The sequence below is a fragment of the Arthrobacter vasquezii genome, from assembly GCF_029455255.1.
GTDB classification, from domain to species: Bacteria; Actinomycetota; Actinomycetes; order Actinomycetales; family Micrococcaceae; genus Arthrobacter_D; species Arthrobacter_D parietis.
This window is the reverse complement of record NZ_JAROKN010000002.1, coordinates 1-57,671: the sequence shown is the minus strand read 5'-3', so window position 1 is coordinate 57,671 and position 57,671 is coordinate 1. Positions and strand designations below refer to the sequence as shown.

General features: G+C 62.2%; 54 protein-coding genes (1 of these 54 running past the window's edge). 22 read left to right on the top strand and 32 right to left on the bottom strand.

Annotated features, from left to right (window positions below):
• From P4U43_RS01365 to P4U43_RS01335, 7 genes are all read left to right on the top strand, one after another.
• Positions 1–1,408 carry the 3' portion of a helix-turn-helix transcriptional regulator gene (locus P4U43_RS01365; protein ID WP_277357126.1) on the top strand. The gene continues 572 nt to the left of window position 1, outside the view, so the window shows 1,408 of its 1,980 coding nt (coding positions 573–1,980); the start codon falls outside the window, past its left edge; its stop codon occupies positions 1,406–1,408.
• A gap of 10 nt (positions 1,409–1,418) precedes the next feature.
• Positions 1,419–1,754 carry a hypothetical protein gene (locus tag P4U43_RS01360; protein ID WP_277357125.1) on the top strand — a complete coding sequence of 112 codons (336 nt, stop codon included), beginning with the start codon at positions 1,419–1,421 and terminating at the stop codon, positions 1,752–1,754.
• Positions 1,755–1,793: 39 nt separating this feature from the next.
• Positions 1,794–2,084, top strand: coding sequence for a Sec-independent protein translocase subunit TatA (tatA, locus tag P4U43_RS01355; protein ID WP_277357124.1), 291 nt, complete (start codon positions 1,794–1,796; stop codon positions 2,082–2,084).
• 47 nt (positions 2,085–2,131) lie between these two features.
• A complete protein-coding gene (tatC, locus tag P4U43_RS01350; protein WP_235563322.1) occupies positions 2,132–2,917 on the top strand; it encodes a twin-arginine translocase subunit TatC in 786 nt (261 codons plus the stop codon).
• A gap of 50 nt (positions 2,918–2,967) precedes the next feature.
• On the top strand, positions 2,968–5,787 hold the full coding sequence (locus tag P4U43_RS01345) for a DEAD/DEAH box helicase (protein ID WP_277357123.1): 2,820 nt from the start codon (positions 2,968–2,970) through the stop codon (positions 5,785–5,787).
• A gap of 34 nt (positions 5,788–5,821) precedes the next feature.
• Positions 5,822–7,450 carry an amidohydrolase gene (locus P4U43_RS01340; protein WP_277357122.1) on the top strand — a complete coding sequence of 543 codons (1,629 nt, stop codon included), beginning with the start codon at positions 5,822–5,824 and terminating at the stop codon, positions 7,448–7,450.
• Between the two features lie 444 nt (positions 7,451–7,894).
• A complete protein-coding gene (locus tag P4U43_RS01335; protein ID WP_277357121.1) occupies positions 7,895–8,632 on the top strand; it encodes a polyprenol monophosphomannose synthase in 738 nt (245 codons plus the stop codon).
• A 114-nt stretch (positions 8,633–8,746) separates the two neighbouring features.
• Here the strand turns inward: P4U43_RS01335 and P4U43_RS01330 are convergent, their stop codons facing one another.
• The 4 genes from P4U43_RS01330 to P4U43_RS01315 form a co-directional block, all read right to left on the bottom strand.
• The gene (locus P4U43_RS01330; RefSeq protein ID WP_056549551.1) at positions 8,747–9,094 is read right to left on the bottom strand and encodes an RNA polymerase-binding protein RbpA; all 348 of its coding nucleotides are present in this window, start codon (positions 9,092–9,094) and stop codon (positions 8,747–8,749) included.
• 235 nt (positions 9,095–9,329) lie between these two features.
• Positions 9,330–10,277, bottom strand: a complete 948-nt coding sequence (locus P4U43_RS01325; protein ID WP_056549550.1) for an SPFH domain-containing protein — start codon at positions 10,275–10,277, stop codon at positions 9,330–9,332.
• A gap of 36 nt (positions 10,278–10,313) precedes the next feature.
• Positions 10,314–10,793 carry an NfeD family protein gene (locus P4U43_RS01320; RefSeq protein WP_277357120.1) on the bottom strand — a complete coding sequence of 160 codons (480 nt, stop codon included), beginning with the start codon at positions 10,791–10,793 and terminating at the stop codon, positions 10,314–10,316.
• A 130-nt stretch (positions 10,794–10,923) separates the two neighbouring features.
• Positions 10,924–11,799, bottom strand: a complete 876-nt coding sequence (locus P4U43_RS01315; RefSeq protein ID WP_277357119.1) for a putative RNA methyltransferase — start codon at positions 11,797–11,799, stop codon at positions 10,924–10,926.
• A 99-nt stretch (positions 11,800–11,898) separates the two neighbouring features.
• Here P4U43_RS01315 and P4U43_RS01310 point away from each other — a divergent pair, with 99 nt between their 5' ends.
• Complete coding sequence (locus P4U43_RS01310; protein ID WP_277357118.1) at positions 11,899–13,881, top strand: S9 family peptidase; 1,983 nt, start codon at positions 11,899–11,901, stop codon at positions 13,879–13,881.
• 27 nt (positions 13,882–13,908) lie between these two features.
• On the opposite strand, the gene P4U43_RS01305 is transcribed toward P4U43_RS01310, so the two are convergent.
• The 4 genes from P4U43_RS01305 to P4U43_RS01290 all read right to left on the bottom strand — a co-directional run bounded on the left by P4U43_RS01305 (position 13,909) and on the right by P4U43_RS01290 (position 16,671).
• Positions 13,909–14,538, bottom strand: a complete 630-nt coding sequence (locus P4U43_RS01305) for a peptide deformylase (RefSeq protein WP_277357117.1) — start codon at positions 14,536–14,538, stop codon at positions 13,909–13,911.
• A complete protein-coding gene (locus tag P4U43_RS01300; RefSeq protein ID WP_277357116.1) occupies positions 14,538–15,722 on the bottom strand; it encodes an MFS transporter in 1,185 nt (394 codons plus the stop codon). Before P4U43_RS01300 ends, P4U43_RS01305 begins: the two co-directional genes overlap by 1 nt.
• 97 nt (positions 15,723–15,819) lie before the next feature.
• Positions 15,820–16,239 carry a VOC family protein gene (locus P4U43_RS01295; RefSeq protein ID WP_277357115.1) on the bottom strand — a complete coding sequence of 140 codons (420 nt, stop codon included), beginning with the start codon at positions 16,237–16,239 and terminating at the stop codon, positions 15,820–15,822.
• A gap of 159 nt (positions 16,240–16,398) precedes the next feature.
• Positions 16,399–16,671 (bottom strand): DUF2277 domain-containing protein, encoded by a 273-nt coding sequence (locus tag P4U43_RS01290; protein ID WP_277357114.1) that lies wholly within the window; start codon positions 16,669–16,671, stop codon positions 16,399–16,401.
• A 115-nt stretch (positions 16,672–16,786) separates the two neighbouring features.
• Here P4U43_RS01290 and P4U43_RS01285 point away from each other — a divergent pair, with 115 nt between their 5' ends.
• Positions 16,787–17,230 (top strand): DUF3054 domain-containing protein, encoded by a 444-nt coding sequence (locus P4U43_RS01285; RefSeq protein WP_277357113.1) that lies wholly within the window; start codon positions 16,787–16,789, stop codon positions 17,228–17,230.
• Entirely contained in the window at positions 17,227–17,508 is a 282-nt protein-coding gene (locus tag P4U43_RS01280; protein WP_056549538.1) for an Lrp/AsnC family transcriptional regulator, read from the top strand. The genes P4U43_RS01285 and P4U43_RS01280 overlap by 4 nt, the downstream gene beginning before the upstream one ends.
• An 8-nt stretch (positions 17,509–17,516) precedes the next feature.
• Here the strand turns inward: P4U43_RS01280 and trpD are convergent, their stop codons facing one another.
• Complete coding sequence (gene trpD, locus P4U43_RS01275; RefSeq protein WP_277357112.1) at positions 17,517–18,575, bottom strand: anthranilate phosphoribosyltransferase; 1,059 nt, start codon at positions 18,573–18,575, stop codon at positions 17,517–17,519.
• A 149-nt stretch (positions 18,576–18,724) separates the two neighbouring features.
• Here trpD and ctaE point away from each other — a divergent pair, with 149 nt between their 5' ends.
• The 4 genes from ctaE to qcrB all read left to right on the top strand — a co-directional run bounded on the left by ctaE (position 18,725) and on the right by qcrB (position 23,046).
• Positions 18,725–19,363 (top strand): aa3-type cytochrome oxidase subunit III, encoded by a 639-nt coding sequence (ctaE, locus tag P4U43_RS01270; protein ID WP_082566157.1) that lies wholly within the window; start codon positions 18,725–18,727, stop codon positions 19,361–19,363.
• 111 nt (positions 19,364–19,474) lie between these two features.
• Positions 19,475–20,263, top strand: a complete 789-nt coding sequence (gene qcrC, locus P4U43_RS01265) for a cytochrome bc1 complex diheme cytochrome c subunit (protein ID WP_056549531.1) — start codon at positions 19,475–19,477, stop codon at positions 20,261–20,263.
• Between the two features lie 72 nt (positions 20,264–20,335).
• Positions 20,336–21,364 carry a cytochrome bc1 complex Rieske iron-sulfur subunit gene (qcrA, locus tag P4U43_RS01260; RefSeq protein WP_277357111.1) on the top strand — a complete coding sequence of 343 codons (1,029 nt, stop codon included), beginning with the start codon at positions 20,336–20,338 and terminating at the stop codon, positions 21,362–21,364.
• The gene (gene qcrB, locus P4U43_RS01255) at positions 21,361–23,046 is read left to right on the top strand and encodes a cytochrome bc1 complex cytochrome b subunit (protein ID WP_277357110.1); all 1,686 of its coding nucleotides are present in this window, start codon (positions 21,361–21,363) and stop codon (positions 23,044–23,046) included. The genes qcrA and qcrB overlap by 4 nt, the downstream gene beginning before the upstream one ends.
• Before the next feature lie 109 nt (positions 23,047–23,155).
• Here the strand turns inward: qcrB and P4U43_RS01250 are convergent, their stop codons facing one another.
• From P4U43_RS01250 to P4U43_RS01225, 6 genes are all read right to left on the bottom strand, one after another.
• Entirely contained in the window at positions 23,156–23,938 is a 783-nt protein-coding gene (locus tag P4U43_RS01250; protein ID WP_277357109.1) for a GntR family transcriptional regulator, read from the bottom strand.
• 180 nt (positions 23,939–24,118) lie between these two features.
• Complete coding sequence (locus tag P4U43_RS01245) at positions 24,119–24,520, bottom strand: cytochrome c oxidase subunit 4 (RefSeq protein WP_277357108.1); 402 nt, start codon at positions 24,518–24,520, stop codon at positions 24,119–24,121.
• The gene (gene ctaD / locus P4U43_RS01240; RefSeq protein WP_277357107.1) at positions 24,521–26,242 is read right to left on the bottom strand and encodes an aa3-type cytochrome oxidase subunit I; all 1,722 of its coding nucleotides are present in this window, start codon (positions 26,240–26,242) and stop codon (positions 24,521–24,523) included.
• A 4-nt stretch (positions 26,243–26,246) separates the two neighbouring features.
• A complete protein-coding gene (ctaC, locus tag P4U43_RS01235) occupies positions 26,247–27,128 on the bottom strand; it encodes an aa3-type cytochrome oxidase subunit II (RefSeq protein ID WP_277357106.1) in 882 nt (293 codons plus the stop codon).
• A gap of 221 nt (positions 27,129–27,349) precedes the next feature.
• A complete protein-coding gene (locus P4U43_RS01230) occupies positions 27,350–27,733 on the bottom strand; it encodes a HesB/IscA family protein (RefSeq protein ID WP_277357105.1) in 384 nt (127 codons plus the stop codon).
• A gap of 205 nt (positions 27,734–27,938) precedes the next feature.
• Positions 27,939–29,339, bottom strand: a complete 1,401-nt coding sequence (locus P4U43_RS01225; RefSeq protein WP_277357104.1) for a dipeptidase — start codon at positions 29,337–29,339, stop codon at positions 27,939–27,941.
• A gap of 60 nt (positions 29,340–29,399) precedes the next feature.
• Here P4U43_RS01225 and P4U43_RS01220 point away from each other — a divergent pair, with 60 nt between their 5' ends.
• A complete protein-coding gene (locus P4U43_RS01220) occupies positions 29,400–29,987 on the top strand; it encodes a DUF3043 domain-containing protein (protein WP_056549513.1) in 588 nt (195 codons plus the stop codon).
• A gap of 22 nt (positions 29,988–30,009) precedes the next feature.
• Here the strand turns inward: P4U43_RS01220 and P4U43_RS01215 are convergent, their stop codons facing one another.
• Positions 30,010–31,086 (bottom strand): quinone-dependent dihydroorotate dehydrogenase, encoded by a 1,077-nt coding sequence (locus P4U43_RS01215; protein WP_277357103.1) that lies wholly within the window; start codon positions 31,084–31,086, stop codon positions 30,010–30,012.
• Between the two features lie 65 nt (positions 31,087–31,151).
• On the opposite strand from P4U43_RS01215, the gene P4U43_RS01210 reads away from it, so the two are divergent.
• Positions 31,152–32,222, top strand: a complete 1,071-nt coding sequence (locus tag P4U43_RS01210) for an alpha/beta hydrolase (RefSeq protein ID WP_277357102.1) — start codon at positions 31,152–31,154, stop codon at positions 32,220–32,222.
• Here P4U43_RS01210 and P4U43_RS01205 read toward each other — a convergent pair.
• The 3 genes from P4U43_RS01205 to leuA all read right to left on the bottom strand — a co-directional run bounded on the left by P4U43_RS01205 (position 32,219) and on the right by leuA (position 35,561).
• Positions 32,219–33,010 (bottom strand): isoprenyl transferase, encoded by a 792-nt coding sequence (locus P4U43_RS01205; protein ID WP_277357101.1) that lies wholly within the window; start codon positions 33,008–33,010, stop codon positions 32,219–32,221. The two genes, P4U43_RS01210 and P4U43_RS01205, sit on opposite strands and share 4 nt — an antisense overlap.
• The gene (gene recO, locus P4U43_RS01200; protein WP_056549506.1) at positions 33,007–33,756 is read right to left on the bottom strand and encodes a DNA repair protein RecO; all 750 of its coding nucleotides are present in this window, start codon (positions 33,754–33,756) and stop codon (positions 33,007–33,009) included. Before recO ends, P4U43_RS01205 begins: the two co-directional genes overlap by 4 nt.
• Positions 33,757–33,830: 74 nt before the next feature.
• Positions 33,831–35,561: a 2-isopropylmalate synthase gene (gene leuA, locus P4U43_RS01195; RefSeq protein ID WP_277357100.1), complete on the bottom strand. Its 1,731-nt coding sequence runs from the start codon at positions 35,559–35,561 to the stop codon at positions 33,831–33,833.
• A 230-nt stretch (positions 35,562–35,791) separates the two neighbouring features.
• Between leuA and P4U43_RS01190 the strand changes: the two genes are divergently transcribed.
• The gene (locus tag P4U43_RS01190) at positions 35,792–37,741 is read left to right on the top strand and encodes a M13 family metallopeptidase (RefSeq protein ID WP_277357099.1); all 1,950 of its coding nucleotides are present in this window, start codon (positions 35,792–35,794) and stop codon (positions 37,739–37,741) included.
• Between the two features lie 7 nt (positions 37,742–37,748).
• Here P4U43_RS01190 and P4U43_RS01185 read toward each other — a convergent pair whose 3' ends face one another.
• From P4U43_RS01185 to P4U43_RS01165, 5 genes are all read right to left on the bottom strand, one after another.
• A complete protein-coding gene (locus tag P4U43_RS01185) occupies positions 37,749–39,275 on the bottom strand; it encodes an LCP family protein (RefSeq protein ID WP_277357098.1) in 1,527 nt (508 codons plus the stop codon).
• A gap of 109 nt (positions 39,276–39,384) precedes the next feature.
• Positions 39,385–40,314, bottom strand: a complete 930-nt coding sequence (gene era, locus P4U43_RS01180) for a GTPase Era (protein ID WP_277357097.1) — start codon at positions 40,312–40,314, stop codon at positions 39,385–39,387.
• Positions 40,311–41,630, bottom strand: a complete 1,320-nt coding sequence (locus tag P4U43_RS01175; protein ID WP_277357096.1) for a hemolysin family protein — start codon at positions 41,628–41,630, stop codon at positions 40,311–40,313. Before P4U43_RS01175 ends, era begins: the two co-directional genes overlap by 4 nt.
• A gap of 31 nt (positions 41,631–41,661) precedes the next feature.
• On the bottom strand, positions 41,662–42,135 hold the full coding sequence (gene ybeY / locus P4U43_RS01170; protein WP_277357095.1) for an rRNA maturation RNase YbeY: 474 nt from the start codon (positions 42,133–42,135) through the stop codon (positions 41,662–41,664).
• Complete coding sequence (locus tag P4U43_RS01165) at positions 42,125–43,171, bottom strand: PhoH family protein (protein ID WP_082566156.1); 1,047 nt, start codon at positions 43,169–43,171, stop codon at positions 42,125–42,127. The genes ybeY and P4U43_RS01165 overlap by 11 nt, the downstream gene beginning before the upstream one ends.
• Positions 43,172–43,553: 382 nt before the next feature.
• Between P4U43_RS01165 and P4U43_RS01160 the strand changes: the two genes are divergently transcribed.
• Positions 43,554–44,516, top strand: a complete 963-nt coding sequence (locus P4U43_RS01160) for a GerMN domain-containing protein (protein WP_277357094.1) — start codon at positions 43,554–43,556, stop codon at positions 44,514–44,516.
• A gap of 7 nt (positions 44,517–44,523) precedes the next feature.
• On the opposite strand, the gene P4U43_RS01155 is transcribed toward P4U43_RS01160, so the two are convergent.
• The 3 genes from P4U43_RS01155 to hrcA all read right to left on the bottom strand — a co-directional run bounded on the left by P4U43_RS01155 (position 44,524) and on the right by hrcA (position 47,505).
• The gene (locus P4U43_RS01155) at positions 44,524–45,279 is read right to left on the bottom strand and encodes a 16S rRNA (uracil(1498)-N(3))-methyltransferase (protein WP_277357093.1); all 756 of its coding nucleotides are present in this window, start codon (positions 45,277–45,279) and stop codon (positions 44,524–44,526) included.
• Positions 45,280–45,294: 15 nt separating this feature from the next.
• The gene (gene dnaJ / locus P4U43_RS01150; RefSeq protein WP_277357092.1) at positions 45,295–46,422 is read right to left on the bottom strand and encodes a molecular chaperone DnaJ; all 1,128 of its coding nucleotides are present in this window, start codon (positions 46,420–46,422) and stop codon (positions 45,295–45,297) included.
• Between the two features lie 66 nt (positions 46,423–46,488).
• Positions 46,489–47,505: a heat-inducible transcriptional repressor HrcA gene (gene hrcA, locus P4U43_RS01145; RefSeq protein ID WP_056549616.1), complete on the bottom strand. Its 1,017-nt coding sequence runs from the start codon at positions 47,503–47,505 to the stop codon at positions 46,489–46,491.
• 144 nt (positions 47,506–47,649) lie between these two features.
• Between hrcA and P4U43_RS01140 the strand changes: the two genes are divergently transcribed.
• The gene (locus tag P4U43_RS01140) at positions 47,650–48,501 is read left to right on the top strand and encodes a DUF3097 family protein (RefSeq protein WP_277357091.1); all 852 of its coding nucleotides are present in this window, start codon (positions 47,650–47,652) and stop codon (positions 48,499–48,501) included.
• 119 nt (positions 48,502–48,620) lie between these two features.
• The gene (locus tag P4U43_RS01135; RefSeq protein WP_056549484.1) at positions 48,621–49,052 is read left to right on the top strand and encodes a DUF4870 domain-containing protein; all 432 of its coding nucleotides are present in this window, start codon (positions 48,621–48,623) and stop codon (positions 49,050–49,052) included.
• A 4-nt stretch (positions 49,053–49,056) separates the two neighbouring features.
• On the opposite strand, the gene hemW is transcribed toward P4U43_RS01135, so the two are convergent.
• A complete protein-coding gene (gene hemW / locus P4U43_RS01130) occupies positions 49,057–50,286 on the bottom strand; it encodes a radical SAM family heme chaperone HemW (RefSeq protein ID WP_277357090.1) in 1,230 nt (409 codons plus the stop codon).
• Positions 50,287–50,313: 27 nt separating this feature from the next.
• Entirely contained in the window at positions 50,314–52,167 is a 1,854-nt protein-coding gene (gene lepA / locus P4U43_RS01125) for a translation elongation factor 4 (protein WP_200954827.1), read from the bottom strand.
• A 146-nt stretch (positions 52,168–52,313) separates the two neighbouring features.
• Between lepA and P4U43_RS01120 the strand changes: the two genes are divergently transcribed.
• Both P4U43_RS01120 and rpsT read left to right on the top strand, forming a co-directional pair.
• A complete protein-coding gene (locus P4U43_RS01120) occupies positions 52,314–52,760 on the top strand; it encodes a type II toxin-antitoxin system PemK/MazF family toxin (RefSeq protein WP_277357089.1) in 447 nt (148 codons plus the stop codon).
• 225 nt (positions 52,761–52,985) lie between these two features.
• Entirely contained in the window at positions 52,986–53,249 is a 264-nt protein-coding gene (gene rpsT, locus P4U43_RS01115) for a 30S ribosomal protein S20 (RefSeq protein WP_056549477.1), read from the top strand.
• A 96-nt stretch (positions 53,250–53,345) separates the two neighbouring features.
• Here the strand turns inward: rpsT and holA are convergent, their stop codons facing one another.
• The 3 genes from holA to P4U43_RS01100 all read right to left on the bottom strand — a co-directional run.
• Positions 53,346–54,341, bottom strand: coding sequence for a DNA polymerase III subunit delta (gene holA / locus P4U43_RS01110; protein ID WP_277357088.1), 996 nt, complete (start codon positions 54,339–54,341; stop codon positions 53,346–53,348).
• A 69-nt stretch (positions 54,342–54,410) separates the two neighbouring features.
• Positions 54,411–56,990, bottom strand: coding sequence for a ComEC/Rec2 family competence protein (locus tag P4U43_RS01105; protein WP_277357087.1), 2,580 nt, complete (start codon positions 56,988–56,990; stop codon positions 54,411–54,413).
• A partial coding sequence (locus tag P4U43_RS01100) for a ComEA family DNA-binding protein (RefSeq protein WP_277357086.1) occupies positions 56,991–57,671 on the bottom strand: 681 nt, incomplete at its 5' end.

The window sequence follows — 57,671 nt, the reverse complement described above, 5'->3', positions numbered from 1 at the left end:
ACACTGGTATCTGGTTGGCTTTGATCTCGACCGGGAGGCAGAGCGCTGGTTCCGCCTTACCCGCATGACCACGCCCCCCGCAACACTGGGCGGTACTTACAGCGTTCCGGCCGGCTTTTCCATGTCCGCTTCGCTCGCAACACTCAAGGCCGAGAATCCTGGCCGACGGGCGACCGTCGCAATCCGGACGGGAACCTGCCATCTCCTCCGGGCGCGGCCCGGCGCACGCTCAACCCTGCACGGTGATGGGTGGGACATCCTGACATTTCCTTACTCAGATGAAGCAACAGCGGCAGGTGTGATCGCGTCCTTCGGAGCGAACGCTGAAGCGCTCTCCCCGGAACCGCTGGTTGCGGAAGTACGACGCCTGCTGACCGGTGCGGCGCGTGCGCTGCGGGACACGCCGCCGTCGTTCTCTCTGGAAGGAAACTTCACGGCACAACCTGCCTCCCGGCCAACCGCTTCCACCGAGGACCGGGTGTTACGGCTGCTCGACCTGGTGCCCTATCTGCTCAACAACCCAGGAGTGGAGGTGGCCGAAGCGGCCCGCGCCTTCAGCATCACCCCGGCTCAGCTGATCAAGGATGTGGAGTTGCTCTTCGTGAGCGGTCCGCGCTTCTACCCGGACGGCCTGATAGACATCCAGCTCGAGGACGGCCGAATTTATATCAGCGACCCCCAGTCGCTGGGCGATCCCATCCGCTTCGGCCTTGATGAAGTCTGCGCACTCCTGGTGGGACTGGATACCCTGATCAACCTCCCTGGCCTGCCCGATCACTCAGCGGTCCGCTCGGCACGGGAAAAGCTCCGCGCGGGTGCAGGGGAGGCAGGGCGCATGAATGACTCGATCGCCACGAGGATCACGGAAGACGAGGTTGCTCCTGTCCTTGCCGCGGTGCGTGCCGGAATCGAGCAGCGGAGACAGTTGCACCTGCGCTACGTCGTACCTGCCCGTGACGAGGTGACCGAGAGGTTCGTGGAGCCTCTCAGCGCGTTCCTCCACGAGGATGCCTGGTACCTGGATGCCTGGTGTCACAGCGCCGGCGGCCGTCGCAACTTTCGGCTTGACCGCATCCAGCGGGTGGAACTGACCGAACTGCCGAGCACACAGAGGGCGGAGACTCCATCCGTGATCTTCGACCGGTCAGTCGCAGATCATAAGGTTGTGCTTATCCTGGGCCCAAGCGCGCAGTGGATCGCGCAATCCTATGCGGCTGAGCGAACAGCGAAGACTGACGATGGCAGGCTTGTCGCGGAAATCAGTGTCGGCACCACCGCCTGGCTACCCGGTCTGGTGGCGAGCCTTGGAGGTGAGTGCAGCGTGGCATCCCCGCAAAAGGAGCGGGAACATGCCCTCAGCTTCATTGACGCAGCGCTGGCCGTTCGAGCACCGCGCACCGCCACCTAGACTTGACCCTATGGAATGGTGGACGTGGATTCTTCTGTGGCTCGCGCTAGCCGCGCTGTCGCTTCTCTTTCTGGGTTTCCTCGCTTGGCGCCTCTTCCGTGGCTTCACCGCACTCATGGAGGAAGCAGGGCGAGCCTCGGAGCTCCTGGCGCCTGATTTCGGCACTGCCGAGCGGACTGCTGAGGAGCGGCGGGTGCCCCTCGCCGTTTTTGCAGCTCCTGCTGTGGTCCGCACCCAGAATGCTGTTGCCTCCAGGACCCGCAAGTGGCAGCGGTTGGAGCGAAGAGTACGGCGGCGCTCACTTCACGGGCAGCCTCAGCTCCTGCGTGACTTACCGCACCTATGACCTAGACTTGAATTCAGACTCACCGAGAGGACATTCGTCATGCAGATCCAGGGTTGGCACATCCTTATCATCATCGTTATCGCGATCCTGCTGTTTGGCGCGCCCAAACTCCCCGGTCTGGCGCGCAGCGTCGGCCAGTCGCTCCGTATCTTCAAGTCGGAAGTCCGGCAGATGAAGGAAGAAAACGGTTCCACCGACCCTGATGATTCCGCGCCGGTAGAAGGACGGGTAATGGATCAGCCCCGCCGCGATGAAGCGCCGCGGAGCACCGATCCCCAGCACGGCTCCACCCGCTCCTCGGGACCGGGCAGCTCGTCTTCAACCAGCTGAGCAGGATGCCGAGGGTAAAAGGGCGCAAATCGAACCCCGAGGGGAGGATGGCGCTCAAAGAACATCTGATCGAGGCGCGCAACCGGCTTTTCAAGTCCGCCATCGCGCTCGTCGTGGGGACCGTCGTCGGATTCTTCATTTACAACCCGGTGCTCGAAGCCCTCGCTGAGCCGGTACGGAACATCAATGAGATTGACGGAAGAAATGCGGCGCTGAATTTCGACGGCGTCGGGTCCCCTTTTGACCTGATGATTCAGATCTCGGTCTTCCTCGGTCTCGTGATCGCCAGCCCCGTCTGGCTCTACCAGCTGTGGGCATTCATCACGCCGGGTCTGCGCGTCAAGGAACGGCGCGTCGCGCTCGGTTTCATCGCCGTTGCCGTTCCACTGTTCATTGGAGGCCTTTCCCTGGCCTGGCTGATCCTGCCGGGTGCGGTGCGGGTACTGACAGACTTCACACCGGAAGGTTTCGCGAACCTCATTTCGGTTCCTGTGTACATAACCTTCCTCCTGCGGCTGATGCTCGCTTTCGGTATTGCCTTCCTCCTGCCCGTGGTGCTCTTCGGACTCAACCTCGTGGGTGTCATCAAAGGCAAGCAAGTGTTGAAATCCTGGCGCGTCACCGTGTTCCTTATCTGCCTGTTCGCGGCGATGGCGGCACCAGGCGGAGATGCCATGAGCATGTTCTACCTGGCGGTACCGTTGCTGCTGCTGTTTTTCGTGGCAGTCGCGCTCTGCCTGGTTAATGACAAACGCCGTGATAAACGAAACGCTGCGAGGGACGCTGACATTGAGGCCAATGCAGATAGCGCCTCAAGGATCGACGGGCTCTGAGCCCGGCTCAATTGCAGGAGCCGCGACCCTGCAGAGCTTAGGCTTGAACCATGACCTCCCCAGCCGAGCGGTACCAGGCAGCGCAGGCACGCAACCGGTACGAGAAAACCCGGCTTCACCAGTTTGAACAGACCCTCGGTTTTGAGCTCGACGAGTTCCAACGCGAATCGTGCACGTCACTTGAAGCGGGCAGGGGAGTCCTCGTAGCCGCGCCCACAGGCGCAGGAAAGACAGTAGTCGGGGAATTCGCCATCTACATGGCGCTCAAGGACCACCTCAAGGCGTTCTACACCACCCCCATCAAAGCGCTCAGCAATCAGAAGTACGCGGAGCTTGCCGCGGTCCATGGAGCAGACCGCGTAGGCCTGCTCACCGGTGACACGAGTATCAACTCTGAAGCCCCCGTCGTCGTGATGACTACCGAAGTTCTTCGCAACATGCTGTATGCGGACTCGGATACCCTCGCCGGCCTCGGATATGTCGTCATGGATGAGGTGCACTACCTGGCTGACCGGTTCCGCGGCGCTGTGTGGGAAGAGGTGATCATCCACCTGCCAACCGAGGTCAAGGTTGTTTCCCTGAGTGCAACGGTGTCCAACGCGGAGGAATTCGGGGCCTGGTTGGATACCGTGCGGGGAGACACCGATGTGGTGGTGTCCGAGCACCGGCCCGTACCGCTCTGGCAGCACGTGATGGTCGGTCATGATCTGCTCGACCTCTTCGCAGGGGAAGTCGCCTTCGACGAGGCAGCGGCCGAGGGATCCTCAACCGGCGCGGAAGAAAAATTCGCCGTGAATCCGGAGCTGCTAAACCTGGCCACCACCGAAACCCGATTGAATCAAAGGGCCCGCTGGGGGGCGGGAGGCTCCAAGCGTGGGCGGGGCAACACGAACCGTTACCAGCAGCCACAGACTGCTGTACGACGGGCAAGCCGCCCCCAGGTGATTTCTGCCCTTGACAGGGAAGGTCTTCTGCCGGCGATCACCTTCATTTTCTCGCGCAATGGCTGCGAGGGAGCAGTTACACAGTGCCTCGATGCCGGGCTATGGCTCACCACGGAATACGAGCGCGGCGTCATCAGTGAGCGGGTCGAGGAAGCAACCCTCGACATCCCGGAGGAGGATCTGGAGATACTTGGGTTCTGGTCCTGGCGTGAAGGGCTGATCCGCGGGTTTGCCGCGCATCACGCGGGGATGCTGCCTACCTTCAAGGAAGTAGTGGAGAAGCTTTTCGAAGAGGGACTGGTCAAAGCCGTTTTCGCTACCGAGACCCTGGCTCTCGGAGTGAATATGCCGGCCAGGTCGGTGGTGCTCGAGAAACTCGACAAGTTCAACGGGGAAGCCCACGTGAACATCACGGCGGGAGAGTACACGCAGCTTACCGGCCGGGCTGGCCGTCGGGGAATCGACGTGGAGGGTCACGCCGTCGTGCTCTGGCAGTCGGGGACAGATCCCGGGGCGGTCGCCGGTCTCGCCTCGCGCCGGACCTACCCGCTGAACTCCAGCTTCCGGCCAACCTACAATATGAGCATCAACCTTGTCTCGCAGTTCGGACAGTACCGGACGCGGGAGATTCTTGAGACCTCGTTCGCCCAGTTTCAGGCTGACCGCTCGGTGGTGGGCCTGGCTCGTCAGGTCCGCACACGCGAGGAATCCCTCAAGGGCTACGCGGAGGCGATGACGTGCCACCTCGGTGACTTCTCCGAGTACTCCTCGATCCGCCGGGAACTGTCCGATCTCGAGGCTGCCGCATCCAGGGCGGGCAGCCGGAACCGGCGAAGCGCCGCTGCCGCCTCTCTTGAAGGACTGCGCCCAGGCGACGTCGTCGATATTCCTGCCGGTCGGATCGCGGGCTATGCGGTCGTGCTGTCTGCTGACGCAACGCGGGATCCCCGCCCTACCGTTCTCACCATGGAAAAACACGTTCGCCGGCTGTCGGTACAGGACCTCGACGGGCCGGTGGCGGTTCTTTCGCGGATCAGGGTTCCGAAACAGTTCGACGCGCGAAAGCCGAAGGACCGCCGGGACCTCGCTGCCTCTCTCAGGAACTCCCTGAACGACCGGCGCCCGCCCGCCACCAGAGCGCCGGTTGAGTTCCCAGCGACCGGTACCGAGCGTCAGGAAAAGGCGATTGCTGAGCTCCGCCGCCGGCTCAGGGCGCATCCCTGCCATGGCTGCAGCGACCGCGAGAACCACGCCCGGTGGGCCGAACGATGGTGGAAGCTGCGCCGGGAGACAGACCGCCTGGTCCAACAGATCCAGGGCCGCACAAACACCATCGCGAAAACGTTCGACCGGGTTTCCGAAGTACTGCTTGAGTATGGCTACCTTCAGGAAGACGCCGATCAGGGCCTGTCCACCACACCTGCAGGTCAGAAGCTGCGCCGCATCTATGGCGAAAAGGATTTGCTGATCGCGCTGTCCCTGGAGCACGGCGGATTCGACGACCTCGATGCGGCGGAGCTCGCTGCGTTTGCGTCGGCGCTCGTCTACCAGGCTAAACGGGAGGAACGCGGACTTCGTCCACGGATGCCGTCAATCTCCCTTGAGACGTCGATCGACGTCGTTATCCGCCAGTGGTCACGCCTGACGGATATGGAGGAGCAGTACCGTCTGTCGGTCACGAGTGAACCTGACTTCGGCCTGGTGTGGCCGATCTACAAGTGGGCGCGAGGAAAGGGGCTCCAAAGCGCCCTGCAGGGTACCGATCTCGCGGCCGGGGACTTCGTCCGGTGGACCAAGCAGATCATCGACCTCATCGACCAATTGGCCAAAGTACCGGATCTGCCCCCCGGTTTCCGCCGCCTATGCATCAGTTCGATCGACCTGATCCGCCGCGGCGTCGTCGCCTACTCCGCCGTTACCGAATAGCCTGCCGGCTCATCTCACTGAAAGTTGCACGCCCGTGTCTGTAAATGATCGAAAGCCCATTCTTTACCGCAACGGTTCCGTCTATAGCGCAGCCGATCCGTTCGCAACTGCGATGCTGGTTACCGGCGATACGGTGGCCTGGGTCGGGTCTGAACATGCGGCGGCGTCACTGGCGGACAGCAGCATGGTGATAATTGACCTGCAGGGAGCGCTCATAGCCCCCGGCTTCGTCGATTCACACTTCCACACCACCGAGACCGGTCTGGCGCTGACCTCCCTTGACCTCACGGAGGTCAACAGCCTGGGTGAGCTGCTGGAGCTCGTTGCCGGCGCTGCCGCAAGTATCCCGGGAACCATCATGGGAAACGGCTGGGATGAATCGAGGTGGTCCGAGCGACGTCCGCCTACAGCGGCAGAACTCGACAACGCCTCCGGAGGCAGAGACGTTTACCTTGTCCGGGCTGACGTTCATTCCGCCGTCGTATCCGCGTCCCTGGCACAGCGGCTTGCCCTCCACACACATTCGGGATGGGACAACGGGTTTGTTGTGCGGGAGGCGCACCTCGCCGCACGGACCGCCGTCCGCAGCCCCGGCGCAGCTGAGCGGACAACCCTACAGCGAACCGCGCTGGATAATGCGGCCGCCAACGGGATCGTTACGGTCGTCGAGATGGCTGCGCCCCACATAGCCCCGCGGGAGGACGTCCTTTCGCTGCTATCCCTTGACGGAGCGCATCCTGAGGTTCTTGCCTATTGGGGGCAGGCAGTGACTTCCGAAGAGGAGCTCCGCTCAGTGCTCGCTGGTTTCGATGGTCGGGTACTGGGCCTGGGCGGGGACCTCAACGTGGACGGCTCGATCGGTTCCCATACGGCGCGCATGCGCGTCCCCTACGCTGACGCGCCGCACTCCAGCGGAACCGCCTTCATGCACGCCGACGACGTCGCTTCCCACCTCGGTGCGGCCACCGCTGCCGGCAGGCAGGCCGGTTTCCATGTCATCGGCGACGAGGGACTCGATACGGTGATCGCCGGGCTTGAGAAGGCCGCTGCGGTCCACGGAATCGAGAAGGTGCGAGCCGCACGGCATCGACTTGAGCACGTCGAGATGGCCGATGACGAGTCCATCCGCAGCCTCGTCCATTTCGGCGCTATTGTCAGCGCCCAATCCGGTTTTGACGCTCTGTGGGGAGCTCCGGGAGGCCTGTACGAACAGCGTCTCGGCCGTGACCGCTATGTGCCGATGAATCGGGTCGGGAGTCTGTTGAGTCAGGGCGTGCCTGTGTGCCTCGGTTCAGATTCACCGGTCACCAGAATGTCACCGTGGCAATCTGTCCGGGCATGCATGACCCACGCCAGCCCAGAGGAGAGAATTTCGGCGCGTGCGGCTTTCATCGCTCACACGCGCGCAGGATGGCGCGCGGTGGGTGCCGAAAACCCCCTGCTGGGCCAACTGGTCCCCGGGGCTCCGGCTTCCTACGCGGTATGGGAGGTGGACGAACTCATGGTCCAGACACCGGACAGCAGAGTACAGTCCTGGAGCACTGACCCGAGGGCAGGGACGCCCTTGCTTCCCGCGCTGGATACCGGCAGTGAGCCTCGTTGCCTTGAGACCGTGCATCACGGTCGTCAGCTCTTCACTCGCGGCGGGCTGGACGCACGGTGAAGACCGACAAATGCCAAACCGGCGATCTCACCGGGCGTGACGCTGACCTGCAGAAACATATAAATTAGCAGGTCAGAGCGCTGTTGACACTCTCACTACAGGCCGTAAGCTTTTAGATCTACGGGTTGAGATCCGGCATTCCGGACAGACCTGACCGAGCCACCGCACACCGTGGACGCCGAAGGGGACGAAAGACGCGAACGTCGCGGATTTTCTTCGTGGTGGAAGGCTTGGTAATCACAACGGGTAGGTTTGCACGTCAGTAGAAAACAGCGCCGATCAATTGATCACTGCTGGCCCGAAGGCGTGTGAACCTACCCGTAACCACCATTTCCCCGTAGCCACATGTCGAGGATGCGCTCCGCGCATCGGCCTATACTGGGAAGCCGGTCCGGATTCTTCGGCTGTTGCGCCCTGCGCACAGGCCCATCGAAAGGTTCATGAGTGCGCGTTGTCACCATTATTCCTACCTACAACGAGCGCCAGTCCCTTCCGCTGACTCTTGACCGGCTACGAGCCGCAGTTCCGGATTCGGACGTCCTGGTAGTGGATGACAACAGCCCGGACGGCACAGGAGCAGTCGCGGACAGGATCGCCGCCAAGGACCCCGCAGTGCATGTCCTGCACCGGCACGGCAAAGATGGGTTGGGGGCTGCCTACATCGCCGGCTTCCGCTGGGCGCTCGAGCGCGGCTATGACGTCCTCGTCGAGATGGACGCTGACGGTTCCCACCAACCGGAACAACTACCTGCGTTGATTGATGCTGTTGCGCGCGCCCACCTGGTCATCGGGTCCCGTTGGGTTCCTGGCGGATCGGTTGTCAACTGGCCGCTCCACCGCAAGCTGCTATCCAGGGCAGGCAGCCTCTACTCACGTACCATGCTGGGGCTGACGGTCCGCGACATCACAGCCGGTTACCGGGCTTTCCGCAGAGAGACCCTCGAAAGCATCGATCTGGCTACGGTGGATTCTGTCGGCTATGGGTTCCAGGTGGACATGACGTTCAGGGTAGCCAAATGTGGGCTCCGCATTGTTGAGGTGCCCATCACGTTCGTGGAACGAGAGTACGGAGACTCCAAGATGAGCGGCAATATCGTCTTTGAGGCCATTGCCAACGTCACCCGCTGGGGCATTGCAGCGCGGTGGTCGGTTCTGGCCGGGCACCTATCCGGCAGACCGTAGCCACCGGGAGGCAGTCCCGCGCCCAACATCCAGCGCAGCAGAAGCAGGCCTTTTGGAATACAAGAGAAGCCCGGGAACTTGGTGAAGTTCCCGGGCTTCTCAGGTACCGACGAATCAGGCGGAGCGGCGCTCCCCGCGGCGCTCCCGAAGGATGTTCAGGCGATCCTCGAGAATCTGCTCCAGCTCCTCCATGGAACGGCGCTCCAGAAGCATGTCCCAGTGGGTACGAACGGGCTTGTCTCCGGAGGTGTCGGGACGCTCACCATCCACAAGCAGCGCTTCCTTGCCGGTCTTGGAAACCCATACCGGAGGAATTTCCGCTTCAGCGGCGAAGGTCACGAAGACACGTTCGCCGTCCTCGCAACGGTACTCAACACGCTGGCGGGGTGCCGGCTCAACGCCGGACTCAGTCTCCATGCTCTGGGCGCCAAGGCGCATACCCCGCAGGCTACGGTCGCTCATCTTTTCTCCCTAAACTACGTATGGCATCCTGGACTCCCAGATGCCTCTGCCGCACTCCCTTCGGGAGCACAGCACAACGACTTCGACGCCGTGTTACCACAGGTATAACGTCACTCAACCGCCGTCTGTTCCCGGCGGCACTCTCCTTCGGCAAACACTCCACTATACCGACGCTTCTGGAATAGCCCAATTCGATCGGCCAGCCAGCGAACGGCATGATCTCAGCGGAGGAACCTCAGGAGCGGGAGTTGTCCTCTGCAGGAAGGGAAGACCCGGAGTCCTCCATTTCACCGCGCTCCTGCGCGCCCAGTACATTTCCAATTCCCTTGAGTGCTTCCCCTACTTCGCTCGGGATGATCCACAACTTGTTTGAATTGCCCTGAGCGAGCTTCGGAAGTGTCTGCAGGTATTGGTAAGCGAGCAGTTTCTGGGTCGGGTTGCCCTTGTGGATGGCGTCGAAGACTTTCTGAATGGCTTGCGACTCACCGTCAGCCCTCAGAATGGCAGCCTTTGCATCACCTTCTGCAGCCAGGATTGCGGCCTGCCGTTGGCCCTCTGCTGTGAGGATCTGTGACTGCTTGGTGCCTTCGGCAGTAAGGATGGCAGCACGGCGATCGCGTTCTGCACGCATCTGCTTCTCCATCGAGTCCTGGATGGAGTGCGGGGGATCGATCGCCTTCAGTTCCACGCGAGAGACCCGGATACCCCACCGTCCGGTGGCTTCATCAAGAACTCCCCGGAGTTGACCGTTGATCTGGTCCCGTGAGGTCAGCGCTTCCTCAAGATTCAGCCCGCCGACGACATTCCTGAGCGTGGTGGTGGTCAGTTGTTCCACAGCCTGAATGTAATTGGCGATCTCATAGGTTGCAGCCCGCGCGTCCGTCACCTGGAAGTAGACCACTGTGTCGATGGATACGACGAGGTTGTCTTCGGTGATGACGGGTTGTGGGGGGAACGAGACGACTTGTTCGCGCAGGTCGAGGAGCGGAAGCAGTCGATCGACAAACGGAATCAGGATTGTCAGCCCGGGCAGAAGTGTCCGCTGGTATTTTCCGAGCCGTTCGACGACACCGGCGCGAGCCTGCGGAATGATCCGCACGGATTTCACCAGGATGATCAGGACAAAAACGATCAGAACAATCAGAACAATGGTGAGTCCGATTGCGCCTGAATCTGTGAACATGGTTCCCCTTGTTGTGTGAATGGTGCAGGTCCCGTCTCACGACGGGATGATCGGTCCGCTTTCCGCCTGTTGTGTGCCGACGACGACGGCAGTTGCCCCATCGATCCGGGAGACGGTGGCGCGACTCCCGGCGGGCAACGAAGAGCCGTCGGAGGTCCGCGCGGTCCAGGTGTCACCGCCGATCTTGACTGTGCCGGTCACCCCGGTCACCGGTTCCAAGGCGAGGGCTTGCTCACCGATCAGTCGGTCGATATTACTGAGCTGCTCGGCTGAGCCGCTCTTGAGGTGCCGGAGGGCCACCGGCCGAACGAGCAGCACCATCAGGAGGGAGACGACGCAAAAGAGCACGACCTGGATGAAGAAGCTTGCTCCTGCCAGCGCTCCCACCAGTCCGGCAAGGGCTCCCGTTGCCAGCATGAGGAAGAACAGGTCGAGAGTCAGCGTCTCAACCGCGGCCAGGCCGAGCACAAGCACGAGCCATAGTATCCAGGTGTTCTGAACCAGCCAGTCAAGCATCAGTCTTCCCCTCCCTGACGGCACTGCGGCTCTGCAATACGCCCGGAGTGCCTACCAACCATCATGCCAAACCCGCGGAGCGAAATATATAGCCCCGGCGGAATATCCCTGCGCGACATATCCTGACCGGCTAGCTTGTGTGCGCGCGTTTTTGGAAGACCTGAACGGTGAAGGCCGCGGTGACGTCCGAAGTGGGAGGAAGGGAGTCGACGTCGATGCGCAGGGTGTGGTGGCCTGCCGGGCCCATGGCCGCAACATTGCGCACATCGATGGGGGAGAGGCGCATCCCGAACTCCACCCTCCTGACTTCAATCACATCGAAGAATTCCGCCATCGAGGTGGCCACCTCTGTGGCCTTTCCAGGACGGATGCCGAGGAGCCCCGCAAGCTCTGCAATTTCCCGGAGATGGTGTGGCAGCGGAGTGACCACCAGCGCGACCGCCCGGTCGCTGCAAACCCGAGCGAACTCAGGTACATTCCGTGGAGCGAAGATGTTGAGGAGGAGGTCTACGCGCTGATCAGCGACCGGCAGGGGTCTCCAGACGTCACACACCAGGCAGAGTGCATCCGGTAGCTCTTTTGCTGACCGCCTCAACGCATACTTCGAGATGTCCAGCGCGACCGACGCGGAGACGGACACCCTTTCCTGAAGCGCCTTGAGGTAGTAACCGGTCCCCGCTCCGACATCGAGGACCAGGGGCAGGTTCCCGGCGAAACTCTCGGCGGCCGAGGAGACCGCGTTCGCCAGCGGCTGGAAATGCCCGCCCCCGAGGAAGTCGACACGGGCCTGCACCATCGCTGCGGTATCTGATTCGAACTCGGTTCCCCGTCCGGTCAGCAGATTGAAGTAGCCCTGCCGTGCCGCGTCGAAGCGGTGGCCCCGCGGACAACGCAGGAAGCGTGCCGCGCCGTCGTCCATCTTCTTCCCGTGCTGACCGGCGGAATTCACCGTCAACGGATCCCGACAGACCGGACAGAGGAGCAGAGATTCCGGGTAAGTCGGCACCCCACCATCGTAGGTGGACCCCTGCCCATTTTGAGTGTCGGCGCCTCGGAGGCATAGTCTCGGAATGTGAAACCAAACACACTCAATCTTCTTCATTCAGTGAGCGCACCCTCGCTCCACCCGGACACCCAACGCTGCGTAGTCTCCGTAACCCGGCCGGACTACGACGCCGACGCCTATGTCGGTCAGCTATGGGAGGTGCCGCTGGAGAATGGTTCTCCCCGCCGCCTCACCCGCGGCTTTCGGGACAGCTCACCCAAATACTCGCCCGACGGCGCCGCGCTCGCTTTCCTGCGGACATCCGCTGGCGGCAAGCCCCAGGTTTTCCTTACGGACAGCAGGGGAGGGGAGCCGCGGCAGTTGACCGACCGACCTCTCGGCGTGTCCGGGTTTGAATGGTCGCCCGACTCCCGACGGCTGGTGCTGTCCGCTCGCGTGCCCGAAGACGGCCGGTACGGCACGGTGGAGGGAGTGTCCGGCGGGCAGGAGAATCCACGGCTCATCGACGGCTTCAAATACCAGATGAATGGTGCCGGCTACATCGCGGATAAGCGGTCACAGCTTTTTCTCCTGGATGTTCCGCCGTTGGGTGAGGAGCCGTTTGTGAAGCCCGTCGGGCGGGCGGCACGCTCTGGTAAGGAGGACGCGCCGTCAGCTTACACCGAGCCGAAGCAGCTCACCGATGCGGATGCCGACCACTCGGAGCCGACTTTCTCCGCTGACGGCTCGCGCATCCTGTTCAGCGCAGCCCTGGAGCCGGACTCCGCAACCAACCTGCGTTCGGACATCTATTCCATTGCGCTGGATGGTTCCGACATGCAGCGGCTGAGCAACTTCACCGACGAACTCGTCAGCTGCGGTAACCCGGTTCACAGCGAGGATGGCCAGTGGCTCTTCTACCTCGGCAGCTCGCTGTCAACGAGCGGCGTCGACTTCGTGGCGCGTAATACCGCCCTGTACATTGCGCCGGTCGAGGATCCGGCTCAGGTGCGCGTATTGACGGATCCGGAAGTGCTCGACCTCGGGGAAGTCGGCGAAGTTGTCCAGGCTGGAGCGGACAGCGTCCTTGTCTTCAACCGCAGCCGCGGCGCCGGAGATCTGCGCCGTGTGAATTCGCAGGGTGCAATCCAAACGGTGGCGGACGGTGAATACATCGTGACGGGCGCCGCAAGCCGTGATGGCATCATCGTCGTCACCTACACGGACCCTGGCACCATGGGAGACGTTGCGAGGATCGACGGCAAGACGCTGACACGGCTGACCGACTTCTCGGCTGCCTTGCGCAGCGAGACAACAGTCGTCGAACCGCAGGAGGAGACGTTCACTGCGCCGGACGGCTATCCCGTGCACGGCTGGGTGCTGGTGCCGGAGGGCGAGGGCCCGCATCCCGTTCTCCTCAACATCCACGGCGGGCCCTATGCCCAGTACGGCTGGGGCTACTTCGACGAGGCGCAGGTGTTTCTCGAGGCAGGGTACGCGGTTCTCATGTGCAACCCCCGCGGCGCAGCCGGTTACGGTCAGGAACACGGCCGCGTGATCAAGGAAGCGATGGGCACGGTGGACATGCAGGACGTCCTCGCGTTCCTTGAGGGCGCTGTGGCGAAGTATGACGGGCTGGACGGAGACCGGCTGGGTGTGATGGGCGGCTCCTATGGCGGTTACCTGACAGCCTGGCTGATTGCGAACGACCACCGTTTCCAGGGCGCCATCGTTGAACGGGGCTTCCTCGACCCTGAGTCCTTCATCGGCTCGTCGGACATCGGCTGGTTCTTCTCCGAGGCTTACACCGGCGCGGACCCCGAGAAGGTCCGGGCGCAGAGTCCGTATGCGCACGTCGACAAGGTTCGGACCCCCACCTTCGTTATCCACTCGGAGGAGGATCTGCGCTGTCCGCTCGAGCAGGCGCAGCGTTACTATACCGCTCTGAAGCGCCACGGAGTGGAGACCGAAATGCTGATTTTCCCGGGGGAGACGCACGAACTGTCGCGCTCCGGCACACCGTGGCACCGGCGACAGCGGTTCGAGCACATCCTGCGGTGGTGGGCTGACAAGTTGCCGAGCAAGAAGAATCAGCCGGCTTGACCCTGCGCGCATCTGCGGTGAAGGTGCCTAGAAGTTAAGTGAGCGTTGGGCCAGTTCGATTCCGGGCTGCGCCCAGCGCTCACTGTAAGCTGCGCTGCTGACAAGCGATCGCGTGTTGGCCTTGTCGATATAAATGGCACCGTTCAGGTGATCGGTTTCGTGCTGGACGATGCGGGCGGGCCAGCCCGTGAACTGCCGGGTTACATTCTTGCCTTCGGGCGTCAGGTATTCGAGCTGTACCGATCGACTCCGTGCAACCACGGCCTGCCAACCGCTGAAGGACAGGCAGCCTTCAAAAAACGACGACGTCTCCCGGCCGATGGGCGTGTACATCGGGTTGATCACTGCAAAGTAGGGCAGCAGCGGCCGTTCACGGAGTTCGGCAACCTCGACGGGCTGGGGAATGACATCTTCGATGACCGCGAGGCGCAACGGTATTCCCAATTGCGGTGCTGCCAGTCCGACGCCCGGTGCGTCCTGCATGGCCTTGCGCATAACGGCGAGAAGTCCGGCCAGCTCTGAATCATCGAGCTGACCGTCGAACGGGGCGGCGGGGTTCCGCAGCACCGGATCACCCAGTTGGACGATCGGCGGCTGGTCCTGCGCGATAACACGGTGCACCAGCGCCCGGATACTTTCGGGAGAGTGGAAGTTCATCAGTCCATCCTAGGTTCGCCGCCTGGCATGGATGATCCCCTCGGCACACTGTAGAAGGCCAACAGGATGGCGACGGCGTTGATTGCTGCAAGCACAAGAAAAGCGCGTGAGTAGCTTCCCAATAGAGCGGCGAGGCCGGCGCCTGCCCACGGACCGAGTGCCGTGGCGAGGGTGATGGGTGAGGCGACGAGAGCCGTCAACCGGCCGTAATGGGCCGGGCCCCAGCGATCCGGAACAGCAGTCGCGTGCAGGAGGGTGAAGATTCCGCGTGCAACACCGGCTGCGAGAGCGATCAACAGTGCGGCGGTGAGGGTCTCAGTTAGGCCCAGCAGCGCCGTCGTCAGCGTTGTTCCCAGTAGCACCAGTGCTGTCCGGAGACGAAGCGGAAGCCGTTCGAAGAGGCTGTAGCCCAGGCGGCCGAGAACCTGGCCGACGCCGCCTATTCCCAGCGCCGTGGCCGCCAGCGAGGTGCTGATCCCGCGCTCGGTCAGTAGCGGAACCAGATTGACGACGGCGGCGAAGGACGCGAGGGCGGCCAGACTGACAGCCGCTACGAGGGCCAGAAACGGCACGCTCCTGGCGATTTCGTCGGGCTGCCCGTGCGCAATCTCGGGTAGCCCGGGGTGGGACCGGTGCGGCTCCCACGGCCGGCGAAGCCCGAAAAAATGCGCCGGAACGGTGACGATGAAAAGCACGAGCGCGAGGATCAGGTAGGTGGAGCGCCAACCGACGCCGGCTGAAATGACGGCAGTCAACGGCGCAAAGACCGTGCTGGCCAGTCCGCCCACGATTGTCAGAATGGTCAGCGCGCGGGTGCGCCCAACGCTCCACCAACGCGTTACAGCGGCGAACGCCGGTGGGTACAGGACCATGCCCATGGCTGCGCCGGTCAGCACCCAGCCAGCGAAGAACATCGGGAGGTTGGCGGCCAGGGCGACCAGGCACAGCGCGGGCGCGGCGATGAACGACCCTGCAGTCATCACGGCCCGAGGTCCACTGCGGTCCAGAATTCGACCGACAACCAGTCCCGTGAGCGCCGAACACACCAGTCCGGTCGAGAACGCACCGTTGACAACAGGGAGCGTCCAGCCGGTGGTCGAACTGATCTGTCCGGCAAGAACAGGGAAGGCGTAGAAGAGAATGCCCCAACTGGTGATTTCGGTCAGACATAAAACGATCAGCACATTCCGCCGTGAGACGCCTGGCCTGCCCCTTCCAGACCCCTCCCGCGAAGTGCCGATAATCGACATTATGTCAACTAAAGGATCGGATTCCCTGCCCCTACTGCTGCGGCTGGCCGGCGACGTTGATCAACCAGGCAACACCGAACTTGTCGGTGCACATACCGAAGTGGTCACCCCAAGGAGCAACTTCGAGGGGAACAGTCACAGTCCCTTCTCCAGCCAGGCGGTCCCAATAACCGCGCAGCTCATTTTCGTCCTCGCCGCTGAGGGAAATCGAAAACGTATTGCCGGGTGTGTAGTCCATGCTGTTGGGCGTGTCAGCTGCCATCAGCACCATTCCGTTGTCCGCGGTCAACATTCCGTGCATGATCTTGTCCAGCTCGCTTTCGTCCTCGCTGGCTTGGAAATCACCAAACGTGCTGAGGGTAAGTTCACCGCCGAAGACTGATTGGTAGTACGTCATCGCTTCCCGGGCGGTATCGCGGAAGCCCAGGTAAGGATTCAGGCGGGTGCTCATATCGGTCTCCTCGTGTCGCATCACCGGGGCGACCGGTGCCTCTCGTCGAGGCGCGCTTGCGGTGCGCTCCGTCACCATAGTGCACCACGAAAGGTTCCGCTCCCAGTCCTTTTGCACCTGGTTCTTCGACCGTGCGAAAGCGCGGCGCGAGCGAACCGGTCAGGCGGTTGCGAAGCGACGCGCTGAGCGCTCCTTCGCCTTCGCGGCTTCCTCGTCCCGGTCTTTCGGCGGCGCGGACGTGACCAGTTCCGCCAGGAGTCGCTCGGTGATGAATCCGATTTCCGCCACAGCCCGATCGAAAGCCTCCTGGTTCGCCTTCGATGGTTTGGTGGTACCGCTGATTTTCCGGACGTACTGCAGCGCAGCCGCATGAACCTCGTCGCTGGTTGCTGACGGTTCAAAATTATGGAGTGTTCTGATGTTCCTGCACATGGTTCAAGGGTAGATCGAGTCTCTTCGCTATGGAACAGGCGGGCATGCAACTGCCCTGACACCCCGGCGTTGCGTGCAGGCGGTGTCTCGCTTCCGGAGCCAGTAGGCTGACATCATGACGAGCGTAAGTTCCGGCCGCGGGGCTGCCAACAGTCGGGGGTACGCATCCTGGCTGACCACCGACGTCGTGTTGATTTCCCTCTTCGCGCTTCTCGGACACCTCTCCCACTATGGTGCGCTTTCCGCCTCCGGCATTACTCGTACAGCACTCCCCTTCCTCATTGCCTATTTCGTCACGACGGCGATTTTGCGTCCATGGCACCGGCCCCTTGCGCTGTTGTGCACTGCAGTCCCGCTATGGCTGGGAACGGCAGCCGGCGGTCTGACGCTACGGGTGCTTCTCGGTGATGGTGCGGCTTTGTCGTTCCAGATTGTCGCGCTCGGCGTATTGGGACTGTTCCTGATTGCCCCTCGCGCCGGTGTACGGCTGATGCAGCGCCGTCGTCCTCAACCACAACCCACAACGGACACCAGTCGAAACCAAGGAGCACCCAGATGATCAGTGCGTTCGTACTCATCCAGACCGACGCCAGCCGTATCCCCGAGTGCGCGCAGGAAATTTCTGAACTCGAGGGCATCAGCGAGGTGTACTCAGTCACCGGCGAATGGGACCTCATTGCCATTGCGCGGGTGAACCGCCACGAAGATCTCGCGGACGTAATTGCCGACCGGTTGTCAAAAGTGGAGGGCGTCGAATCGACCACCACCCAGATTGCGTTTCGGTCCTACTCGAAGCATGATCTCGACGCCGCCTTCTCCCTCGGTTTCGAGGGCTAAGCACTCGCTTATGAGCTGGTGACCGCTATCCAGCGGTCCAACGCTGCCTGGGCCGCGCCAGAATCGATCGACTGCTCTGCGCGGCGCATATTTGCTCGAATCCGCTCAACAAGCGGAGCCGAGTGCTCAGTGTCCAGCGCAGTCAGTCCCGCTGCCGCATTGAGGACGACGGCGTCGCGCACCGACCCCTTCTCCCCCGCCAGTACGGCGCGAACCACCTTCGCGTTGCTTTGGGCGTCTGAACCCCGCAGAGCCTCGACAGCCGCTTCCGGCAGATCGAAATCACCCGGATGGACGGTGTGCTCGGCGACGGCCCCGCCGCGCACCTCCCAGACGGTGGATGATCCGCTCGTCGTCAGCTTGTCGCGGCCGTCGCTGCCCCGGAAAACCAGCGCCCGGACTCCCCGGGCTGCGAGAACACCCGCCATGAGCGGCGCCATCCGTTCACTGGCGCAACCCAGTGCCTGCGCTTCGACTCCGGCCGGATTGCTGAGCGGACCCAGGAAATTGAAGGCGGTAGGGACACCGAGTTCCCTGCGCGGTACTGCAACGTGGCGCATCGACGGGTGAAAGACCTGCGCAAAACAGAAGGTGATATTGGCTTGCTCCGCCGAGCGCGCTACGTCACTGATAGACAAGTCAAGCCGCACCCCCAGCGCCTCGATGACATCAGCTGCACCCGAGGAAGAGGAGGCACCGCGATTCCCGTGCTTGACTACCCTTGCACCGGCACCAACGGCCACCAGCGAGGACATGGTCGAGATATTGAGCGTGTTCAGGCCGTCTCCGCCGGTTCCCACGATGTCCAGGGCAGGACCTGGCACGTCTATAGTGTGAGCACGCGAGAGCATCGCCTCGACGAGGCCCACCAGTTCCTCAACAGATTCCCCCTTTGCTCGCAGGCCAATCAGGAATCCGGCGACCTGTGCATGCGAGGCGAGTCCTTCCATAATGGAATCCATTGCCCAACGGGTCTGCGGCGCAGTGAGATCCTCTCCCTCGATGAGCTTCGAGATCAGCTGCGGCCAGCTGGTTGCGGGGGCTTCTGGAGCAGGAATCGCAGTCACTCCCCTAGGTTATCTACGAATTGTAGAAACTCATCACGGTGTTACTCCCGCGCCGTTACAGGCAACTCTCGCATCCGCACATATGAGCTGGGCACGCCGAGGCCGTTTCGCATTGGTGAAGTGGGATCTTTTAGAGACATAATGTCAGAGTGACGACAGCGACCCATGCCCCCAGCTCCACTGCGCATCCAACACTCAACCGGCCAAACATGGTGTCGGTAGGCACCGTTGTATGGCTTTCCAGTGAACTTATGTTCTTTGCCGGACTCTTCGCCATGTACTTCACATTGCGCTCCACGTCCGGCGAACTCTGGGCTGCCGAGACGGAGAAGCTGAATGTACCTTTTGCGCTGATCAACACCATCATTCTGGTTTCGAGCTCGTTCACCTGCCAGATGGGTGTGTTCGCCGCCGAGCGGCTCCAGCCCCGCAGGGCGGGTGGAGTGTTCAACATCGCCAAGTGGGGCATGGTCGAGTGGTACCTGCTGACCTTCCTCATGGGCGCAGTGTTCGTGGCAGTGCAGGCATATGAGTACGCAGAATTGGTCGCCGAAGGGATCACCCTTTCCGCCAATGCCTATGGATCGTCGTTCTACATCACCACCGGTTTCCACGGCCTGCACGTCATCGGCGGTCTGATCGCCTTTCTCTTCATTATTGGACGCGCCTACGCGGCCAAACGGTTCGGACACTTTGAAGCGACGTCGGCGATTGTCACTTCGTACTACTGGCACTTCGTCGACGTGGTGTGGATCGGGCTGTTCATCATCATCTACTTCTTGAAGTAGATTGCTCTTGAACCCTTTTCTACCCGGTGTAGAATTAGCGTGGCGGTCGCGAGGGTGGCTGACACCAATCGTGTACCGTACCGAAGCAATACAGAAGGCAGGAAACAGGACGTGAAGGCACTTTCGCAGAGGCGGCGTCACCCCCTGGCAGCAATAGCGCTGCTGCTCATGGGATTGTTGCTAACAGGTGGCATCTATGCCGTCGCTAGCAACGCGAACGAGGCCAAGGCACAAACCACTTTCTCAGCCAGTGATATTGAAGAAGGCGAAAAACTTTTCGTCGCAAATTGCGCAACGTGCCACGGCATGGGAGCGGCCGGCACTGAAGACGGGCCCTCGCTGGTCGGCGTGGGAGCCGCAGCAGTTGACTTCCAGGTTGGCACCGGGCGTATGCCGCTTCAAATGCAGGGCCCGCAGGCGCTTCAGAAGCCGGTTCAGTTCACCGATGAGCAGATCCGGCAGATGTCCGCCTACGTCGCCTCGCTGGGCGCAGGTCCTGCAATTCCCGGCGAGGAAGAGCTCGACCTGGAAGGTGCCGACCCCGCTGCCGGCGGTGAACTTTTCCGAGTGAACTGCGCAATGTGCCATAACGCTGCCGCTGCTGGTGGAGCGTTGACTCGGGGCAAGTTCGCTCCGGCGCTCGAAGGCGTGACGGACAAGCACATCTACGAAGCGATGATCACCGGGCCGCAGAACATGCCGGTTTTCAGCGACGCGAACATCACCCCTGAGGGCAAGCAGGACATCATCGCGTTCCTCAACATCATCGAAGAGCAGGGTTCCCCCGGCGGCGCGGACCTTGGTTCCCTAGGACCGGTGTCAGAAGGACTGTTCATCTGGGTTGCTGGGCTCGGAGTGATAATCGCGTTCACAGTCTGGCTGACCTCCCGCTCCTCGTAGCGAGCGGCCACAGCACTAAACCAAGGACACAGGATTGACGAGTGAAGTTTCTAAAGAAGGATGAGAGGGATCATGGCCGACCATAGTGACGGCAGCCCGGAGAACGCGGTTACCGTAGCTAAGCCGGGTCAGGGCGGCTTGCAGAAGTTCCAGGATCCTGGACTCCCACCGCACCGGCCGCGTTTGGCTGACGTAGACCCCCGGGCTGAGAAACGCGCAGAGCGTCAGGTCGGAGTGCTGTTCCTCGTTTCCATCTTTGGAACATTGCTTTTCTTCTTCGGATATTTCTTTATCCCCCTCGACCAGACAATCGCGAACCTCCGCCTACAGAACCTGCTCCTCGGATTGGGAACCGCGTTCGCCATGCTTGGCATTGGTGTCGGAATCGTGCACTGGGCCAAGACGCTGATGCCGGATCATGAGATCGCTGAGGACCGGCACGAGATTCGCCCCGAAGCAGACCGCGCTGACGCTGAAAAAATCGTTGGCGACATCCTGGAAGAATCCGGAATCAAGCGCAGGCCGCTGATCCGCAATACGCTCCTCGGCGCGGGAATCCTCGCAATCTTCCCGGCCATCGCAATCTTCCGGGACCTCGGTCCGCTGCCCGGTGACGTGCTTCGCCAGACCATGTGGGATGAAGGCGTACGGCTGACCCGTGATCCGAGCGGCACCCCGATCAGGGCTTCGGACGTCACTATCGGCTCAGCGTTCCACGTCATTCCCGAGGGCCTCAATGAGGCGGAACACAAACTCGAGGAAAAGGCTAAGGCTGTTGTTCTACTCATGCGCCTGAGTCCTGAATCGCTGAACCCGTCTCCGGGGCGCGAGGATTGGGGCTATGAAGGCATCGTTGCCTATTCCAAGATTTGTACCCATGTGGGCTGCCCTGTAGCCCTTTACGAACAGCAGACCCATCACCTGCTTTGTCCGTGCCATCAGTCAACCTTCGACGTCACCCAAGAAGCGAAGGTTATTTTCGGCCCGGCCGCCCGGCCGCTCCCCCAACTTCCCATCTCCGTGGATGAAGAAGGTTACCTGGTAGCGACGAGCGACTTCCAAGAACCCGTAGGACCAAGTTACTGGGAGCGTGGAGTGTGAGCAGCTCAGCAGCTGGACACCAGTACCAGCCAAAGACAAACGTCGGCAAGATTGCCAACTTCGTCGATACCCGCGTCGGTGGATCCGCGATAGTCAAAGAGTTTGGGCGGAAAATTTTCCCAGACCACTGGACGTTCATGTTTGGCGAAGTTGCGCTTTACTCCTTCGTCATCCTTCTTCTGTCGGGTACATTCCTGACCTTCTTCTTCGACCCTTCGATGGCCGAAACACATTACGAAGGAAGCTACGTACCGCTGCGCGGTATCGAAATGTCGGTGGCCTACGCTTCCTCGCTCGATATCTCCTTTGATATCCGTGGCGGGCTGTTCATGCGGCAGGTACACCACTGGTCTGCACTGCTCTTCGTTGCTGCCGTGTCAGTGCACATGCTGCGGGTTTTCTTCACCGGTGCATTCCGGCGTCCGCGCGAGCTGAACTGGGTTATCGGCGGTGTGCTGCTCATCCTTGCGATGGCCGCAGGGTTCACGGGGTACTCACTCCCGGACGACCTGCTCTCCGGTAACGGTCTTCGAATCATCGACGGCGTGATCAAGTCAATTCCCGTGGTGGGGACCTACATCAGTTTCTTCCTGTTCGGCGGTGAATTCCCCGGTACCGTGATCATCCCGCGCTTGTACGTGCTCCACATCCTCCTGATTCCGGCTCTGATTCTCCTGCTGATCGCGATGCACCTCTTCCTGGTAGTTGTTCACAAGCACACTCAATTCCCCGGCCCGGGCCGCACCAATGACAATGTAGTGGGCTACCCGGTCGGTCCTGTTTACGCGGCAAAGGCCGGCGGCTTCTTCTTCATAGTGTTCGGTATCATCGCCGCGATATCAGCGGCGTTCACGATCAACCCCATCTGGAACTACGGACCCTACGATCCCTCCCCTGTCTCGGCCGGTACCCAGCCGGACTGGTACATCGGGTGGGTAGACGGCGCCCTGCGGCTTATGCCAGGCATACTGGCTGGTTTCCCCTTCGAATGGGAAATCCCGTTCCCTTGGGGCACAAACACGCTCTCCCTGAACGTGCTGTTCCCTGCGCTCGTGCCTGCAGGGATTGTCTTCACGCTCCTGTTTGCCTGGCCGTGGATCGAAGCTTGGGTGACCAAGGATCGCCGCGAGAAGCACCTGCTCGACCGGCCGCGTAATGCTCCCACCCGCACCGGCATCGGCGTGGCAGGCGTTGTGTTCTACTGCGTCATGTGGGCAGCAGCCAGCTCCGACCTCATCGCTACGCACTTTATGGTCTCGCTGAATGACGTGACTTACTGGCTCCGTGTCCTGGTGATCATCGGTCCGGTGATCGGATTCATCGTCGCCCGTCGTATCGCGCTGGCCCTCCAGCGCAAGGACCGCGAGATCGTGCTCCACGGACGCGAGACAGGTCGTATCGTCAGGCTCCCCCACGGCGAGTTCATCGAGGTTCACGAGCCGGTGGACGAGTACAAGCGTTACAAGCTGGTCAGTTTCGACTCACCCGTTAGCCTGCCTGCCCAGGCGGACGTGAACGGTCATGTGTCAAAGGGCGAGAAGGGCCGCGCGTGGGCATCGAAGTTCTTCTTTGAGGATCGTGTTGCACCTGTCACTCCGGCGGAGCTTGAAGAGGCCCACTCCCACGGCCACCATGGCGAAGTCGCGAACGAGCATGATAAGGCTGCCATCTCCAGCAAGTAGTCAACGCTGAAGAGCTAGTAAGAAAAGGAGCGGGCCGCACAGTGTGCGGCCCGCTCCTTTTCTTTCCAGGTTTCCCGGTTGGCGTGGTTCTCGGTCGGCAGACTCCCGTTCAGCTGAAGCGCTTGGCAGTGTATGTCCGAGGAGTGCGAACACCGGGACGCTGAAGTGGAACCCAGAGCTTGTACCTGTCAGCCCGGTAGTACGAGACGGAATAATCCACCATTGCGCGGGCCACATAGGCATGGCGCTGGATTTTCAGGAGCGGCGCGCCCATTTCGACGTTCAGCAGACGGGCAATAGAGGGCGACGCCGCAGTCGCCTCCACCGTATCCTCACCCCATTCCATAACGAGCCCATATCTCTCGCTGAGAACGTTGTACAGGGACGTCGGCGGATCATCATCAAGTATTCCGGGTACGCGGTGTGCCGGGATGAAGTTCTCGTCCACGCTCATGGGTTCACGGTCTGCCAGCAACTGGCGCCGGAACCTTACAACCGGGACGCCCTGCTCAATCTGCAGCTCGCGGGCAATGAGCGGCGTGGCAGCCATCTGCTCGAAGCTCAGTACTCGAGCATCCGGCACCATACCCCGCCGGTGCATCTCCTCACTGTATGACGTGAGCTTCATCTGCAGGTCGACCTTGGTGTGGGCTACAAAGGTTCCAAGGCCTACGATCCGTTCCAGCACCTCCTCGGCGACCAGTGCGTCGATGGCATGGCGTACAGTCATTCGCGCAACGCCGAAGTGTTCGGTCAGCTTCCGCTCTGACGGAATGGCAGTACCAGGCTCCGCATGACCCAGGATGTATTCGCGGAGCAGTTCGCGAAGCTGCACATGCTTGGCGCCCTTGCCGTCGAGTGCAGTACTCAGTGCATCGAGCTGATTCGGCATGACGGCTCCTGTTAGCGCGGGTGGTGAACCCAGTAAAATAGACCGGTATGGTCAGCCTATTCTATAGGTCGGCATAAGGAGCCGAGGGAGAAACCCTGGGCAGCCAACAGTGAGAGGGAGCGCACGAAGGCCCCGCACATAATATGTGCGGGGCCTTCACCTGAGGCGCGTGCGGGACGACTAGTGTGCGTGGTCTCCCCTGCTGTACTCAAAGACCCAGCCGACAAGCGCGATTACCGCCAGTCCGGCGGACACGTAGAGAATCCACCATCCAGCCGCGAGACCGAGAAATCCGCCCGCTGCAGCAAGACCGAGAACAAGCGGCCACCAGCTCCAGGGGCTGAAGTGGCCCTGCTCGCCCGACCCCTCGTGAATTTCCGCATCGCGGCGATCTTCGGGCCGCATTCCCACGCGTCGCCCCGTGAAGCCGAGGTAAAAGCCGATCATCACGGCAACACCTCCGACAAGAAGGAGTCCCAGAATACCGACCCACTCAGACCAGTTAGTCAGGAAGCCGTAAACCACGGAAACTGGCACGAAGAAAGGGACGAGCAGGAGGAACAGTCGCGTTTCAACCTTCACTTAGGCGTCCTTCCGATCAGCGGATCCGAGCAGCTGGCCTGCCGGCGAACCTGGTGTGTGCCACTGCGCAAGCTCCGGGTGGTGCAGATCCAGCGCCGGACGCTCCGAGCGGATACGGGGCAAGGAGGTGAAGTTGTGCCGTGGTGGCGGGCAGGAGGTAGCCCACTCCAGGGATGCTCCAAAGCCCCATGGGTCATCGACCTCGACCTTTGTACCGCTTCGCCAGGTGATGTAAACGTTCCAGAAGAACGGAATCAGCGATGCGCCCAGAACAAAGGAAGCAATGGTGGAGAACTGGTTCATTGCGGTGAACATGTCTTCAGGCAGATAGTCGGCGTAGCGGCGTGGCATACCGATGACCCCCAACCAGTGCTGGATCAGGAACGTGCCGTGGAACCCGAGGAACAGGAGCCAGAAGTGGATCTTGCCCAGCCGCTCGTTCAGCATCTTCCCGGTCCACTTCGGCCACCAGAAGTAGAAGCCGGCGAACATCGCGAAGACCACGGTACCGAAGACTACGTAGTGGAAGTGGGCCACGACGAAGTAGGTGTCGGAGACATGGAAGTCCAATGGCGGGGACGCAAGGATGATTCCGGTCAGACCACCGAACAGGAAGGTGACAAGGAAACCGAGGCTCCAGAGCATGGGTGTCTCAAATGTGATTGACCCCCGCCACATAGTGCCGATCCAGTTGAAGAATTTCACACCCGTGGGCACAGCGATCAGCATGGTCATGAAGGCGAAGAACGGCAGCAGAACCGCGCCGGTCACGTACATATGGTGCGCCCACACCGTCACGGAAAGTGCCGCAATGGCGATCGTGGCGAAGACCAGGCCCTTGTAGCCGAAGATCGGCTTACGGCTGAAGACCGGGAAAATCTCGGAAACGATACCGAAGAACGGCAGCGCAATGATGTACACCTCCGGGTGTCCGAAGAACCAGAAAAGGTGTTGCCATAGGATCGCCCCTCCGTTGTCCGGATCAAAGATGTGTGCTCCGAACCGCCGGTCGGCACCGAGCGCAAACAGCGCGGCAGCGAGCGGCGGGAACGCCATCAGCACGAGGATCGACGTGACCAATGCATTCCAGGTGAAGATCGGCATGCGCCACATCGTCATACCGGGAGCGCGCATGCAGATGATGGTGGTGATGAAGTTGACGGCGCCAAGGATGGTGCCGAATCCGGAAAGAGCAAGCCCAAACACCCATAGGTCACCACCAACACCAGGGGAAAACGTCGTATTGGACAAGGGGGCGTACGCGAACCAGCCGAACGATGCAGCACCCTGCGGCGTGATGAAGCCCGAGACTGCGATGGTGCTGCCGAAGAGGAAGAACCAGAAAGCAAGGGCATTCAGCCGCGGGAAGGCGACGTCCGGTGCACCGATCTGCAGGGGCATGATCACGTTCGTGAACCCGGCGAACAGCGGGGTTGCAAACATAAGCAGCATTACCGTGCCGTGCATGGTGAACAACTGGTTGTACTGCTCTTTGGTTTGCAGGATCTGCATGCCGGGCTCGAAAAGCTCGGCCCGGATGACAAGCGCCATCACGCCGCCAAGGCAGAAGAACACGAACGAAGCGATCAGGTACATGTACCCGATGGTCTTGTGATCAGTGGAGGTGATCCAGTTGACGACTATGCGTCCCTTGGACCGCGGTACAACCCGTGGAGCAACTGTAGTGCCGGCGTCCTCGGCGGTGTATTCGTAAGTAGACATCTAATTAATCCTGCCCAATTTGCTCGTCAGCTCCGCTGGGGCTCTCGCCGGTCACAGTCTGCGGATTGCGGTCATACTCTTCGCCCAGCTGGCCGTCCTCGAGGGTTTCCAGATGAGCCTGGTACTCCTCCTCGGAGACAACCGCGACGTTGAACAACATCTCCGAATGGTACTCGCCGCACAACTCGGCGCACTTCCCTTCGAAGACTCCCTCACTCGTGGGAGTCAGGGTGATGTAGTTTTCCCGTTCGGGGATCATGTCCCGCTTCTGCAGGAAAGCCGGAACCCAGAACGAATGGATGACGTCGCGGGAGTTGAGGCGGAACTCGACCGTTTGGTTGACCGGCAGATAGAGCGTCGGAAGGGTTTCCGGCACGCCGGGCTCACCATCGAGTTGGGCCTGGACGCCTGAAGAGTACTTGTCCTCCAGAACGTAGTTGAAGTCCCATGACCACTGCTTGCCGCGCACGTCGATGATGACATCAGGGTCTTCAACACGTGCGTCGATGATCTGCTGGTCGCGGTCGGTGAAGTAGAAGAGCACCAGTACCATGAAGATTGGAATAGTCAGATAGAACACTTCCAGCGGAAGGTTGTAGCTGATCTGGCGCGGGTACCCGGTCTCGTTGCGACGGCGGCGGTAGGCGACTATGCACCAGATGATCAGGCCCCAGGTGATGACACCTATGACAAGGGCAGCGATCCAGGAATTGACCCACAGGTCAATGATCCGGCCGGTGTGGTTGGTGGTGTCCCGCTCGGCGGGTAACCAGCCTTTTTGGACTTCTGATGAACAACCAGACAAGAACAGCGCAGCGACGACCACGAGGCCTGAGACCTTGAAAATCTTTGCGCGTCGGCTGCCGGTTCGGTCCTGCGAACTCACAGACGGCCCTTCCTTTTCTCACGTGCGGTGCCACCGACGGTGACAGCATTTCCGTGCACGGTACTGCCTGAGCTGCTACTCAAACGCGATGCACTTTCAGTTTTACTACTCACTGTAGAGCTTACCTGCAACGGCAGCCATCGTGTGACAACAAAGCCCCCGTCCGTACCTGTTTCGGATACGTGACGGGGGCTGTGCCACTCCACTCGCGAGATGGACTGTTAGTGGAAGGAGTCACCGCAGGCGCAGGACCCACCGGCGTTCGGATTGTCGATGGTGAACCCCTGCTTGGAGATGGTGTCCTCGAAATCAATGGAGGCTCCTGCGAGATAGGGAACGCTCATGCGGTCAACGATGACCTCGACGCCGTCGAAGTCACGAACCGCATCGCCATCGAGGACGCGTTCATCGAAGTAGAGCTGGTAGATCAGGCCAGAACACCCTCCGGGCTGTACCGCTACGCGCAAACGCAGGTCGGTCCGTCCCTCCTGCTCGAGGAGGCTGCGTACCTTTCCGGCAGCAACATCTGACAGTTTGACCTCATGTACCGGCAGTTCGGTATCTGCGACCGTCTCAGTGGTTGGTTCGCTTGTTGATGTGCTCATGGTGTGCGTTCTCCTTTACTATGTGCCCGCCGCACCGGTTCCCCCCGCCTGCGATCATAACGCCGGGCGGCGTGTGGCTTTCAGCGCCTCGCAGCGCTGTCCGTCCCATGGTACGTCCGGTGAGCACAGCCTGCCCAGCTGTGTAACGATCCATGCTGGTCAAACATTCCGGGCCGGCCCGGCAGTGCGCGGCGGGGCACTGGTGTCAGCCGCCGGCGTTGAGCCGCGCGAGCATCAGAGCCTCTGCGAGCACCGCACGGTTGAACTCACCCAGGTGGAGCGATTCGTTGGCGCTGTGTGCCCGTGAATCCGGGTCCTCGACGCCGGTCACCAGAATTTGCGCCTCCGGATAGACCACAGTCAGATCCGCGATGAAGGGTATGGACCCTCCGATCCCCGCTTCAACGGCCTGCGTTCCCCAGGCGGTCTGCAAGGCCCACAGTGCGATCTGGGCTGCCGGCCTCGTTGTGTCGGTGGAGAAGGGGTTGCCTGACTCCCCCGGCGTGAACGTCACCGTGGCGCCGAACGGAGCGTGGGAGCGCACGTGGCGCTCGACGGCGGCCATAGCCTTCTGGGGCTCCTGTCCGGGCGCTAGCCGAAGGCTGAACTTCGCCCGCGCTGTGGGCAGGAGCGTGTTCGATGAGACAGCTACTCCTGGCGCATCGATGCCGATGATGGACAGTGCGGGCTTCGTCCACAACCGTGACGCAAGGGAGCCTGTGCCAGCCAGCTGCACGCCGTCGAGAACCGAGGCATCAGCGCGATAGTCAGCTTCCGCATAGTTCACATCCGCGTCGTCATTCGAAACAAGGCCCTGGATGGCGACGCTGCCATCGTCGTCGTGAAGGGTGGCAATCAATCGGGCAAGCAGGGTCGGCGCATCCAATACAGGACCGCCGAACATACCGGAATGGACAGCGTGTTCCAGGACTCTGACCTCGATTACACCATCAACCAGTCCGCGCAGGCTGGTTGTGAGGGCAGGGATGCCGACCTTCCAGTTACTCGAGTCCGCAACCACGATGACGTCGGAGCGCAGGAGTTCACGGTGTTCTTCTAGGAAGCTGCGGAAGGTCGGGGATCCAGCCTCCTCTTCACCCTCGATGAATAAGGTGATGCCTAGGCCAAGGTCCTCCCCCAGGACCTCGGAGACAGCCCGGACCGCCGCGATATGGGCCATAATGCCGGCCTTGTCGTCCGCTGCTCCCCTCCCGTATAACCGGCCGTCTCGTTCCTCGGCGACGAACGGCTCGCTTTCCCACAGGTCCCGCTCACCGGGGGGCTGGACATCATGGTGTGCATAGAGCAGGATGGTCGGTTTTCCCGCAGCAGCCGGACGCCGCGCGACGACAGCAGGACCACCGGGTGTGCCGTTGTTGTCCATTCGGAGGATACGCACATCCGTGATGCCCGTGGATCGGACTAGCGAAGCAACTGCTTCAGCACTGCGATCGAGTTCCGCGGGATCAAAGGTTGCCCAGGCCACACCCGGAATGGCGACGAGCGACTTGAGCTCCTCGATTGTCCGCGGGAATGCGGAGTCGACGGTGGAACGCAGGGCAGCAACGGTGGTGTCCGGCAGTAGATCACTTGAAGGCATATTCATGCCTTCGAGCCTACACACGCATGCGGAGAATCCGGCGCTCAGGACGGGTATCCTAGAGGGGTGTTTGGACGAAAAAGAGACGCTGCCGTTGTTGAGAATCCCGCAGAGCAAGTCGCGGAGGAACAGCGATTGAGAACGGCCGGTAAGGGCGCGCCCACTCCCAGGCGCAGCGTTCAGGAAGCGGCCCGGAAGCGGCCCCTGGTTCCGAATGACCGGAAGGCAGCGCGGGAGGCCAGCCGCCTGGCGCGGCGCGAGGACCAACTGCGGATGCGGCGTGCACTCGAGAACGGCGATGAGCGGCACCTGCCGTTCCGTGACAAGGGCCCGGCCCGTCGCTACGTCCGTGACTATGTGGACGCACGCTGGAATGTCGCCGAGTTCCTGATGTTTGCGGCGCTGGTCTTTGTCTTCCTGAGCTTCATCCCCAATCTGACTCTCCAGGGCTACGTCATGCTGACCTTCTGGGTGATCATCATGGCGGTGATCGTTGACTGCCTTCTCCTGCGCCGCAAGCTCAAGGCGCAACTGACAGCGAAGTTCGGCGAACCCGGGCGTGGGGATCTTTGGTACGGAATCTCACGTGCCATGCAGATCCGTCGGCTCCGTCTTCCCAAGCCGCAGGTAAGCCGCGGGCAGTTTCCCGCCTAACAGCGGGACATCGCGCGCCGCTTCAGCGCTGCAGGCGGGGGTGGTTCCTCAGCGCGCGGTTGATCGACGAAGCCCAGAAAGGGCCTTCGTAAAGGAACGCGGTGTAGCCCTGCACCAGGTTGGCTCCAGCGTTGAGACGGTCAACGACGTCGTCTGCTGTTTCCACTCCGCCCACCGAGATCAGGGCCAGTTCGGGCCCGGCCGCCTGCCGCAAGCGCGTGAGTACCTCAAGCGAACGTGCCTTGAGCGGAGCACCACTCAACCCACCTACCCCACAAGCCATCACGGTTTCCGGATCGGTCGAAAGGCCTTCCCGGGTGACGGTGGTGTTGGTTGCGATGATGCCGTCCAGTTTCAGCTCCAGTGCCAGCGCCGCTACCTCCTCGATGTCCTCATTGCTCAGATCCGGGGCGATCTTCACCAACAGCGGTACGTGACGGTCGGCGCTTTCATCCGCAGCCTTTCGGACCGCTTTCAGAAGGGGGCGGAGAGAGCGGACGCTTTGCAGCAGACGGAGTCCCGGGGTGTTGGGCGAGCTGACGTTGACCACCAGGTAGTCCGCAAGCGGAGCTAACGCCGTCGCGGATATTCGGTAGTCGGCGACCGCATCGCGCAGATCCACAGTCTTGGTCTTGCCGATGTTCACGCCGATCACGGGCCGTACCGACGGGTAGCGTCGTTCAAGCGTGCGGCGTGCGGCCGCGATGCGCGGAGCAACTGCAGCGGCGCCGTCGTTATTGAAACCCATCCGGTTGATCACCGCCCGGTCCTCGACCAGCCGGAAGAGCCGTGGTTTTGGATTTCCCGGCTGCGCCTGCCCAGTGATTGTTCCGATCTCTACATGGCCGAACCCCAGGTCAGCCAGCGCGGCGGCGCCGTGTCCCTCCTTGTCGAAACCGGCCGCAAGCCCGAACGGTGACGGGAAGGTCACGCCGAACGCCGTAGTCTGCAGTTCGGCAGGCGGCGCGGTAATGCGGCGCAGGACGCCGCCCACCGGGGTCCTGCCCGTCCACCGGATCAGGCGGAAGCCGATCCGGTGCGCGCGCTCAGGGTCCATACCGCTGAAGACGACGCGGAAGAAGGCAGGATAAATACGCATGGGTCAAAGTTGCCATGCCCGCAGCCGCTTCACCAAGTTGATGTTGGCATCGATATCCTCGACCAATGGGCATCAACTGGCAGCCGGACCACCTGGGCGACGGATTTGCGCTGACCGAGCTTCACGTTGGCTCAGACGAGGAGGGCCCGTGCCTGGCCACGCTCGTCTCCTACACCCCACCCGCCGTCGTTGCGCCGACCGGCCTGCGTGACGCAGCGCGCGTGGTGCTGAAGCGCCTGCGCCCACGCGGACGCGATGAACAGGAGTCCGCAGCGCAGGCGGTGCTCTACGTCCATGGCTGGAGCGATTACTTCTTCCAGCACGAACTGGCTCACTTCTTCAGTGACCGCGGTATTGCCTTCTACGCCCTGGACCTGCGGAAGTACGGACGAAGCCTGCGGCCGTGGCAGACGCCCGGTTACGTCACGGACCTGTCGGAGTACGACGACGACATCGCTGCTGCCCTGGATACCCTCTCCGAAGACATCACGGCCAAAACGGGCGCGCCGCCGTCCGGCGTCACCCTGATGGCGCATTCGACCGGCGCCCTCGTCGCTTCGTTGTGGGCGAACCACTTTCCAGGGCGGGTATCGAGCCTCATCCTCAACAGTCCGTGGCTGGACATCCAGGGAAGTGCAATACTGCGCACCACCACGCAGGGGCTCCTCGAGCCGATCACGCGGTTCAGGCCCAAGGCACGCTTGAAACTGCCGGAATTCGGCTTCTATTGGCGAAGTATAAGCAACCTTGCCGAGGGCGAGTGGGAACTTAACGGGCAGTGGCGGCCGCAATTCGGTTTTCCCATCCGGGCCGGCTGGCTCACCGCTGTCCTGAACGGACACGCGCAGGTGCGCCGCGGACTTTCCATCGACCTTCCAGTGCTGGTTCTGTCCTCTGCGCGATCCACCATCAGTCCCGTGTGGAGTGAAGCAATGCTCTCCTCGGACAGCGTCCTCGATGTGACCGTCATGACGCAACGTGCCCTGCTGCTGGGGCCTCACGTCACCGTCTGCAGGTATGACGGCGCGCTGCATGACACCCTCCTGTCGCGAAAGGCGGTGCGTCGAAAGGTGTATGCCGATCTCGATCGGTGGGTAAGGTGCTACAGCAGCGCCTCACCCATACCGGAGGTCTAGGACTTGGCTTTGTCGACAGCTCCGCCGTAGCGCCGATCCCGCGCAGCGTACTCATCCACGGCCCTCCAGAGCGTACGGCGGTCAACATCCGGCCACAGGACATCCATGAAGACCATTTCTGCGTAAGCGGACTGCCACAGCATGAAATTTGAGGTCCGCTGCTCGCCGGAGGTGCGCAGGAACAGATCGACATCGGGCAGGTCCGGCTCGTCCAGGTAACGCTGGATGGTGCTCTCTGAGACGGATGACGCCTTCAACCGGCCAGCCGCCACGTCTTCCGCTATGCCCCTGGCCGCATCGGCAATCTCAGCCCGGCCCCCGTAGTTGACACACATGGTGAGGGTACACACCGAGTTGGAGCGCGTGCGCTCCTCTGCGATCTCAAGCTCATTGATGACCGAGCGCCAGAGCCGCGGGCGCCGTCCAGCCCACCGTATGCGCACTCCCCACTCATTGAGCTGATCCCGCTGCCGGCGCAGGACGTCCCGGCTGAAACCCATCAGGAACCGTACTTCGTCCGGGGAGCGCTTCCAGTTCTCGGTAGAAAAGGCATAGACGCTGACATACTTGACCCCGATGTCGATGGCGCCTGCGATCACATCGAGGAGCGCGGCCTCACCCGCCCGGTGGCCCTCCGTACGCGGCAGCCCCCGCTCATTGGCCCACCGTCCGTTGCCATCCATCACGATTGCCACGTGGGCCGGCACAAGGTCCACGGGGATGGCAGGCGGACGCTCGCCGCTCGGATGAGGCCACGGCTGAGACGGTTCGCCGGCGGATTTCGTCACACGCGCTCCACATGTTTGAGGGACTTCACTGCTCGTTCCAAATGCCACTGTACGTAGGCAGCGACAAGTCCTGCACTTTCACGCCGGGCAAAAGCCTCGGCGGTATCCGCAACCTCCCAGTTCCCGGACAGCAGCGCACCCAACAACGCCATGGCATCGGGTGACGGTGACGCTGAACCGGGCGGCCGGCAGGAGGCGCACACCGCGCCGCCCAAAGCGGCCGAGAACGCAGTATGGGGACCAGCCGCGCCGCACCGGGCGCAGTCGGTGAAGCTCGGCGCCCAGCCGGCCGTGGCCAATGCCCGTAGCAGATAGGAGTCAAGAATCAGTTCGGACGGATGGAGACCCCTGCTGAGAGCGGACAGGGCACCGATGACCAGGCCGTACTGTGCTCCTGCAGACTCACCGTCCGCATCCGTGAGCTTCTCGGCCGTTTCAGCGATAGCTGCCGCCGCGGTGTAGCGGGAATAGTCGGACGCAATTCCATGCCCGTAGGCGCCGCGTGTCTGGGCCTGCGTCACAACATCGAGGGTGCGTCCGGAAACCAGTTGAAGGTCCACGGTCATGAACGGCTCCAGCCGCGCTCCGAATTTGCTGCTCGTCCGCCGGATGCCCTTCGCAACAGCGCGCACCTGACCGTGTTCCCTGGTCAGGAGCACGATGATGCGGTCGGCTTCACCGAGCTTGTACGTGCGAAGGACGACGCCTTCCGCCCTGTAGGTTCGCGACGCGAATGATCTGGACACGTTCTATTTTCCCACTCGGAGGGCCGGACGCGACCAACGCCGCGCCAAGCCCTCCCGTATGCCCTGCGCTGACGTCAGCTGTTATCCCGGATGGCGCGGTTCACCGCAGAAATGACCGCTTTCAGGGACGCCATGGTCGAGTTTGCATCAATTCCAACACCCCAGAGGACGCGCTCCCCGACTGCGCACTCCACATAGGCAGCCGCCCGCGCATTACCCCCGGAGGACAATGCATGCTCGGTGTAGTCAAGGACGCGCACGTCCACGCCGTCCTGACCGAGGATAGACACGAGGGCATCAATAGGACCGTTCCCCTGCGCGGATCGGCGCTGCTGCACGCCGCCAACCAGAAGGGTTGCCGTCAGGTTGAATCGGCCGTCTTCGGACGTATCGGTGTTCGTGGAGGTCAGGACATAGGTGCCCCACGTTCCGTTACGGGACGGCAGGTATTCGTCCTGGAAGGTTTCCCACAGTTCGGCTCCGCTCACTTCCCCGCCCACTGTGTCTGTCCGTCGCTGCACGACTCCCGAGAATTCGATCTGCGCCCGGCGCGGCAAGTCCAGGCTGTGCTCATGCTTGAGAAGGTAAGCCACGCCGCCCTTGCCTGACTGGGAGTTTACGCGGATCACCGCCTCGTATGAGCGTCCAATGTCCTTCGGATCTATGGGCAGGTACGGGACGGCCCACGGGATTTCTTCGACCGTCTTGCCAGCGGCGGCGGCGTCTGCCTCCATCCGCTCGAAACCCTTCTTGATCGCATCCTGATGCGATCCTGAGAAGGCGGTGAATACCAGATCTCCACCGTAGGGTGAACGCTCCGGGACATTGAGTTGGTTGCAGTATTCTGCGGTTCGGCGGATGTGATCCATGTCGGAGAAGTTGATCTGCGGATCGATGCCCTGTCCATACAGGTTCATGCCCAAAGTCACGAGATCAACGTTTCCGGTGCGCTCACCGTTGCCGAACAGGCATCCCTCGATGCGGTCAGCCCCGGCGAGGTAGCCGAGCTCTGCCGCAGCGACACCGGTGCCGCGATCATTGTGGGGGTGAAGCGAGAGAATAACGGCGTCCCGGTTCGCCAAATTACGGCACATCCATTCAATGGAGTCGGCGTACACGTTGGGCGTCGCCATTTCCACGGTTGCCGGCAGGTTCAGAATCATCTGGCGATCGGCGGACGCCTCGAACACGGCGGCAACCTCGTTTGAGATGCGCGCCGCGAACTCCAGCTCAGTACCGGTGAAGGACTCCGGCGAATACTCATAGGTGATGTGGGTATCACCCACATTCTCCTCGAACTTGCGGCACAGCCGTGCGCCAGTGAGCGCGATATCAACTATGCCGTCCATGTCCTGGTTGAACACGACCCGGCGTTGGAGCACCGACGTCGAGTTGTACAGATGGACGATCGCGCGGTCAGCGCCCTCGATCGATTCATAGGTGCGCTCGATCAGGTGTTCGCGTGCCTGGGTCAGTACCTGGATGGTCACGTCATCCGGGATGCGATCGCCCTCAATGAGCTGGCGGACGAAGTCGAAGTCGGTCTGGGAGGCGGACGGGAAACCTACTTCGATCTCCTTGTAGCCCATCTGTACCAGCAGGTCGAACATCTTGTGCTTGCGCTCGGGGCTCATGGGGTCGATCAGCGCCTGATTGCCGTCCCGAAGGTCGACGGCGCACCAGCGCGGAGCCTTGGTGATGACCTTGTCCGGCCAGGTGCGGTCCGGAAGTTCCACAGTGATCTGATCCTGGAACGGAACATACTTGTGGAACGGCATTCCGGAGGGTTTCTGTGCGTTGCGCATGGCGGTGAGGGGCCTTTCCTTTGGTGAACCTATAAGGCTCTTGCTTCACAGGATGGCGGCCGGCAACACAGACTCCGCAGCGGGGATTCGGCCTGCGACCCGGTAGTCAAAGACTGACTATCCCGTCGGTGTGGCCCCGCCACGGCAGCTAAGAAGGAGCAGCTCTGCGCGCACAATTCAACATTAGCACGGCCCCTAGGATGAGAAGACGCACCAACGAAGGAGCTTTCATGACCGCATCCGGCATCAATGTCGCGAACATCGATTCCGATGTCCGCCCCCAGGACGACCTCTTCCGCCACGTCAATGGCGGTTGGCTACGAAACACTCCCATTCCCGAGGACCGAGCCCGCGAGGGCTCATTCTCGCAGCTGGCGGATGCAGCTGAACTGGCCGTGCGCAGAATCGTCGAGGATGCGGCAGCAGAGACGGACGACGACGGCGACCGCTTTCGTCTCGGCGCGTTGTTTGCGGACTTCATGGACACAGAACATCTCAGCAGGCAGGCCGGCGCTCCCGTCCAACCGCTGCTGGAAGAGATAGACGGCGCTGCGGCGGTCATGGACATCGTCCGCCTCGACGCCGAACTCACGAGGGCCGGCGCAGCCGGTCTTGTCCTCCCCTACGTCAGCAACGACGCAGGAAATCCCGAACGCTACCTGCTGCACCTCTACCAGTCCGGACTAGGGCTGCCTGACGAGTCCTACTACCGGGAGGCGAAGTTCGAAGAGGCACGACTCGGATATGTCGAACTGCTGCACCAGCTGTTCGAGCTTGCCGGGCGCCCTGAGAGCCGTGCTGCGGCGGCGAGCGTCTTCGATCTCGAAGCACGCCTAGCTTCTTCCCACATGGACACGGTGACCAAACGTAATCCACAGGCCACCTACAATCTGCGCACAACTGCCACGTTGATCAAGGATGCACCGCAGCTGGAAACCTGGCTCACGGAGTTGACTGCCGGCGTCGGGATTCCCGGTGAACTGATCGTGAACCAGCCGGGGTACATCACGGCTCTGGTACGAGCACTGGATGAAGTCCCGTTGGAGGTGTGGAAAAACTGGCTGGCTGCCAGGGTGCTGTTGCACGCAGCTCCGTTTCTCAGCGACGACTTCGTCGACGCTCACTTCGCGTTCTACGGGACCACCCTCAGCGGTACGCCACGGCTGAAGGAACGTTGGAAACGGGGTGTCGCGATTGTCGAGGGAACCATGGGTGAGGCCGTTGGGCGTATGTACGTGGCGCGGCATTTCCCTGAGTCCCACAAGGCCACCATGCGGGAACTGGTCGAAAACATCCTTGCTGCCTACGAACAGCGCATCAACCGTCTCGAATGGATGAGCGCCGAGACACGTGCACGTGCCCTGGAGAAGCTGAGTCTCTTCACCACGAAGATCGGGTACCCCGATCGCTGGATCGATTATTCAACACTGAAGATTGTCCCCGGTGACCTGTACGGCAATGTGCGCAGAGCGACCGAGTTCGAAACCGACCGGCAACTTGCCAAGCTCGGCGGCCCCATTGATCGTGGCGAGTGGCACCTCACGCCGCAGACCGTGAACGCCTACTACATGCCGACAATGAACGAGATTGTCTTCCCGGCCGCGATCCTGCAGCCGCCATTTTTCGACGCCGATGCCGATCCAGCCGCAAATTACGGGGCGATCGGGGCCGTCATCGGACACGAGATCGGGCATGGCTTCGATGACCAGGGATCACAGTTCGACGGTACGGGCGCGCTGCACAATTGGTGGACTGAAGCTGACCGGATGGCATTCGAGGCGCTCACTGGACGGCTTGTCAGTCAATACTCTGAGTTGGCTCCCACCGAGGCGCCGGACCATCCGGTCAACGGGAAATTCACCCTCGGTGAGAACATCGGCGACCTTGGCGGACTGGGAATCAGCCTGGCTGCTTACGTCATCAGTCTGGACGGAGCGGAAGCGCCTGTTCTTGACGGGCTGACCGGAGTGCAGCGTTTCTTCTACTCCTGGGCTGAATGCTGGCGCCAGAACATTCGCCCTGAAGAGGCCGCACGGCGCATCGCCATCGATCCTCACTCACCGAACGAGTTCCGGTGCAATCAGGTAGTGCGCAACCTCGACGAATTCCATAGTGCTTTTTCGGTGGATCAAGAAGACAAGCTGTGGCTTGCGCCCGAGGAACGGGTCAGGATCTGGTAGGAGCTGCTCAGGACTGGCAGGTTACCTGGGCGGCCGTCTGGCCGCTCAGGTCGCCGGCAACGCCCTGGGCCTCGATAGTCTCCCCCTCGGTGAAGTCGCTGCCAACGGATAGTTCCAGTCCCACAGTTGTTGCACTCGGGATTACCTGAACATCAGCCAGACCGAACAGTTCTGCGATGACGGGCGCTATTCCCTCGTAGCCGGGGCCCACAAACAGTTGGGTAGCCGGACGATCGTCCGCGTCAGCGACAGTGGCCTGTACGTAGCCCTCTGCGAGCAGCACTTCCTGCAGTTCCTGCCCGCGATCGGATTCGCCGGAAGCGTTGAGCACAGTAAGCGGGACCAACGCCGGATCGAAACCGAGCTCTTCGACGGTCGGGGTGGGTTCAGGTTCCGGGGTCGGCTCAGGCGTGCCCGACGGGTCCGTCTCCGGACTCGCGCTTGCTGACGGCGAGGGCTCCTGTACCGGCTTGGTGATGTCCCGGTCGGCGCGAAGAGCCGCGAACAGGTCATCAGCCTTGTCCTCATCCAGGACGAGGCGATTCGGGTCAAGTTCATAGGGCACAACGGGGACCGTCACGAACGCCACGTTTCCCAGGTCAACCTCCTGCAGGCGCCCTGCCAGTTTGAGCAGCTCCGGAATCTCGGCGAGACCGTCGTCGACCGTCAGGTTCTGAGTGACTGCCTCCGCAATGGAGTAGAGGCGCGGGATGTTGCTCAGCGTGCCTTCCTCCTTGATTTTCCGTGCCAGTGACGCCAGGAAAGCCTGCTGCGCGCGGATTCGGCCCTCATCTCCTCCGGTGCCGAAGCTATGCCGTGTGCGCAGGAATGCCAGGGCCTGCTCACCCTCCACCTCGCTGGTACCGGCCGGCAGTTTCAATCCGGAAAATTCGTCGTCGACGGCCTGATTGACGCAGACTTCAACACCGCCCACTGCTTTCGAAAGCTCAGTCACCGCGTTGAAATCAGCCATCATGAAGTGGTCGATCTGCAGACCCGTGATTTCGTTGATGGCTGCGACGGTGCAGCCGGGACCGCCGTTAGCGAGGGAGCTGTTGAGCTGTCCCAGCGCCATCGGCTGACTGGTTGCACCGGTTTCCGGGTTCTCGCAAGCCGGCAGCGGAACCAACAGATCCCGGGGGAAGCTCACCATGGTGACGTTGCTCCGGTCCGCCGACATCGTCATGAGCATCATGACATCCGCCTGACCCTCGACATCCTCTGGCTCGCTGTCCGCACCCTGCCCGGCGCGGGTGTCACTGCCGATGATTAGAATCTGCACGGGATCCCTGCTGAGGTCGACGGGCAGCTGGGATTCACCGTCGGTGGAAAGGTTGAGGGGTTCGGTGGCTACATTCCCCTGGAGGCGAACCACTGAAAGCGCCACGAATGCGATGGCACCCACGAGTACCGCAACGAGCGAGATCGCGACTATCTGCAGGACGCGCGGACGTCCCTTGCCGAGATGCCGGCCACCGGTCCCCAGACGGATGCCATCCGGGGAGCCGTTCCGCTCACCGCCGGATTCACTCATGACGCTCGGCCCTTTCGATGTGATTCAAGACTTGGTGCCCCTGTGCTCCGGGCATCTGTAGCTCAACGAGCAAGCGCCGCTTGAAGTGCCCCGAGGCGATCAGCACCGGCTAGAAACCGAGCTTCACGAGCTGTTTGGGATCGCGCTGCCAGTCCTTGGCAATCTTCACATGGAGGTCGAGATAGACCTTGGTGCCGAGTAGAGCTTCAATACTCTTCCTTGCGGCAGTCCCTACCTCGCGCAGTCGTGCGCCGCCCTTTCCGATGACGATGGCCTTCTGCGAAGAACGCTCGACGTAAAGATTCACCCGGACATCGAGCAGCGGATTGTTTTCGGGGCGCCCCTCGCGCGGGACGATCTCCTCAACGACGACCGCGAGCGAGTGGGGAAGCTCATCACGAACACCCTCAAGCGCCGCTTCCCGCACTAGCTCAGCGACCATCACGGCCTCCGGCTCGTCGGTGAGAGCACCATCGGGGTACAGCGGCGGCGACTGGGGCATGTGCGACGCGAAGACATCGGCAACCGTGCTTACCTGGTACCCGTCAACTGCGGACACAGGCACGACGTCGGCCCACCCCGCTTCGCCCAACACCTCGCGTCCCAGCTCAGACACCGCTAACAACTGGCGCACAAGCGCCTCCTTGCTCACGAGATCTGCTTTAGTGACGACAGCGATGACGGGTTTCCGCAACAGCTGCGCCAGTTGCGCCGCAATGTAGCGGTCACCCGGTCCCACCTGTTCGTTGGCGGGCAGGCAGAACCCAATGGCGTCGACCTCCGCCAGAGTATCCGCAACCAAGTCATTGAGACGCTGGCCGAGAAGAGTTCGTGGTCGATGCAGACCCGGGGTGTCGACCAGGATGAGTTGCGCGTCCTCCCGGTGCACAATCCCGCGGATGGTGTGCCGAGTGGTCTGGGGTTTGGCCGAAGTGATGGCAATCTTCTGCCCCACCAGTGCATTCGTCAGGGTTGACTTCCCTGCGTTGGGCCGGCCGACCAGCGAGATGAACCCCGCGCGATACTGCTGCGTGCTCATTTGTTTTCCACCGTTTCCCTCGAAAATCCGTTGTCCTGATCTGTTCGTGCGTCCTCATCCGTGGGCCGTTCGACCCTCCATGCAAGGATGTGGGATACGCGGTTGCGGCGCCCCTCGACCCGTTCCGCACGTAGAGCGATGTCACCGACCTGGACCTCGCTCCCGACGATGGGCACCCGTCCGAGGGTCTTCGCCAAAAGTCCACCGACGGTGTCAACCTCATCATCCTCAAGCTCCAGGTCGAACAGCTCACCCAGATCGTCGATGCTCATGCGTGCACTGACGCGAAATCCGCCCTCGGACAACTGTTCCATTTCGGGTACCTCGGAGTCGTACTCGTCGACGATCTCGCCGACGATCTCCTCGATCAGGTCCTCCAGCGTCACGAGTCCCGCCGTACCGCCGTACTCGTCGATGACGATGGCCACATGTGTTGATTCGCGCTGCAGTTCCTGAAGGAAATCTCCCACGGGCTTGGACTCAGGAACATAGCGGACATCCCGGCAGACACCATCCACCGGGTCCCTATCGCTGGGATTGTTTCCGTTCAGGACAGCAACGACGTCCTTCAGGTACAGAATGCCCCGGACGTCATCCGCATTGTCGCCGATTACGGGCACTCGGGAGTATCCGGACCTGAGGAAGAGGGACATCGCCTGCCGGAGTGTGGATCCGGCCTCGACCGACACCATGTCCGTGCGCGGCACCATGACAGACCGCACCTTGGTATCTCCCAGCTCAAACACCGAATGAATCAACTCGGCCTCGCTGTCCTCGATCATCTCCGCTTCATTGGCACGTGAGAGCAGTTCCCGAAACTCCTCTTCCGTGAAAAACGCCGCCTCAGCCCGGGCAGACCCCGGCGACAGTGCGCTGCCGATGCCGACCAACCAGCGAGGAACGGGACCCAGAATAGACCGCAGGACACCAACCAGGCGGGCGGTCAACGGCACCAGGGTTGCTGCGTTGGTCCGGCCGAGCTGCCGTGGCGACACACCTACCAGTACAAACCCGAGGCCGGCCATCGTCACCGTGGCCAGTAGTCCCGCGACCCAGATGTTGTCCAGCACATCAGCAAAAAGAAGCGCAACGGCGACTGCGGCGGCCATCTCAAACCAGACGCGCCAAAACCGTAGCGCATGCATGTGTGCTACGGGCGATTCGAGGACGCGGCGGACAGGTTCTCCCTTGGGCCCGTCAAGATGAGCCTCAGCGTCCTGGCGGGGAAGATAGCTGAAAGCCGCTTCGGCAGCCGTAACCAACGCGGCAATCAACACAAACACGATTGCCATCAGGGCCAGGAGGAACACGATCATCTGATGGACTGCTTCGACGCTGGGAAAAGTCTCACTGGGTGGTTTCCCGTGGCGCTTTGCCTCCCAGGAAATCGGTCAGGAGCTCGCGTTGGAGGCCGAACATCTCCTTTTCCTCTTCCGGATCAGCGTGATCGAACCCCAACAAGTGAAGCATGCCGTGGGTTGTGAGCAGGAGCAGCTCCTCGTTCATGCTGTGTCCGGCGTTGTCCGCCTGGGTCCGGGCCACCTCTGGACAGAGGACGACATCTCCCAGAATGCCCGAATCCGTGGGACGCGTGGCCGTACCAGGCCTCAACTCGTCCATGGGGAAGGACAGAACATCGGTTGGCCCCGGCTCGTCCATCCATTCGATGTGAAGCTTTTCCATGGCGTCAATGTCAACGAGGATGATCGACAGCTCCGACTCCGGATGCACAAAGAGACGCTCAAGCACGTGGCGACCGAGCCTGACCAGCGCCTCATCATCCACCTCGAAGCCTGACTCGTTATTCACCTCAATGCTCATTACGGGTCGCCTTCCCTGGACCGCGGCGTCCGTTCAGAGCCACTCTCTGTGACTCATCCCACCGGCTGTAGGCGGACACGATGTCTCCCACCAGCCGGTGGCGCACGACGTCGGTGGCATCCAGTGTGGAGAACGCAACATCCTCGACACCCTGCAGGATGTCACTGACTATCCTGAGCCCTGAACTGGTCCCGCCGGGCAGATCGACCTGGGTCACATCTCCGGTTACCACCATCCGCGAACCAAAGCCGAGACGGGTCAGAAACATCTTCATCTGTTCGGGAGTGGTGTTCTGCGCTTCATCGAGGATGATGAAGGCATCATTGAGCGTTCGGCCGCGCATATAGGCAAGCGGCGCAACCTCAATAGTTCCGGCGGCCATCAGGCGTGGAATTGAATCAGGTTCCATCATGTCGTGCAGCGCGTCGTACAACGGGCGCAGGTAAGGGTCGATCTTGTCGTTGAGAGTGCCCGGAAGGAAACCGAGGCGCTCCCCCGCTTCCACCGCCGGACGCGTCAGGATAATGCGGTTGACTTCCTTGTGCTGGAGCGCCTGGACCGCCTTGGCCATTGCCAGGTATGTTTTGCCCGTACCCGCCGGACCGATGCCGAAAACGATAGTGTGCGTATCTATTGCCTCGACGTAGTTCTTCTGGTTGACCGTCTTTGGACGGATGGTGCGTCCGCGCGAGGAAAGGATGTTCATCGACAGGACTTCGGCCGGCTTGGCCGCGCCCTGCGTCTTGAGCATAAAAAGCAGCTGCTCCAGTACTTGCGCGGTCACCGGTGTTTGGTTGGCGGCAAGCGTGCGGACCTCGCTGATCAGCCGCTCAGTGCGCCCAACGTCGGTTGCCGGCCCCGTGATGGAAAGATCACTTCCCCGCACGTGCAGACTGATACCAGGGAAAGCTCCTTCGATCATGGCCAGTGCCTCATCATTGGCTCCGAGGGCCTGCACCATCTGTTCAGCTGATTCGAATTGGACGACCCGGCTGTCCAGGCCCGCTGCCCCCATACCCACTGCAGAATCGGTCATAGTATCGGCCTGTAGGCCTTCCATCTCTCCTTGTGCCGCCGAATTTTCCGGTTCATCCGGTTGTGTGCTTGTTCAGACCCATGACGAGGCCTTCTACTAGCGTACCGCCGCCGTCCTGTTGCCGCTCACCTGGATGCGGCGCCAAGGGAGCCGGGGTTTGGCCGGGCACGGAAAAATCTCAGGAACGCAACGGACCGATATCAATAGCGTTTCAGTCAGGCCGCGATTCGGAAAAGCACAGGGCAGGGGCTCCTACCTATGCAAAGCTGAAGTAGAACTCCGTGCAGTTCCGGTTCCTGTTGGCGTCACCACTGATTGGCGACGCCCAGACCTACGCTGCACGACAATCGATCGGCCCGACGAATGAGAGGAACGGACACGCATGGGCGTTCTTCCTCTCCTCAACCGACGGACCTCCGGGCGCCGGTGGAAGGGATCCATACTCGTCGCCGCGGCGTTGGGCCTGCAGGCCTGCACGATCGGCGGGCAGAATGAGCCGACCTCCGAGATCGCAGCAGAGGCAGAAGTGTTGCTGGAGTCGACTGCCAGCTTGCCCGAAATCGATCTCCAAAGTCCCGCGGCCCCGGACGCCGCCCCGCTCCTTCCTGTCTACTGGCTCGGAGATGCCAACGGGCTCCTCTATCGCGAGTTCCTTCCTGCTGAGTCAACTGGAGATCCGATTGCTGCTGCCGTGTGGGCGATGACCAGCGCGGAGCCGCTCGATGACGATTACTACAGCCCGTGGCAGGAAGCATCGGCTGTCAACACTTCGATTTCACTCGACAATGTGGTCACGATCGACATCTCCTCGGACGCCTTTACCACCGGCATCGATGCAGCAGTCGCCGGGCGTGCGGTGCAGCAGCTTGTCTACACGGCAACGGCTGCAGCAGCCAATTCCGGTCTGATTGCAAGCGGAAGTCCCAGCAGTGTCCGCCTGCTGGTGGACGGCAAAGCGGGCTACAGCGCTTTTGGACACATCGAGCTGAGTTCCTTGCTCCAACGGGACGTCGGCGCTATTGCGCCCGTGTGGATCATCAACCCGCAGGACAGCTCAGTCCGCTCCGATCGAACGGTTATAGTCCAGGGCAGCACCACGACGACGGATGCTGCGCTTGAGTGGCGGGTGCGGCGCGTAGATGGCGGTGGGGTCCCCGCCGAAGATGTTGTCAGCGGAACGGTTCCCGTGGACGCTGGAACCGGCGCTGTCGGACTATACGAGTTCAGCGTTGCGCTGGAGGCGGGAACTTTTCTCCTCGAGGTGTACGAAGCCGCCGGCCCATCCGCCGAAGCAGGCCCGGCCGCCGGCGTGGTGACCGATGACAAACTGATCAGCGTCCGCTGACGCGCAGCTACCAGCGTCCGGCCAGGTGATTCAGTACCGCGATGGCCGCGGGTCCCGCTGTTGAAGCTCGCAGGACGTTGGTACCAAGTTGCGCCGGAACCGCCCCTGCGTTGGCCAATACACCGAGCTCTTCGGGGCTGATACCGCCCTCCGGACCCACAATCACGGCCAGCGTTTCCGACGTTGCTAACGTACTCCGACCCCAATATTCCGCGAGCGACTCGCTCGCCTCCTCGTGTAGCACAACCGGGTGCTGGACGCCGCCCAGCCAGTGTCCCAGGCCCTTGGTGTCCAGCGCATCGAGTACCTCCGGCACACGTGCGCGCCGACTCTGCTTCGATGCGGCACGAACGAGGGACTCCCACTTGGTACGGCCTTTGATTGCCTTCTCGGCACGCCACCGTACGATACTTCGATCCGCCTGCCAGGGAAGCACCGCGTCAACACCGAGTTCCGTCGCCGCCTCAACTGCCAGTTCCGCCCTGTCCCCCTTCGCCAACGCCTGCACCAGGACCAGCCGCATCGCGGGAGGCGAATCGAATGAGAGCCTGTCCACGGTCACCACCACTGCACCGTGAGTTGCTTCGACAACGGTGCAGCTCAAGCGGTGTCCTTCTCCATCAAGGACATCGATCTCTTCACCCGGCCTAACCCGCTTCACGGCTGCGGCATGATGCGCCTCCGGACCGCGCAGCGTCAGACTGCCGCCGACGGCAGCGGTTTGCACATCGGTCGGATCGCCGAAGAAGGCCTGGTTGGTCATTGTCCGATAACCCGGCTATAGATTCCCGAGGCGTTCACGAAGGCGGGCAAAAACTCCTGATCCGCTGCTCGCCAGCTGGCCCTCGGTAAATTCTTCGCCGCGCATTTCCGCAAGGCGCCGAAGCAGTTCTTCCTGTCCGCTGTCGAGGTTCCGCGGCGTTTCCACGCTCAAATGCACCAGCAGGTCCCCTCTGCCGTATCCGCGCAGGTGGGTCACCCCAAGGCCGCGAAGGGTAATCACTTCGCCCGACTGCGTGCCGGGCTTGATCGTGAGTTCCTGATCACCGTCGAAGCTCTTCATTATCACGTTGGTGCCGAGGGCCGCAGCTGTCATCGGCACGCTCAGGGTCGCGTGAAGGTCGTCGCCCTCACGAAGGAAGGTCGAGTCGCTGTTGACCCGAATCTCTACGTAGAGATCGCCCTGGGGACCGCCGGCCGTGCCGACCTCGCCCTGGCCGGCGAGCTGAATACGGGTACCTGTAGCGACACCCGCGGGCACCTTGATGGTGAGGCTTCGGCGGGAACGGATGCGGCCATCCCCATTGCATTCGTTACAGGGATGCGGGATGACGGTTCCGTACCCCTGGCAGGTGCCGCAGGTCGCCGTCGTCATTACCTGACCGAGGATGGACCGAACCGCACGCTGCACCTGACCGGATCCGCCGCAGATATCACAGGTTCGCGGGGAAGTACCCGGCTGGGTACAGGATCCATCGCAGGTAGGACACACCGCCGCTGAATCTACCTCGATCTTCTTGTTGGTACCAAAGACCGCATCCTTCAGATCGATCCGGACGGCTATCAACGCGTCCTGACCGCGTTGGGTTCGGGATGGGGGGCCGCTGGGACCGCCTCCGCCGAAGAATGTCTCGAAAATGTCCTGGAACGCAAAGCCCGAGCCGGAATAACCGGCACCGAATCCATTGTCGGTGCCGTTTTCATTACCGGTGGTGTCGTAGACGCGCCGCTTCTGGGGATCCGAGAGTACCTCGTACGCGCGCGTGACGAGCTTGAACTCCTCAGCTGCTTCCGTGCCGACGTTGACGTCCGGGTGGAGCTTGCGGGCAAGCTTCCGGTATGCCTTCTTGATTTCTTCGCCGCTGGCGTCGCGTGCAACGCCAAGGACCTCGTAGTGATTACTCACTCCTGCACATCACTTCCTGTTATCTCACCGCGTGAGCGGCTGGGCTTCATGGGCTCCGTCATCCGGTCAAGATTCATCGAGGATGCGGGAAAGGTAGCGGGCCACCGCTCTCACGGCGGCCATGGTGGTCGGGTAATCCATTCTCGTGGGGCCAAGCACTCCCACCTTTGCCAGTGAATCCGGTCCATAGCCGGTAGCAATCACGGAGGCTTCGGCCAAACCGCCATACGGGTTCTCCCGGCCGATGCGGACCGAGATGCCCAGAGCATCCTGCCCCATCTCGGAAAGCAACCGAAGCATGACAACCTGTTCCTCAAGCGCTTCCAGGACCGGACCAATGGTTAAAGGAAAGTCGAGGGTTGAGCGGGCGAGGTTGGCCGTGCCCGCCAGCACGATCCGGTCTTCCCTGTTAGCGGCTGACAACTGTTCCAGGCTGTGTCCAATTGCCTGGCCGAGAGATTGCAGCGAGGGGGGAAGATCCGCAATGCACGCACCGAGTTCCTGGGGAACCGACGGCAGACGAACACCGGAAACCCTTTCCAGAAAATGCTGGCGCAGGTCGGCCAGGTCATTTTCCTGTGCCTCGGCGGGCACGGATACTACGCGCTGCTGCACAGCGCCGTTCGTGGAGATCAGCACCACGAGCGCGCGACCGGGAGCGAGCAGCACGAGTTCGATGTGGCGGACGGACGCCGTGCCCAGGTGCGGGTACTGCACGACCGCAACCTGATTGGTGAGTTGGGCGAGCAGACGGACGGTGCGGTCGAGGACGTCGTCGAGATCGTCTGCGCCCTCGAGGAGTGCGCGGATAGCCCGCTTTTCCGGGGCCGACAGCGGCTTGACCTCGGCGATCCGGTCGACGAACAACCGATAACCCTTGTCGGTCGGGATGCGGCCGGAACTGGTATGCGGGGCTGTGATCAGGCCCTCTTCTTCCAGAAGTGCCATGTCATTGCGGATTGTTGCCGAAGATACGCCCAGCCTGTGGCGCTCGACCAGCGCCTTGGATCCCACCGGCTCGCGGGAATGGACGTAATCCTCAACGATGGCCCGCAGGACTTCAAGCCGCCTGGGTTCGCTCATGTTCACCTCCGATGTACTTTCCTGCCCTGTTTCTGAGTTAGCACTCAACACACCTAAGTGCCAAGTCTAATACGATCGAGGCGATTGTTAGCATTGGCTCTGCCTGTTCCGAAGGCAGGGATTTGTGGAAGCGAGCGAAGTCACATGTCGTATCACGAGTGGGGAGCACAGGATCTTACCGGACCCCGGGCCGCCCCGGCCGCCAAGGTCGAAGCCCGTCCCGGCGTCGTCCTTGAAGACGTGCAGAGCGGATTCGTCGGGGAGATCCTGCGCACGGAGAAGGCAGGTGGGATGCACGTGATGGTCCTTGAGGACCGCCGCGGCAAGCGACGCACTTTTCCGCTCGGCTTCGGCTTCCACCATGAAGGTTCGCCGGTGGAACTGATTCCTGCCCGCGCGCAGTCAGCAGCACAGCTGAGAACGGCGTCGGGCTCTGTCCGGGTTGCCGGAGCGCGGGCGCGCACGGCTCGGGCCAGCAGGATCTGGGTCGAGGGCAAACACGATGCCGAGCTGGTGGAGAAGGTGTGGGGAGACGACCTGCGGGTTGAGGGCATCGTGGTGGAGCCGTTGCATGGCGTAGACGATCTGGCAGCAGCCGTGCGGGACTTTGCTCCCTCCGCCGGACGCCGCCTGGGTATCCTCGTCGATCATCTACTGCCCGGCACCAAGGAAGCCCGGATCGCGGCCGGGGCGATGACGGTGGCGGGCGCCGCCGGGAACGTACTGATTGTCGGGCACCCCTACGTCGATGTGTGGCAGGCTGTGAAGCCGCGTGCTCTTGGTCTTGATGCCTGGCCGGTAATACCCCGCGGCGAGGACTGGAAGACGGGGATATTGAGCCGGTTAGGCTGGCCGCACTCCACGCAGGCGGATGCCGCGAACGGCTGGAAGCGCATCCTCAACGGCGTCAGCACCTACGCTGATCTCGAACCGACGCTGCTCGGGCGCGTCGAGGAAGTCATCGATTTCCTCACTGCACCGGGAGCCGGCGCATAGCCATTGAAGGCTTCGTCGCGGCACACGCGACTGCGCCCGGCCGGTACACCAAGTACCCTTGAGGAAGTAAGTTCCGCTTGTGTGAGCGGTGAAGTCCGAACAGCCCGAAGGAAGTACCGTTGCCTAACAGCGCAGACCGGCACGGTGACGCCCAGTCACGACCGGCGCCCCGGGACTCTGATCCCGCGTTCCAGGGTGCCAGTTCCAGTGCGCCACCGCTGAGTCCGTCGGAAGACCGTCAGTGGGCAACGCTGTCCCACTTCCTCGGCATCCTGGGGTTTGTGCCGTCGCTGATCATTTTTCTGATCTTCCGCGACCGGGGCGCCTTCACCGAGCAGGAATCGAAGGAAGCGTTCAACTTCACTTTCCCGCCAAGCATCATTGCCGGGATCTGCCTGCTGCTGTCCCTGATACCCGGGATCGGCGGGATCTTCGCCGTCCTCAATGCGCTCATCTGGGTGATGCTGGCAGCGTTCTCCGTTGCGGCCGGTATCCACGTCAACCGGGGCAAGCCGTACCGCTACCCCTTCAACCTGAGGATTTTCCACTAGCCGCTCAGTTCGGCAACAACCGCCGGACGACGGCGTCAGCGAGCAGCCGTCCCCGTCCGCTGAGGCGCACAACACCTTTGAAAGCATCCGCCGGCTCTATCAACCCGTCCGCGATCAACCCGGCCACCGCGTGACGTCCCTCCGGCTGGAGGTCAGCCACCGGATACCCCTCGGCCAACCGTGAGCGTAGGAGAACGTCCTCGACGTAGCGAGCCGTTTCGTCCAGTACTTCTCTGCCGGCCGCGGGCGATGCGCCGGTGTCCAGGCGCTGCGCATAGGCGGCGGGATGCTTGACATTCCACCACCGTGTGCCGCCCATGTGGGAATGGGCGCCCGGACCGGCTCCCCACCAGTCGTGGCCTTTCCAGTACGCAATGTTGTGGCGGCACTGATCCTCGCCAGTGCGGGCCCAGTTACTTACCTCATACCAGGACATTCCGGCCCCACGAAGCATGTTCTCAGCAATTTCGTACTTGTCCGCGTGGTCGTCGTCGTCGACCATCGGCACCTCACCGCGGCGGATCCGCCGGGCCAGGGCGGTGCCGTCTTCGATGATCAGCGCGTACGCAGACAGATGATCCGGTTCCAGGGCGAGCGCCGCTTCGAGGGAGCTCTCCCAGTCCGACAACTCCTCACCGGGTGTTCCGTAGATCAGGTCGAGACTGACCTTCAAACCGGCAGCGCGTGCCCATTCAACCGCCAGGGGGACCCGCTCCGGAGCGTGCGTGCGGTCGAGCACGGCGAGGACATGCGGTACTGCGGACTGCATGCCGAAGGACACCCTCGTGAAGCCTGCCCGGGCCAGTTCCGCCAGTGATTCAGGGGTCACCGAATCCGGATTGGCTTCCGTTGTCACCTCGGCCCCGGGTGCGAGGCCCCATACGTTTTTCGCCGTCTGCAGAACCCGTGCAAGATCCTGCGACGGAAGCAGCGTGGGCGTCCCGCCACCGAAAAACACCGTGCTCAGCGCGCGCTGCGCAATGCCGGATTGCGCAAGCGCTCCCGCGGCGAATTCGAGCTCCCGCTCGACCGTGAGTGCATAACTGGCCTGCGACGCTCCCCCACCCAACTCAGCAGCCGTGTAGGTATTGAAGTCGCAGTACCCGCAACGGACCGCACAGAAGGGGATGTGGACGTAGAGTCCAAAAGCACGGTCCCGTGAACCGGCAACAGCTGATGGAGGCAGCCGCCCGTCGGCCGGTGCAGGCTCACCGAGGGGCAAAGTACTAGGCAATGCTGCGTTCCCTGATAGGCGCCGTCGTCACTTCTTGGCTTTGTCCTTCGATTCATCCGACGACAGGGCGGCAATGAACGCTTCCTGGGGCACTTCGACGCGTCCGACCATCTTCATCCGCTTCTTGCCTTCCTTCTGCTTCTCCAGCAGCTTTCGCTTCCGGGTGATATCACCGCCGTAGCACTTGGCGAGGACATCCTTGCGGATGGCCCGGATACTCTCCCGCGCAATGATCCGTGACCCGATGGCCGCCTGGATCGGCACCTCGAACTGCTGCCGCGGAATCAACTCGCGCAGTTTACCCGTCATCATCACACCGTACGCATAGGCTTTGTCGCGGTGGGTGATCGCGGAAAAGGCATCCACCTGTTCCCCCTGGAGCATGATGTCCACCTTGACCAGATCCGCCACCTGATCACCGTCGGCCTTCCAATCGAGGGACCCATACCCGCGGGTCCTCGATTTGAGGATGTCGAAGAAGTCGAAGACGATCTCCGCCAGTGGAAGCCGGTACCGGATCTCCACGCGGTCCTCGGAAAGATAGTCCATTCCGCCCATCACGCCGCGCCGGCTCTGGCACAGTTCCATGATGGCGCCGACGAATTCATTGGGTGCAAGGATGGTCGCGGAAACCATTGGTTCGCGAACTGCAGCGATCTTGCCCACGGGGTACTCGCTGGGATTGGTGACATGGACGACGTTCTTGTCCTCGAGCGTCACCTCATACTCGACGTTGGGTGCTGTGGAGATCAGGCTCAGGTTGTATTCACGCTCGAGGCGTTCCCGGGTGATTTCCAGATGCAGCAGGCCGAGGAAGCCCACGCGGAAACCGAACCCCAGGGCCGCGGAGGTCTCCGGCTCATAGATCAGCGCGGCATCATTGAGCATCAGCTTTTCCAGGGCATCACGAAGCACCGGATAGTCTGCGCCGTCGAGTGGGTACAGCCCCGAGAAGACCATCGGTTTGGCATCCGCATACCCGCTCAGCGACGCCGCAGCCGGCTTCGCGAGATTGGTGACCGTGTCACCGACTTTGGACTGCCGGACATCCTTGACCCCGGTGATGAGGTATCCGACTTCACCCACGCCAAGACCTTTGGACGGCGTAGGCTCCGGCGAGCTGACACCAATCTCAAGCAGTTCATGACTGGCGCGGGTGGACATCATCTGGATGCGCTCACGCGGGCTCAGGTGGCCATCGACCACACGGACGTAGGTGACCACGCCGCGGTAGGTGTCATAGACGGAATCGAAGATCATTGCACGGGCCGGCGCATTCGCATCCCCGACCGGCGACGGAAGGTCCCTCACGATCTTGTCCAGCAGTGCCTCCACACCGACGCCCGTCTTTCCCGAGACCAGCAGCACGTCCTCGGGATTACCACCAATCAGGTTCGCCAACTCCGCTGCGTACTTCTCAGGCTGCGCGGCCGGGAGGTCGATCTTGTTGAGCACCGGAATGATCGTGAGGTCGTTCTCCATGGCAAGGTACAGGTTGGCGAGCGTCTGCGCTTCGATCCCCTGCGCGGCGTCCACGAGCAGAATCGCGCCCTCGCATGCCGCGAGGGACCGCGAAACCTCGTAGGTGAAATCGACGTGGCCGGGAGTGTCGATCATGTTCAGCGCGTAGCTGACGCCGTCGAGTTCCCAGGGCAGGCGGACCGCCTGCGACTTGATGGTGATCCCGCGTTCACGCTCGATGTCCATGCGGTCCAGGTACTGGGCCTTCATATCCCGCTGCTCCACCACACCGGTGAGCTGGAGCATCCGGTCCGCAAGGGTGGACTTGCCATGGTCGATATGGGCGATGATGCAGAAATTTCTGATGATCGCGGGATCCGTGGCAGCGGGCACCGGAGCTGTGCGGGCCATGGGTGACACTGACGTACCTCTTACTTTGTGGGACAGTTTGGAAAATCCGCGGAAGAACGACGACGACGCCGGGGCTGCAGCCCGCGCGGAAAGTACAGTCTCCATTGTCCCATGGGGACGTCTCGAGCCCGCAATCTGGCCGGTACGCTGGCCGGATGACCTCACTAGGACAGTCACTGTTCCGTCTTGCCAAGGCGGCACTGAAGTCGATCGCTTCCCGCCCCGCCACGCAGCGCAACACTCCAGAGGCCTATGCGCCGGAGCCGGGAAGCACTGCCGACCCCGGCGAAATTGTATGGACCTGGGTGCCGTACGAGGACGATCCGAGCCAGGGCAAGGACCGACCCGTGCTGATTATCGGCAGGGATGGCAGCTCGCTGCTCGCACTCATGCTCACCTCCCGGGACCGCAATAATGCCCGGAGCCGGCACGACGATTATGTGGACATAGGTAGCGGGTCCTGGGACCGCCGAGGCCGGCCCAGCGAGGTCTATGTGAAACGCCTCCTGACGATCGACCCCGGAGCCGTGCGTCGGATCGGCGCGACGTTGGACCGTCTGCTTTTCAACCGCGTCATGTCCCGGTATGAGGAACGTTCCTGAAACGAGCGGCCCTTGCTGGACGAGCGCGCCTTGATGTAGCTGCGCGGATCCTCCGGACGCGCCCGGAGCGCGAAGCCGCGCCCGTTCTGGTAGCCTGTATAGCTGTGTGTCCGCGCAGGTCGACGGGCACTTCGGCTCGGCCGCCCGGTATCCCCACGCCGCTCAGTCAATGGCCGCACCGAAATCCCTCAGACCAGTCCGCAATACAAAGAGAGTCTTAAATACGTGGCAAATATCAAGTCCCAAAAGAAGCGCATTCTCACGAACGAGAAGGCCCGCCAGCGCAACAACTCGGTCAAGTCCGAGCTGAAGACCGCCATCCGCGCCGTAACCACCGCTGTGGAGTCTACCGACAAGGACAAGGCAGTGGCTGCGCTTGCAGTGGCCAACCGCAAGCTCGACAAGGCCGTAAGCAAGGGTGTTCTGCACAAGAACAATGCGGCCAACCGCAAGTCGGGCATCGCCAAGAGGGTCAACAACCTCGGCTGATTGCCCTTCAGTTACACAGCTTCACCAGCGCAGTGGCCGGCCTTCGGGCCGGCCACTGCTGTTTAACCCAGAAGGATGCTCAGTCCAAATCCCAAGCTAGCGGGACCCGCCCAATGCGATGGCTGTCACAGCCCGCTCAACCGCGTACACGGGGTCCCTCGCCTCACCCTTGACCTGGGCGTCAGCTTCGGCAAGGACCTGGATGCAGTGATTCAGGCCATCCGGGGTCCACCGCTGGGCTTCGCGGCGGGCCTGGTCAACCTGCCAGGGCGCCATGCCGAGTTCCTTGGCAAGCTGAGCGGAGTTGCCCCTGACCCCATAGACTTTCGCCACTCCGCGCAGCTTCATTGCGAGCGCAGCGACGAGCGGCACGGGATCCGCGCCGGTTGAGAGGGCATGACGAAGCATGGTCAGTGCCTGTCCGCCGCGGCCTGCGAGCGCGGCGTCTGCCACCTTGAAGCCTGTGGCTTCTACGCGCCCCCCGTAGTACTTCTCCACCAGCTCAGCGGAGACCGCGCCTTCGGAATCCGAAGCGAGCTGGTGGCACGCTGCCGCAAGCTCGGACAGGCTCGATCCCACGGCGGCCACCAGGGCACGCACCGCGTCCGGTTCGATGCGCCGTCGTGCGGTGCGGAATTCGGCTGTAACGAAGTCAGCCTTGTCCGAATCCTTCTTCAGGGGCTGGCACTCAACCAGAACGGCCTTCTGCGCTTTCAGCGCATCGAGGAGTTTCTTGCCCCGCGTGCCGCCTGCGTGGTGCATCACGAGCACCACGTCCGGGGCCGGCTGCGGGATGTATTGCAGGGCATCCTGGAGAAACGCATCGTTCATCTGTGCCAACCCGCGCGCTTCGATGATCTGCGTACCGCCGAACAATGAAGGGCTTCCCAGCATGATCAGGGATCCGGGTTCATAGTGGGCGGCATCAAGCCGGACTGTCTCGGCATCCGGTTCCGTTTCCCGCATTCGGTGGCGGACGGCCTCGAAACTACGGCCGGCGAGGTACTCCTCCGGACCGAGCAGAAGGATGACCGGCGCTGGCGTGACCTCGCGCCAGCTCACAGTCACCGATGCTGCGGGGTTTGGGGACACGGATGCGGCTCCTGATCAATGGAGGGATGGGCTGGCTCAACTTTGCCACGGGGACGCGGTGCATCCAACTCATCGCGACGAGTCCAGGTGTATGCCATTGCCCCGGAGCGTGAGCAGGATGGTGCCGCGCAGGTCGGTACGGGCGACGTGTACGCCCGCCGTCTCGAGGGCGTCGAGTGTTTCCGGATGCGGGTGTCCGTAATCGTTTTCCCGTCCGGCTGATATGAGCGCAAGCTTCGGCGAGACCGCGTTGATGATTTCAGCCCCGCCATTGCGGGCGCCATGGTGCGCAACCTTGAGGATGTCCACTCCGGAGGCAGCAAGGTGAGCATGTCCTGCAAGGAAACGTGCAGCGGCGTCCTCCTCAAGGTCTCCCGTGAGAAGGATGGTGAGCCCGGGTCCCCCCGCGGCGCCCTCCACCGTTACGAGGACTACTGCGGAAGCGTTGTTCTCTGAATCTGCGGGAGGTCCGGGTCCCGGCCACAGTACCGACCAGGAAACGTTGGCTAACCTGCCTGCAAGTCCGGCAGAAGCCGACTCCGCTTCTATGCCGGCTTTTGAGGTGATCTCAGTCACGACGTCGGGCAGGGAGTCTTCGGATGTGGAGTAGAGCACGCGGCCCACAGTTCGGTCCTGGAATACCCCGGCTATTCCGCCGAAATGATCCTCGTGCAGATGGGTCAGCACCAGCACGTCGACTGTGTTGACGCCGAGACGATCAAGACAGGCGTCCATCGGACCCGGATCAGGGCCGGCATCAAACACGAGTGCGCTGTCCGGGCCGGTCCTGACAGCCAGGCCGTCCCCCTGACCGACGTCGCATGCCGCAACGGTCCAGTCCGCGGAATCCCGCCCGACCGCGCCAGTCCAGACCCAGACGGCGACAACGCCGAGCACGCAGCCGACGGAGACCCAGATTGACATGCGCATCAGCGCACTCTTCAGTCCCGACTCTCCTGCCGGCACCTGCTCCGGCGCGAGCATCACGGAAGGCGCCGTTCGGATGACTCGGACCAACGCGGGCCCCCAGACCACAGCCACCAGGACGACGCCGCTGATGAGGGCCGTCAGGACCGCACCTCCCCATCCCCCGGGCCAGGGAATGGCGGCGAGCGGGGCCGCGGCGAAGAACCGTGCGATTTCTGCGACGCCGACCGCTGCCCACCCTGCTGTAGCGGCGAACGGCGCCGCCGCCCAGGGAGCGAGAGCCACCAGAACAACGGCCACCATCCCGGTGATGGTGATGAAGGGAACGAGCGGAGCAGCCGCAATATTGGCGGGCAAGGAATAGGTCGGCAGGTTCATCTGGATGAGGGCAAGGATGGGTGAGCAGAACAGCTGGGCGGCAAGCGGAACTGCGACCAACTGTGCCGCCCACACCGGAAGTACCGAGGACAGGCGGGCGGCCAGGACAGGGCCGGCGAGCACCAGGCCTGAGGTGGCGGCGACGGACAGGATGAACGCGTACTCGACACCAAGCCAAGGATCTGCGGCCAGAAGTGCGGCTATGGACAGAAACAGAAGGGTCAGGGACAGCCGCCCGCGGCCGGTCAGGACGGCCAGCACTCCGATGGCGCCCATGACTGCGGCCCTGAGAACGCTCGGCTCAGGCCGCACCAGCAGCACAAATCCGACGAGAGCAACCACTCCCGCCGTGGCGGCAGCCCACCGCGGCAGTCGACACCCGCGACAGAGAAGGAACACAAACGCCAGCACATAACTGCAGTTCGCGCCCGAAACAGCTGTCAGGTGGGTCAGGCCCGTTGCCTTCATGGTCTCCACCAGATCCTGCCCGACGGCGGACCGCGCGCCGATGACCATCCCGGGCATCAAGCCGTCGTCGGGAACGGAGGTAGCGGATGACAGCGTGAGGAAACGGTTTCGCAGCCGCTCGACCAGCACTCCTCCTGGTGGCTCGTCCGCCATCAGCGCCGGTGCCGTTGTTGCAATCAGCAGTGCTCCTGCACGTGCGCCCGGCTCGGTCGCGAGCGGCCGCCCAGCCGAACGCACGACGTCACCGTGCGCTACTGCGCTCCATTCCGTACTACCGATCACCATAACCGGCGTGCTGGCCGTGAACCTCGACCCGTTGAACGTTCCTTCCAGAAGCTCCGCTTCGAGGATCCAGCGGGCAGTACCGTCCGGCGCAGCTGTCGACGCCTCGCGGGGGTCCGATACTGCACGTAGCTTCACGGTCAAATGCGCCTCGTCTGATATTGCGGCGGAGAGCGAAGGGGAGGAGCGCTGATACTGGTGTGAGGCAGCGGCAAGGCACACCATCGCTGCCGCGCCCAGGAAGACGAGCAGCACCTGCGCTACGGGTAAATGTCTCCCGCTTCTCACGACGACGACGGCGCAACCGATGGTTACAAGGGCCAGCAGCCCGCCCAATACCAGTGCATCCTGCGCCTCCAAACGGGTAGCGAACGCTGCTGCTCCCCAGGCCGCGAGCGCTCCCGGAAGCAGCCTGAGGTCCCGTGCCGGACTTGCTTGGGTTGCAGCCGGTTCCTTCCGCCTGCGTGCTTCACGGCGCGCGCGCGGACCGGCTGACCGGTCCCCGCGCCGGTCCCCCGGCACACCGGTTGGTGACCGCGCCCCAGCGGCGGCCCGCACCAGATGCTCCCACCGCCCTGCCCTTGCCGATGTCATTCAGACGGTCACCAGCGGCACAAGTGATTGGAGCATCGCGGGGCCGATGCCCGGCACAGCGTCGAGGTCTTCGGGACGTGCAAAGGGACCGTGCTGGGTCCGCCACTCGACAATGCGCTCGGCCAGGACCGGCCCCACCCTGGGAAGTTCCTCGAGTTCCGGAACATCGGCGGTGTTCAGGTTCACCAGCACGTCCTGCGCCCCCTGCTTCGGTGCGGACGCGCCGGCGGGTGGCTGCAGGGGCTCCCCGGTACGGGGAATCAGGATCTGCTGTCCGTCCTGCACCACGGCTGCCAGATTGACCGCTGACAGCTCCGCTTCAGGCAGCGCGCCACCCGCCTTGTCCAGGACCTCGAAAACGCGGGACCCGGCAGCGAGCTCCACTACTCCGGGTGCCTGCACAGCTCCTGCAACATGGACCAGAACGGTATCTGCGTGGGCGGAGCCTGAACCCTGTACGGATGAACCGGCTTCCTGCGTTTCCTCGACGGGCACGGCCTCCGAGGCATCCGCAGAAGCCTCCGAGCTGGCCATCGGGTCAGCTGTGCCGGAAGCCTGCGGCGTGATCGGCACCACCTCGGCGGGCTTGCTGTCGGTATTGACGAACTGCCAGCCGCCGACAACCAGGGTGCAGCCCGCCGCCACCAGCGCGGCCCGGCGCGTAGCCACCCATCGCCGGTG

Bases quoted from the DNA above. Each gene is read 5' to 3' on its own strand.
- P4U43_RS01305 (WP_277357117.1), bottom strand. From the start codon at position 14,538: ATGAACTTCCACTCTCCCGAAAGTATCCGGGCGCTGGTGCACCGTGTT.
- hrcA (WP_056549616.1), bottom strand. From the start codon at position 47,505: ATGAGCGAACCCAGGCGGCTTGAAGTCCTGCGGGCCATCGTTGAGGAT.
- ybeY (WP_277357095.1), bottom strand. From the start codon at position 42,135: ATGAGCATTGAGGTGAATAACGAGTCAGGCTTCGAGGTGGATGATGAG.
- tatA (WP_277357124.1), top strand. From the start codon at position 1,794: ATGCAGATCCAGGGTTGGCACATCCTTATCATCATCGTTATCGCGATC.
- tatC (WP_235563322.1), top strand. From the start codon at position 2,132: ATGGCGCTCAAAGAACATCTGATCGAGGCGCGCAACCGGCTTTTCAAG.
- P4U43_RS01320 (WP_277357120.1), bottom strand. From the start codon at position 10,793: ATGCTTGACTGGCTGGTTCAGAACACCTGGATACTATGGCTCGTGCTT.
- P4U43_RS01210 (WP_277357102.1), top strand. From the start codon at position 31,152: ATGGGCATCAACTGGCAGCCGGACCACCTGGGCGACGGATTTGCGCTG.
- P4U43_RS01290 (WP_277357114.1), bottom strand. From the start codon at position 16,671: ATGTGCAGGAACATCAGAACACTCCATAATTTTGAACCGTCAGCAACC.
- leuA (WP_277357100.1), bottom strand. From the start codon at position 35,561: ATGCGCAACGCACAGAAACCCTCCGGAATGCCGTTCCACAAGTATGTT.
- era (WP_277357097.1), bottom strand. From the start codon at position 40,314: ATGAGCACGCAGCAGTATCGCGCGGGGTTCATCTCGCTGGTCGGCCGG.
- P4U43_RS01155 (WP_277357093.1), bottom strand. From the start codon at position 45,279: ATGACCAACCAGGCCTTCTTCGGCGATCCGACCGATGTGCAAACCGCT.
- P4U43_RS01325 (WP_056549550.1), bottom strand. From the start codon at position 10,277: ATGTTCACAGATTCAGGCGCAATCGGACTCACCATTGTTCTGATTGTT.
- qcrA (WP_277357111.1), top strand. From the start codon at position 20,336: ATGGCCGACCATAGTGACGGCAGCCCGGAGAACGCGGTTACCGTAGCT.
- P4U43_RS01360 (WP_277357125.1), top strand. From the start codon at position 1,419: ATGGAATGGTGGACGTGGATTCTTCTGTGGCTCGCGCTAGCCGCGCTG.
- P4U43_RS01295 (WP_277357115.1), bottom strand. From the start codon at position 16,239: ATGAGCACCCGCCTGAATCCTTACCTGGGCTTCCGCGATACCGCCCGG.
- P4U43_RS01230 (WP_277357105.1), bottom strand. From the start codon at position 27,733: ATGAGCACATCAACAAGCGAACCAACCACTGAGACGGTCGCAGATACC.
- P4U43_RS01175 (WP_277357096.1), bottom strand. From the start codon at position 41,630: ATGATCGTGTTCCTCCTGGCCCTGATGGCAATCGTGTTTGTGTTGATT.
- P4U43_RS01330 (WP_056549551.1), bottom strand. From the start codon at position 9,094: ATGAGCGACCGTAGCCTGCGGGGTATGCGCCTTGGCGCCCAGAGCATG.
- P4U43_RS01190 (WP_277357099.1), top strand. From the start codon at position 35,792: ATGACCGCATCCGGCATCAATGTCGCGAACATCGATTCCGATGTCCGC.
- P4U43_RS01185 (WP_277357098.1), bottom strand. From the start codon at position 39,275: ATGAGTGAATCCGGCGGTGAGCGGAACGGCTCCCCGGATGGCATCCGT.
- P4U43_RS01105 (WP_277357087.1), bottom strand. From the start codon at position 56,990: ATGACATCGGCAAGGGCAGGGCGGTGGGAGCATCTGGTGCGGGCCGCC.
- P4U43_RS01280 (WP_056549538.1), top strand. From the start codon at position 17,227: ATGATCAGTGCGTTCGTACTCATCCAGACCGACGCCAGCCGTATCCCC.
- P4U43_RS01215 (WP_277357103.1), bottom strand. From the start codon at position 31,086: ATGCGTATTTATCCTGCCTTCTTCCGCGTCGTCTTCAGCGGTATGGAC.
- P4U43_RS01140 (WP_277357091.1), top strand. From the start codon at position 47,650: ATGTCGTATCACGAGTGGGGAGCACAGGATCTTACCGGACCCCGGGCC.
- P4U43_RS01285 (WP_277357113.1), top strand. From the start codon at position 16,787: ATGACGAGCGTAAGTTCCGGCCGCGGGGCTGCCAACAGTCGGGGGTAC.
- P4U43_RS01160 (WP_277357094.1), top strand. From the start codon at position 43,554: ATGGGCGTTCTTCCTCTCCTCAACCGACGGACCTCCGGGCGCCGGTGG.
- P4U43_RS01250 (WP_277357109.1), bottom strand. From the start codon at position 23,938: ATGCCGAATCAGCTCGATGCACTGAGTACTGCACTCGACGGCAAGGGC.
- P4U43_RS01120 (WP_277357089.1), top strand. From the start codon at position 52,314: ATGACCTCACTAGGACAGTCACTGTTCCGTCTTGCCAAGGCGGCACTG.
- P4U43_RS01345 (WP_277357123.1), top strand. From the start codon at position 2,968: ATGACCTCCCCAGCCGAGCGGTACCAGGCAGCGCAGGCACGCAACCGG.
- ctaD (WP_277357107.1), bottom strand. From the start codon at position 26,242: ATGTCTACTTACGAATACACCGCCGAGGACGCCGGCACTACAGTTGCT.
- P4U43_RS01165 (WP_082566156.1), bottom strand. From the start codon at position 43,171: ATGACCGATTCTGCAGTGGGTATGGGGGCAGCGGGCCTGGACAGCCGG.
- P4U43_RS01225 (WP_277357104.1), bottom strand. From the start codon at position 29,339: ATGAATATGCCTTCAAGTGATCTACTGCCGGACACCACCGTTGCTGCC.